This is a genomic window from Vibrio harveyi NBRC 15634 = ATCC 14126 = KCTC 12724 (assembly GCF_001591145.1).
Taxonomy (GTDB): domain Bacteria; phylum Pseudomonadota; class Gammaproteobacteria; order Enterobacterales; family Vibrionaceae; genus Vibrio; species Vibrio harveyi.
Genome location: NZ_BCUF01000038.1, coordinates 1 through 57,671, shown reverse-complemented (window position 1 = coordinate 57,671; position 57,671 = coordinate 1). Strand labels below are relative to the sequence as shown.

General features: G+C 45.9%; 40 protein-coding genes (1 of these 40 running past the window's edge). 25 read left to right on the top strand and 15 right to left on the bottom strand.

The window, feature by feature from the left end:
- Positions 1–11,923 carry part of the coding region annotated (locus tag VHA02S_RS18260; RefSeq protein WP_155725048.1) for a T1SS-143 repeat domain-containing protein on the top strand (this coding region is incomplete at its 5' end). The annotated region extends 894 nt beyond the left edge of the window, so 11,923 of the 12,817 annotated nt are shown.
- Between the two features lie 126 nt (positions 11,924–12,049).
- On the opposite strand, the gene VHA02S_RS18255 is transcribed toward VHA02S_RS18260, so the two are convergent.
- The 3 genes from VHA02S_RS18255 to yccS all read right to left on the bottom strand — a co-directional run bounded on the left by VHA02S_RS18255 (position 12,050) and on the right by yccS (position 14,973).
- Entirely contained in the window at positions 12,050–12,313 is a 264-nt protein-coding gene (locus tag VHA02S_RS18255) for a hypothetical protein (RefSeq protein WP_038898239.1), read from the bottom strand.
- Between the two features lie 114 nt (positions 12,314–12,427).
- Positions 12,428–12,589, bottom strand: a complete 162-nt coding sequence (locus VHA02S_RS18250) for a hypothetical protein (protein WP_009697258.1) — start codon at positions 12,587–12,589, stop codon at positions 12,428–12,430.
- Positions 12,590–12,819: 230 nt separating this feature from the next.
- The gene (gene yccS, locus VHA02S_RS18245; RefSeq protein ID WP_017188884.1) at positions 12,820–14,973 is read right to left on the bottom strand and encodes a YccS family putative transporter; all 2,154 of its coding nucleotides are present in this window, start codon (positions 14,971–14,973) and stop codon (positions 12,820–12,822) included.
- Between the two features lie 292 nt (positions 14,974–15,265).
- Between yccS and helD the strand changes: the two genes are divergently transcribed.
- Complete coding sequence (gene helD / locus VHA02S_RS18240; protein WP_009697256.1) at positions 15,266–17,335, top strand: DNA helicase IV; 2,070 nt, start codon at positions 15,266–15,268, stop codon at positions 17,333–17,335.
- 101 nt (positions 17,336–17,436) lie between these two features.
- On the opposite strand, the gene VHA02S_RS18235 is transcribed toward helD, so the two are convergent.
- The gene (locus tag VHA02S_RS18235; protein WP_005447220.1) at positions 17,437–17,892 is read right to left on the bottom strand and encodes a methylglyoxal synthase; all 456 of its coding nucleotides are present in this window, start codon (positions 17,890–17,892) and stop codon (positions 17,437–17,439) included.
- Positions 17,893–17,956: 64 nt separating this feature from the next.
- On the bottom strand, positions 17,957–19,006 hold the full coding sequence (gene torT, locus VHA02S_RS18230) for a TMAO reductase system periplasmic protein TorT (RefSeq protein WP_080573709.1): 1,050 nt from the start codon (positions 19,004–19,006) through the stop codon (positions 17,957–17,959).
- A 43-nt stretch (positions 19,007–19,049) separates the two neighbouring features.
- On the opposite strand from torT, the gene torS reads away from it, so the two are divergent.
- On the top strand, positions 19,050–22,013 hold the full coding sequence (gene torS / locus VHA02S_RS18225) for a TMAO reductase system sensor histidine kinase/response regulator TorS (protein WP_009697255.1): 2,964 nt from the start codon (positions 19,050–19,052) through the stop codon (positions 22,011–22,013).
- 98 nt (positions 22,014–22,111) lie between these two features.
- Here the strand turns inward: torS and VHA02S_RS18220 are convergent, their stop codons facing one another.
- From VHA02S_RS18220 to VHA02S_RS18195, 6 genes are all read right to left on the bottom strand, one after another.
- The gene (locus VHA02S_RS18220; RefSeq protein WP_005447215.1) at positions 22,112–22,303 is read right to left on the bottom strand and encodes a hypothetical protein; all 192 of its coding nucleotides are present in this window, start codon (positions 22,301–22,303) and stop codon (positions 22,112–22,114) included.
- Between the two features lie 18 nt (positions 22,304–22,321).
- Positions 22,322–24,679, bottom strand: a complete 2,358-nt coding sequence (locus tag VHA02S_RS18215) for a fatty acid cis/trans isomerase (RefSeq protein WP_038898241.1) — start codon at positions 24,677–24,679, stop codon at positions 22,322–22,324.
- Positions 24,680–24,810: 131 nt separating this feature from the next.
- Positions 24,811–26,736: a TonB-dependent receptor domain-containing protein gene (locus tag VHA02S_RS18210; protein ID WP_080640360.1), complete on the bottom strand. Its 1,926-nt coding sequence runs from the start codon at positions 26,734–26,736 to the stop codon at positions 24,811–24,813.
- 108 nt (positions 26,737–26,844) lie between these two features.
- Positions 26,845–28,185, bottom strand: a complete 1,341-nt coding sequence (locus tag VHA02S_RS18205; protein WP_038898244.1) for a sensor histidine kinase — start codon at positions 28,183–28,185, stop codon at positions 26,845–26,847.
- Positions 28,182–28,940, bottom strand: coding sequence for a response regulator transcription factor (locus VHA02S_RS18200; protein ID WP_038898245.1), 759 nt, complete (start codon positions 28,938–28,940; stop codon positions 28,182–28,184). The genes VHA02S_RS18205 and VHA02S_RS18200 overlap by 4 nt, the downstream gene beginning before the upstream one ends.
- Before the next feature lie 266 nt (positions 28,941–29,206).
- Positions 29,207–30,772 (bottom strand): arylsulfatase, encoded by a 1,566-nt coding sequence (locus VHA02S_RS18195; RefSeq protein ID WP_005447193.1) that lies wholly within the window; start codon positions 30,770–30,772, stop codon positions 29,207–29,209.
- Positions 30,773–31,118: 346 nt separating this feature from the next.
- Here VHA02S_RS18195 and VHA02S_RS18190 point away from each other — a divergent pair, with 346 nt between their 5' ends.
- The 20 genes from VHA02S_RS18190 to yegS all read left to right on the top strand — a co-directional run bounded on the left by VHA02S_RS18190 (position 31,119) and on the right by yegS (position 51,891).
- The gene (locus tag VHA02S_RS18190) at positions 31,119–32,666 is read left to right on the top strand and encodes an arylsulfatase (RefSeq protein WP_005447192.1); all 1,548 of its coding nucleotides are present in this window, start codon (positions 31,119–31,121) and stop codon (positions 32,664–32,666) included.
- Positions 32,667–32,814: 148 nt separating this feature from the next.
- A complete protein-coding gene (locus VHA02S_RS18185; protein WP_038898246.1) occupies positions 32,815–35,121 on the top strand; it encodes a multiheme c-type cytochrome in 2,307 nt (768 codons plus the stop codon).
- A 125-nt stretch (positions 35,122–35,246) separates the two neighbouring features.
- A complete protein-coding gene (locus VHA02S_RS18180) occupies positions 35,247–36,230 on the top strand; it encodes an AAA family ATPase (RefSeq protein WP_038886399.1) in 984 nt (327 codons plus the stop codon).
- Between the two features lie 12 nt (positions 36,231–36,242).
- On the top strand, positions 36,243–37,205 hold the full coding sequence (locus tag VHA02S_RS18175; protein WP_038898247.1) for a DUF58 domain-containing protein: 963 nt from the start codon (positions 36,243–36,245) through the stop codon (positions 37,203–37,205).
- A complete protein-coding gene (locus VHA02S_RS18170) occupies positions 37,206–37,757 on the top strand; it encodes a DUF4381 domain-containing protein (RefSeq protein ID WP_038899126.1) in 552 nt (183 codons plus the stop codon).
- The gene (locus VHA02S_RS18165) at positions 37,750–38,841 is read left to right on the top strand and encodes a vWA domain-containing protein (RefSeq protein ID WP_038899127.1); all 1,092 of its coding nucleotides are present in this window, start codon (positions 37,750–37,752) and stop codon (positions 38,839–38,841) included. The genes VHA02S_RS18170 and VHA02S_RS18165 overlap by 8 nt, the downstream gene beginning before the upstream one ends.
- A complete protein-coding gene (locus tag VHA02S_RS18160; protein ID WP_038899128.1) occupies positions 38,834–40,585 on the top strand; it encodes a vWA domain-containing protein in 1,752 nt (583 codons plus the stop codon). Before VHA02S_RS18165 ends, VHA02S_RS18160 begins: the two co-directional genes overlap by 8 nt.
- Positions 40,582–41,889, top strand: a complete 1,308-nt coding sequence (locus VHA02S_RS18155) for a BatD family protein (RefSeq protein WP_038899129.1) — start codon at positions 40,582–40,584, stop codon at positions 41,887–41,889. Before VHA02S_RS18160 ends, VHA02S_RS18155 begins: the two co-directional genes overlap by 4 nt.
- Before the next feature lie 599 nt (positions 41,890–42,488).
- A complete protein-coding gene (locus VHA02S_RS18150) occupies positions 42,489–42,887 on the top strand; it encodes an ATP synthase subunit I (protein ID WP_005447171.1) in 399 nt (132 codons plus the stop codon).
- Complete coding sequence (atpB, locus tag VHA02S_RS18145; protein ID WP_005533315.1) at positions 42,888–43,655, top strand: F0F1 ATP synthase subunit A; 768 nt, start codon at positions 42,888–42,890, stop codon at positions 43,653–43,655.
- A 49-nt stretch (positions 43,656–43,704) separates the two neighbouring features.
- Positions 43,705–43,941, top strand: coding sequence for a F0F1 ATP synthase subunit C (gene atpE / locus VHA02S_RS18140; RefSeq protein ID WP_004727739.1), 237 nt, complete (start codon positions 43,705–43,707; stop codon positions 43,939–43,941).
- Between the two features lie 43 nt (positions 43,942–43,984).
- Positions 43,985–44,455 carry a F0F1 ATP synthase subunit B gene (locus VHA02S_RS18135; protein WP_005431830.1) on the top strand — a complete coding sequence of 157 codons (471 nt, stop codon included), beginning with the start codon at positions 43,985–43,987 and terminating at the stop codon, positions 44,453–44,455.
- Between the two features lie 8 nt (positions 44,456–44,463).
- Positions 44,464–45,006, top strand: coding sequence for a F0F1 ATP synthase subunit delta (locus VHA02S_RS18130; RefSeq protein ID WP_005431763.1), 543 nt, complete (start codon positions 44,464–44,466; stop codon positions 45,004–45,006).
- 12 nt (positions 45,007–45,018) lie between these two features.
- Positions 45,019–46,557 (top strand): F0F1 ATP synthase subunit alpha, encoded by a 1,539-nt coding sequence (gene atpA / locus VHA02S_RS18125; RefSeq protein ID WP_009699258.1) that lies wholly within the window; start codon positions 45,019–45,021, stop codon positions 46,555–46,557.
- 21 nt (positions 46,558–46,578) lie between these two features.
- Entirely contained in the window at positions 46,579–47,439 is an 861-nt protein-coding gene (atpG, locus tag VHA02S_RS18120) for a F0F1 ATP synthase subunit gamma (RefSeq protein ID WP_005431811.1), read from the top strand.
- Positions 47,440–47,462: 23 nt separating this feature from the next.
- The gene (gene atpD, locus VHA02S_RS18115; protein ID WP_017188899.1) at positions 47,463–48,848 is read left to right on the top strand and encodes a F0F1 ATP synthase subunit beta; all 1,386 of its coding nucleotides are present in this window, start codon (positions 47,463–47,465) and stop codon (positions 48,846–48,848) included.
- 15 nt (positions 48,849–48,863) lie between these two features.
- Positions 48,864–49,301: a F0F1 ATP synthase subunit epsilon gene (locus VHA02S_RS18110; protein WP_005431788.1), complete on the top strand. Its 438-nt coding sequence runs from the start codon at positions 48,864–48,866 to the stop codon at positions 49,299–49,301.
- A 207-nt stretch (positions 49,302–49,508) separates the two neighbouring features.
- Entirely contained in the window at positions 49,509–49,934 is a 426-nt protein-coding gene (locus tag VHA02S_RS18105; RefSeq protein ID WP_009697242.1) for a bifunctional diaminohydroxyphosphoribosylaminopyrimidine deaminase/5-amino-6-(5-phosphoribosylamino)uracil reductase RibD, read from the top strand.
- A 139-nt stretch (positions 49,935–50,073) separates the two neighbouring features.
- The gene (locus VHA02S_RS18100) at positions 50,074–50,979 is read left to right on the top strand and encodes a LysR family transcriptional regulator (protein ID WP_038899130.1); all 906 of its coding nucleotides are present in this window, start codon (positions 50,074–50,076) and stop codon (positions 50,977–50,979) included.
- 9 nt (positions 50,980–50,988) lie between these two features.
- Positions 50,989–51,891 carry a lipid kinase YegS gene (gene yegS / locus VHA02S_RS18095; protein ID WP_038899131.1) on the top strand — a complete coding sequence of 301 codons (903 nt, stop codon included), beginning with the start codon at positions 50,989–50,991 and terminating at the stop codon, positions 51,889–51,891.
- Positions 51,892–51,964: 73 nt separating this feature from the next.
- Here the strand turns inward: yegS and VHA02S_RS18090 are convergent, their stop codons facing one another.
- The 4 genes from VHA02S_RS18090 to VHA02S_RS18075 all read right to left on the bottom strand — a co-directional run bounded on the left by VHA02S_RS18090 (position 51,965) and on the right by VHA02S_RS18075 (position 55,040).
- Positions 51,965–52,300 (bottom strand): YgiW/YdeI family stress tolerance OB fold protein, encoded by a 336-nt coding sequence (locus VHA02S_RS18090; RefSeq protein ID WP_005447161.1) that lies wholly within the window; start codon positions 52,298–52,300, stop codon positions 51,965–51,967.
- 17 nt (positions 52,301–52,317) lie between these two features.
- The gene (locus tag VHA02S_RS18085; protein WP_005447160.1) at positions 52,318–52,965 is read right to left on the bottom strand and encodes an AcfA family outer membrane beta-barrel protein; all 648 of its coding nucleotides are present in this window, start codon (positions 52,963–52,965) and stop codon (positions 52,318–52,320) included.
- Between the two features lie 138 nt (positions 52,966–53,103).
- A complete protein-coding gene (locus VHA02S_RS18080) occupies positions 53,104–54,084 on the bottom strand; it encodes an HAD family hydrolase (protein WP_038899132.1) in 981 nt (326 codons plus the stop codon).
- A gap of 167 nt (positions 54,085–54,251) precedes the next feature.
- The gene (locus VHA02S_RS18075) at positions 54,252–55,040 is read right to left on the bottom strand and encodes a formylglycine-generating enzyme family protein (protein ID WP_038899133.1); all 789 of its coding nucleotides are present in this window, start codon (positions 55,038–55,040) and stop codon (positions 54,252–54,254) included.
- A gap of 176 nt (positions 55,041–55,216) precedes the next feature.
- On the opposite strand from VHA02S_RS18075, the gene VHA02S_RS18070 reads away from it, so the two are divergent.
- Entirely contained in the window at positions 55,217–56,539 is a 1,323-nt protein-coding gene (locus tag VHA02S_RS18070; protein WP_038899134.1) for an anaerobic sulfatase maturase, read from the top strand.
- Positions 56,540–56,549: 10 nt separating this feature from the next.
- Entirely contained in the window at positions 56,550–57,623 is a 1,074-nt protein-coding gene (locus tag VHA02S_RS18065) for a tetratricopeptide repeat protein (protein WP_038899135.1), read from the top strand.
- The last annotated feature ends 48 nt before the right edge of the window (positions 57,624–57,671 follow it).

Here is a 57,671-nt window from a genome sequence, read left to right as displayed (position 1 = left end):
TGGTTCAGACCCAATTTCAATTGGTGGCAACTTCACGACGACGCAAGGCTCAGACGGTGTGGTGAGCTATCAGCTTGATGGCTCTGCAACACCAGTTGATGGTTTAAAATCGCAAGGTGTCGACGTGACACTAGCGGAAACTGCAAACCCAGATGGCAGCTTTACCTATGAAGCGACAGCCGGTGCTAACGCGGTATTCACGCTTACCGTTAATACCGACGGCAGCTATAACTTTACGCTGCAAGGTCCAATCGACCATGCACCAAACAGTGATGAGTTGCTCCTCAATTTCCCAATTATTGCGACCGATTTTGATGGTGATACGTCAACGGTAAGTATCCCTGTCACCATCGTCGATGATAAGCCAACCATCACTGACGTAGATGCGATTTCTGTCGATGAAGACGATTTGGCGAGCGTTGGTTCGGATGGTTCAGACCCAATTTCAATCAATGGTAACTTTACGACGACGCAAGGCTCAGATGGTGTGGTGAGCTATCAATTAGATGGTTCTGCAAACCCTGTCGCTGGACTGAAATCGCAAGGTGTCGACGTGACACTAGCGGAAACTGCAAACCCAGATGGTAGCTTTACGTATGAAGCGACAGCAGGCGCTAACGCGGTATTTACGCTTACCGTTAATGCTGACGGCAGCTATAACTTTACTTTGCAGGGACCGATTGACCATGCGCCAAACAGTGATGAGTTGATCCTCAATTTCCCAATCATTGCGACAGATTTTGATGGCGATACTTCGACAGCAACGATCCCTGTTACGATTGTGGATGACAAACCAACCATAACTGACGTAGATGCAATCAGTGTGGACGAAGATGACTTAGCGAGTATCGGTTCAGACCAAAGTAATCCGGTTTCCATTGATGGCAACTTTACGACGATTCAAGGCTCAGATGGTGTGGTGAGCTATCAATTAGATGGTTCTGCAACCCCTGTCGCTGGACTGAAATCGCAAGGTGTTGACGTTACTCTCAATGAAACCGCTAACCCTGATGGCAGCTTCACTTATGTGGCGACAGCTGGGGTGAATGCAGTATTTACGCTAACGGTTAATACTGATGGCAGCTATAACTTCACGTTGCAAGGTCCGATTGACCATGCGCCGAATAGTGATGAATTGATCCTCAATTTCCCAATCGTCGCTACGGATTTCGACGGCGATACTTCAACGGCAACCATTCCTGTTACGATTGTTGACGACAAGCCAACGGTTACTGATGTTGATGCACTCACTGTCGATGAAGATGACATCACAACCATTGGTTCTGACCAAAACGACGACGCCTTTATGTCAGGCATGTTCACGACCACAGAAGGTTCTGACGGCGTAGTGAAGTATCAATTAGATACGACGGCAGATCCGGTTGCAGGGCTGAAATCTCAAGGTAATGACGTAACACTTGCTGAGACCGCTAATCTTGATGGCAGTTATACCTACACAGCCACGGCTAATGGTAGTGCTGTATTTGAATTAGTTGTTAAGCCTGACGGTAGCTATACGTTCACCTTGCAAGGTCCACTTGACCATGCGACCAACAGTGATAGTTTGCAGATTGACTTCCCGATCATTGCGACCGACTTTGATGGTGATACATCATCTGAAACGCTTCCTGTCACGATTGTGGACGATAAACCGACACTTGGCGGTATTATTGATACCAGCACGCAAACAGTGGATGAAGATGACATTCCAACGATAGGATCTGATGGTGCTCAATCGAATAGCATTACGGGTAACTTTATCGCGAATGATGGTTCTGACAGTATCGTTGAGTATGAGGTGTCCGATCTAAATTCTCCAGTTCAAGGTTTGCAGTCTGGAGGGCAAGACCTAGTGATGGTTGAAGTCTCTAATTCAGGCGGTGTTTCTGTTTATGAAGCGCGTATTGATGGGACCACGACACCAATTTTCCGCGTTACGCTTGATGCATCGGATGACAGCTATCAGTTTGATTTGCTTGGTGCGCTAGACCATCCTGATGCGGACGGAGAAAACCAGCTCGTCATCAATTTACCTATCCAAGCGACCGACTTTGATGGTGATGTTTCTAATACGCAATTGCTACCGATTACGGTTGTCGATGATGTTCCAATCATTGATGGCGTAGTGGCTGGCAGCGAGCAGATTGTGGATGAAGATGACTTGCCGGCAGGCACTGACGCGGCAAGTGCCGAAGATACTGTCATCACAGGCACGCTGGATATCAATGAAGGCGCAGATCAAGTTGCCTCTATCCAGCTTAGCGATTTGACCACGCCGGTTGCATCATTAATGTCTGATGGTCAGCCTATCTCTCTTGTGTTGAGTTCAAGTCTCAATGGGGTCAATGTTTACCAAGGCATTGCTGGTAACCCAGCAGAGGTGGTATTTGAGCTGACGTTAGATGCGACAGATAACTCTTATGAGTTTGACCTACAAAAACCACTTGATCATCCAGATGGTAATCAACAAAACACCATTGTTATTGACCTTCCTGTTACAGCGACAGACAACGATGGCGATACGTCACCAGTGTTTACGTTGCCGATTTCGGTAGTGGATGATGTTCCAGTCGTTACGCAAATTGATAGCTTGCAAGTTGACGAAGATGACCTTCCTTTGGGTTCAGATTCGCCGAAAGAGCCTTTGACCGTATCCGGTGAGTTTGAAGTAACCAGTGCCGATGGTATTGATTCGTTTGTTTTGGATCTGAGCACGAATCCAGTTCCAAACCTGAAATCGGGTGGGGAGGATGTCACCATTTCACCGGATGCAAGCGCGTCAACGGCAGATGCACTTGTCTACATTGGTCAAACTGCGAATAGAGCAACGGTCTTTACCTTAACACTCCACCAAGATGGTAAATACGACTTCGAACTGTCTGGTCAACTTGATCATGCGGTTAACTCAGACCAAATACTATTGAATCTTCCTGTTCATATTACAGATGGCGATAACGATACGATTACAGCAACGTTGCCTGTTACCATTGTGGATGATAAGCCAACGATTGATGCCATTCGTCCTGGTAGCATCTTGTCAGTGGATGAAGATGACATCCCAAGTGAAGGTTCAGATACCACGCCTGAATCCAATGTTATTGGCGGTAACTTCGATGTTACTGACGGCGCTGACTCTATCGTGAGTTTCCAATTAGATAGCTTAACATCGCCTGTTTCAGGACTAAAATCAGGAGGTCAATCCCTTGAGTTGGTTGAATTCTCTAATGCTAACGGTGTCGTTGAGTATCGTGCTTACGTCCAAGGGACAACCGACACAGTATTTAAACTGACGCTTAATGGCTCTGCAGACAGTTATGAATTCGAGTTATTGGGGGCTTTGGACCATCCATCAGGCAGCGACCAAAACTCGCTAGTGATTAACTTCCCTGTCAATGCGACCGATTTTGATGGTGATGTCTCAAACAACATTACCTTACCGATCACCGTAGTGGATGATGTCCCGGCGATTATCAAAGTCGCGGACACAAGCGAACAAACAGTGGATGAAGATGACTTGCCAGGAGGCTCGGATAGCACTAGTGGTGATTCTCGCGTACTTAATGGTGGTTTTGACGTTGTCGACGGTGCGGATGAGATTGTTAGTTATCAAATCTCAGATCTAGATGCGGTGGTATCTGGACTAACTTCGAACGGTTTAGATCTTGAGCTGAAGCCATTGCCTTCTGCCGGTGGTGTGACAGGTTATGAAGCCGTCATTGCGGGAACTTCAACGCAAATCTTCACGCTGACACTCGATGCGAATAACGACAGTTATCAATTTGAGTTATTGGGTCCGCTCGATCATGCGGTGGTTCAAGGTGAGAACACGCTAACGATCGATATTCCAATCACGGTCACCGATTATGACGGTGATACGTCTGCTTCACTTGATCTACCGATCACCATAGTGGATGATATTCCAGAAATTAAATCGGCGGATGCGCTTGCCGTGGATGAAGACGACTTAGCCAATGGCTCTCAAGCAACGGGTAAAGATAGCTTAGAAGCAACTGGCAATTTTGATACGGTTGAGGGGGCAGATACGGTTGTTTCTTATCAGCTTGATCTGACTTCGAATCCTATTCCTGGTGTCACTTCGGGTGGGTTAGCGGTGACTCTGGTACAAACTGGGGTAAGCAATAATAACTACACCTATCAAGGACAAACGCCAAATGGCAGCTCCGTGTTCACCTTGGTACTCAATGCAGACGGCTCTTACAAGTTTACGCTTGAAGGTGTCCTTGACCATTCTGTGCAGGGTGAAGACACTTTAATCCTCGACCTGCCTGTCTTTGCTACAGACGTGGATGGAGATACTGCGGGCATTAATTTACCTGTAACCATAACCGATGACGTCCCAACGTTATATGACGCATCGATTTCACGTGTTGAAGGTCAAAGTGGACGCACGGTTCGCTTGTTTAGAGACCCAGTAGAAGGCGACGATGATCTTGGCGCCGATGGTGCGCAAATTACCTCTTTCTCAGCGGACAATTCCGGAATTTACTTCAAGCAGAATGGTGTTGACTCCAGCTCAGTTGACCTCAATGGCAGCAATCAAACCGTCTCAGTCCATAAAGTATTAGATGGTGTCGATGCCGAAATCGGTGTTTTGATTGTTCGCACTAATGGTCGTGTGACATTCCGCCCTAACGACGACTTAGATCATACCGAAACAGATTCTATTGATTTCACTGTCAACGTTGTTGCTACCGATGGTGATGGTGATACAAGTGATGCAGATGTAGATATTTCGGTAAGAGATAGAAATGCTGAAATTAAAACGTCGACAGTAACCGCGTTTGAGGACCAAGGGCGCGGTGGTGTTGTCGCTGGTGTTGATTCAGCGAATACACAAGACAACCTGTCAACGTTAGATATCACTCCTGCAAAAGTGGACCTCGTTATTGATCTGCATGATATCGATCGTAATGAGAGTTTAGGCGATATCATTATTCGTGACGCGAACAGTTACGAAGGTACTTTCTTCTACCTAGATAGTGCTACCGGTAGCTATGTGGCGCTAACGACTAGCGGTAACAATGTTATTTTGGATGGTGCGAATGTCGAGCAGTCGTTCAACGGCGAACTTGTGTCACTCGATAATCTATATTTCGTTCCTGACCGCCATGCTTCAACAGATGCAGCAGGTGTTGACCCTCGTATTCGTATTGAAATCCTCAACAACGGCGTAAGAGATCACTTTGTTGATGGTCGTTTAGATATTGAGGTGGATGCTGTTGCGGATATTGCTACGTGGAAAGGGACCAGTGACTTTGCGTATACGGTTGATGAGGATGCTAACAACGTCTCATTAAACATTGAAGCTGAAACGCAAGATAACAGTAATCCAGAAGCAATAGCCTATGAGCTTGTATTTACCGAAGGTGGTGCGAGCGCAACACTTGTGTACTCAGATGGTTCCGCTATCCCAGAAGTGGGTGGTAAATATCTTGTTGACGCAAACCGAATTGGTGAAGTCCAGGTTGATCCTGCAGATAACTTCTCCGGTCAGATTAAAATCGATGTGACAGCGATTACGACGGAAGGGAATAACCCGCTTGCTGGTAAAGATACCGCTCGCTCTGTGACAGAAGAAATTGTGATTGACGTGAATCCGGTTGCTGATGCCGGTAGTTTTAGTGTTAACCGCATTAATATTTTTGAGGACAATGCGAGAACGCAAGACACCGTAGATCCAGTGACAGATCATGATCCACTTCAACTCAGTGAAGTGATTAAGATGACGCCTTCTGCAGATATAGATGGCTCGGAAGAGCTGTTTGTACGCATCGATAACTTCTCAATTGATGGTGTCACCTTAGTGTGGCTTGATAGCGGTAACCCAAGCCAAATCAACGTTGTTACTGACTCTGGTGGCAATGTTCTGTATTACGAAATTCCAGAATCGAATCTAGCGGATGTTGAGGTGCTTCCTCCAATTCACAGCAATGAAGACTTCACTTTCAATGTCGAAGGTATTGTGAAAGACAACGCATCACTTTCTTCTGGCGCCGCGCAGGATATCCGCTCATTAGGTACCCAGTCAGTGATCGTTTCAGTCAAAGGTGTTGCCGATATCCCGGACATTGAGCTGAACGATAAAACTGGGGTTTGGAGTGTTTTTGATGATGGTAACGTTCGTGGTATCGAAGCTACCATTGACGAAAATGGTCAAGTCGATCTTGCATTTAGCGTGGTTTCCGGAGAACTGAAGGATAACCCTGCAGACAGCTCAGAAACCATTACGGTTCTTCTGTCGAACATTCCTGACGGTGTTGAACTGTTTGATAGTGATGGCTCATCCATCGATTTGACGTTTGTTGGATACGATGGTGCTGGTGAACCGATTTACGAAGCGAACATTACGGACGCAAATGTGAATTCAGGTATTGTGATTCGACCTGAAACCTCATCTACGGAAAATATCACGATCACGGCGACCACTATCGTGACAGAAAACGATGGTCATACTCGCTCTGTGGCGGGTGAGATCCGCGTTAAAGTGGCACCAGTTATTGATGCTCAAGACAACTATGTGGTGAGCTCTGAAGGTAATGAAGATACTCGCATCAATATCGATTGGGAGCCAACTGCAACACAAAGTCCGGATGCGGACGAATTCTTTGCCGAGCTAACCATCAGTGGCTTCCCGAATGGCAGCACCGTATATGTTGGTGGTGTTGCTCAAACGGTAACAGGTGGCAGCATCACGTTGACGCCGGGAACCAATGAGTCAGAGCAAGATTTCTCGGCGCGAATAACCCAAGACGGATACATTCAGGTGCAATTGGAGCAAGACTCTAGTCTAGACTTTGATTTGAGCACGCAAGTGACGGTGAAGGAAATTGATGCTGAATACGTAGATTCGGGTAATCCGGGCGAGGGCATAGCATCAACGGTCATCAATGGTACGGTCAAGGTTCAAGTTAACCCAGTGGTTGAGCCAGAAGATTTAACCGGTCCAGTTTCAGGTCAAACACGTCTTCTTGTTGAAGGTACAGGCGGTGTTACTGACACGGTACAGTCCGATACTCAGGGGCGAATTGATTTCACTATTAATACTGCGGCCGGTGGTTCTGCTGATGCAAACATTATCAAGTATCAGGAGTTCGATAACTCTTCAGATGAAGTGGTCACCCAACTTGTGGTGCAGTTTAGTAATACTTCTCCAGAGATCTTGAATCAATTAGTTATTATTGGTGCTTCTAACGAAGGCGGTGGTCGTTGGACTATTACCGATGAAGAGAACTTCTCAATCATTGCGCCTGCTGGTTTAGATTTGACGCCAAACGACAACACGGATGACGGAGCAAACGGTGGAATCTCTTCGATTGGCCTTACCATCTATGCTCAAGTTAACGATTTAGGTGAGGATGCGTCAGAAGTCGACGCAACCGTCACGCGACAAACCGATATCACACTGGAGTTCCCAACTGATATCACGCCTCAAACTAGTGTAGCGGCTGATATAGAGCTTGATAACACGGTCCAAATTGATGGTAGTGAAGACAATGTCATTGATTTAGGTGTTCAGTTGGCATCGAAAGTCAGCACCCTAAATGGCGACACAGTAGAAGACGTGCTGACGTTAGTGATAGACCCAACATCTCCAAGTGTACCGCCAGGTCTTGTTATTGGTGGTACCGATGTCGACTTTGTTAATGGCAAATATGTGTTCCAAGCGACGGTTGATGCAAGTGGAAATATCACTGGTTTGGACGGTCTCACTCTACGTGTGGCAGAAGACTGGGCGGGAGACTTTACCCTACCAGTACTATTTGTAACGACTGACACGCAGTCCGGTGACGAAAACTCAACGCTTGAGTCACTTCCTGTTCAGATCCTACCCGTTGCAGACGTACCAGGGGCCTCTGTTGATCAACCTCTTGATAGCGACGTCACTCCTGATGTGACGGTCGACATCACTGGCACACTTGGCCTTGATGCTAACAAACAACCGGTTAATGACCTCAATAGCGATGTTCCAACGAACGATGGTGTTGGCTACGAAGATGGCTTGATTCAGTTGAATTTGAACGTTGATTTTGCTGACGACCGTAACAACCTTCAAGCAGGACAAGAAACGCTCACTAACGTGAAGCTTACGGTTGCCGATACAACACTGGGTGAGTTTGTTGATGCAAATGGCAATCCACTTGGTACAAGCATTGAGTTTAATGCTGCTGAGATTGCGGCAGGTGCACTTGATGAGGTGTTGTTTAAACCGAAAGAAAACTACCCTGTCGGTGGTGGTCAAAATACGGTTCAAATCAATATTGAAGGCGAGATCACCGATACTGCAGTTATTGACCAGACTACATTGGCAAACCCGGGTGATGATACGGACGTACGCAACTTCACCGACAGTGTGTCATTTGAAATCACTCCTGTTGTGGATGACATCACTATTAGCGGTGCCGATCCAACTCAGCCTATAGTGGTGACGGGCGATGAAGATACGTTGATTTCCTTAGCGCAATCAGGCTCTGGTGTGTCAGTGAGCCTGAATGACAATGATGGTTCGGAACAGTTTGTATCGCTGAAACTGACAGGTTTACCGACTGACTTTATCGTCACTTCAAATTCTCCTGATTACACCGTGAAGAACAATGGCGGCGGAGAGTGGAGTATTCAGTTGAAAGACTTGACGCAAACGTCAGTTGATCTCAGCGCTATTCAAATTCAACCGCCGAAAAACTTCAGTGGTGAAGCGGAGATCGGAATTACAGTCTTTACGCAGGAAGAATTACTTAAAGTTCCTACTGAACATACTGGTAATTTCAAAGTTGTGATTGACCCAATTGGTGATGATGTCGACGTTAACCCAGATACGCTTGTGTCAGGTAACGAAGGCGAAGACATCGATATCAACATAAATGCTCTAGTGGTCGACAATAAAGAGTCGATTGGTGATGGTGCAACGTATCAAGAAAATGACCCAGAAACACTTCGCGTAGAAATTTCAAACGTGCCAGATGGCGCAACCATTGCACTGGCAGATGGTACTCAGTTTGTGAACCAAGGCAGTGGTGTATTCGTCCTAGAAATCGATGCACAAGATTTGGATAAAGTGGTCTTCAATTCGGGTGATCGCAACGATAACTCTTGGAATAGTACGCTTGAGTTTAAAGTTCAAGCCGTGGATACCGGTCTAGATGGAAGCCAAAGCTTAGGCACTCCACAGCAATTTGATGTGAATGTTGAGGTTGAGGCAATTAACGACCGTCCTGAATTCGTTCATACCGTAGATGTTGAAACGCCGGAAGACACACCATTACTCCTTGATGGCTTTAGTGTTTCGGATGTTGATGCCGTTTTGGATGATCCGAGTGCTGAGTACGTATTGGATGTGACGGTCGACAGCGGTACGTTGGTTGTGGACCCTGCGCTTGTCACTACTTACAACTTAACTGTGCAAGGTGATGGCTCTGATACTCTTGAATTGAAAGGGACAGTGGCTGATCTCAACAATGCTATTGCCAATGGTTTGATAGAGTTCAACCCTGATTTGAACTTCTTTGGTGACGTTACCGTTGGCGTTACTGTCGATGACCAAGGTAACGAAGGTCTAGTGATCAGTGGCGTCGATGACACACTCAATACCAACAGCACTAGCTTTAATATCGAAGTGACTGAGGTCAATGATACACCAGAGACAACACCAGTTACCTTGCCGGATATCGAAGAAGACAGTGGCGTATTCTCTATTTCTGAAGCAGACCTAATTGCGAACGCGACGGATATTGAAAACGACAACCTCACAGTAAGTAATGTGCAGGTGGCGGATCCAAACGCTGGTAGCGTGAATTTTAACAATGTGACGGGAGAGTGGGAGTTCACGCCAGCGTCGGATTATAACGGTCCAGTCGAGCTCACTTACACGATAACAGATGATGGTACGACAGACGGCGCATTGGATCCTAAGTCGGTAAATGGCACCGCTTCATTCAATGTAACGGAAGTGAATGATGTACCAACCACATCACAAGTTGCGCTCTCTGACATAGCTGAAGACAGTGCGGCGGTCGAAATTACCCAAGCCGATCTGCTCGTTAACGCATCTGACATTGAAAACGACACCTTGACTGTAAGTAACGTGCAATTGGTTGATCCAAGTAGTGGCTCACTCACCTTTGATAGCATTGCGGGTACATGGTCTTTTACACCAGCACCAGGTTACAACGGCACAGTAAATCTGACTTACGACATTACCGATGATGGTACAACCAATGGCGCTTCTGACCCACAGACTGCGTCAGGAACAGCAACCTTTGAGGTGACGGAAGTCAATGATGCACCAGTGACTTCTGAAGTGACGCTGAGCAGTGCGGAAGAAGATGGCGGGACAGTGACAATTACGGCGACAGAATTGTTAAGTAATGCCACGGATCCTGAATCGGACAACCTGACCATTAGTAACCTTGCTCTTGCTAATCCTACTGACGGCGTTTTAACTCAAGTGAGCGCAACGGAATGGACGTTTGAACCTGCTTCAAACTTCTTCGGAGATGTGAATTTTACCTACGAAATCACCGACGATGGTACGACCAATGGTTCACTAGACCCAATTACGGTCGCTGGTACAGCAGTGATTAATGTTGAAGCTACCAATGATGCACCACAAATTATGGCAACATCGGTTACGGATACCATTAATGAAGCAGATGGGCAGAAAATCACAGGTATCAGTGTCAGTGATATCGATTTTACAGGTGCGCAAGCGAACGAAATTATGACAGTAACACTCAGCTTGACCGAAGGCGATGTTCGTGTTGAGCCACCTGCGGGCAGTGGTGTCACTGTTGGAAATGGGATGGCGGGTGAAGTTATTCTTATGGGGACGCCTGACAATATTAATGCCGTTCTTGGGGCAACGGATGCTGCTGAAGGTGTATTTGTGGATGCAGGAGACGTTAACGCGGCTTCTATCTCGTTGTCTGTCAAAGTCGAAGATAATGGCGTCTACTTTGAGAATACAGCGGGCACGGCGCTGGAGGCAAACCAGGACTTTGCTATCAATGTGACACCGGTAGCTGACGCTCCGACATTAGGTATTGACCCTCAGTTTAACTACATTCGTCAAATTGCGGCGAGCCAAACGGCGAGTGCTCAAGGTTTAGCCATTGTCGGTATCATGGCGGCACTGACGGATATTGATGAAGTGCTATCTCTTGAATTAACCGGCGTACCCGCGAGTGCGAACGTGACCAGTGGTATTGCACCGTCAAACATTACGTTTGATGGCACAACATGGACGGTTCCAAGTGATGAGATTGATACACTGCAAATTGTCGCAACGGATACAAACAGCGGTATCGATGTGGGTAGTTACGATATCTCCGTAACGGCGGTATCAACCGAATCTAATGGCGATGAAGCGCAATCATCACCCGTTCAAATTAGTTTAGATGTTAGTAGCGATGGAGACGACATTGATCAATCGAGCGCATCGGATGACAGTTACCTCGCTGGTGGCGATACGGGCATTAGCCTAACAGGTGGTGACGGTGACGACCTGATCGCTGGTGGTGATGGTGATGACGTCCTTATCGGCGGTTTGGGTTCCGATATCCTCACTGGTGGTGATGGTAGTGATATCTTTAAATGGACAATCGATTCTGTAGATGAGGGGGCGATTGATACCATTACGGACTTCACCCTTAACGAAGACAGTATCGACCTACGCGAAGTAATTTCTGACCTAAGTAGCCCAATGATCGATATGGATGATTTGTTGAGTCATATCTCTGCAGACTACGATGCGTCAACAGAGGCTGTGTCATTGAACATCACGACCGATGCCAATGTTCATCAAACTATCGTGGTTGAACATCTAGGTGATTCAATTGATTTCAATGGGTTAACCTCTAATGAAATTGTTGAGTCATTGTTGAATAATAACGTTCTTGCCAATGGTTAAACGAGTGTAAAAGCAAAAGCGCGATAGCTCATAGAGTTATCGCGCTTTTTTGTGTTCAGTTTGTTGCTGTTCGACCGCTGACTGCTGGTAGATTACCGTTGCTCGCAGGTATTAATTAGGAGTGGCTTAAACGTGGATATCGAGTAAGCTGCCGATGACTTCGTTGTTTTTATCAACAACGGAAGCACCAATGCGATTGTAGGTTGAGGCTTGGGTGAGACTTACCAAGGGTTCGATTGGGTTAGAAGGCAAATCAGAAGCCTTATTGAACTCAAGTTCGTTGCCTTTTACTAAATCGACTTTATTGAAGGCGAGATCATTTTCTTTTATGAAGTCTTGCTGAATTTCATGCGCAGCACCTTCAGCCATCTTATGCGATAGCTGAATCATATTATATCCGGACTGTATTCCTGATACTGGCATGGTTACTCTCTCACTTTTTATGCTTTTGTTAGCATAGGAAGTGTTGATAATTCGTGCAAGTGCTTTATTTGAACTGTTTGATTACGCAAACAGTTTTGAAAGCATATCACGCTCTTCAGAAGAAAGAAGCGGACTCTCTTTTTTATTAAGGGATAGATTAATTTCACCTTGAAGTGACTTTAACTGAGAAGCCGTCAGTTCATTAATCTTCTTTCTTAATTCATAAAATTCTTGAGTAGTCATCGTGACCTCCCCACATTTCTTGGGTTTCTCCTTCATCAACCCACCTCAGCAACCCTCATGGTCACAATCAAACAGTGTTCTAATATGGTTAGATTAGATTTTGAGTGGTGATTTTTTGTCCGAGAAATGTCAGATGGTGTCAAATGACATGTAAGAATATTCTTATGAATAAGTCTGCTAATCATAAAGGAGTAGAATCATAACCTACTCCTCTGGAACAGTGTTCTTAATCAGTTTACGCGCACGGCAAACTTAGAAGCCAGTGAATGCAACTCGGGTAACATGCGATAGATTAGGTGAAGCTGTTGAAGCACCATTCGTGCAGAATGATCATCTTCATCACGCCACTCATTTAATCGTTGTTCCAAATTCGTGTCATCGATCGAGGACAAATCGCATTCTTCACAATGTTGATGCAGTTGTCGGTGCAGTACGTCTAGGTGCTGGTGAATACAACGGTGTGCATCCAGAACGAGTTGGTGAATCGACTCATCCTCAATCCTTGTCCGGTGTGCGCCCAGTGCTGAAATGTAACTCAACATCGCGTGGTTTAGCGTTAGGAAGCGGAAACTCTCATCCACGGCTGTACGGTACTTACCCGGTTCCGCCAGCATAGTGCTGATGGCTGAAGAGAGGTTGGCATCGGTATTGTGCGCCTGGCGACGAGCAATTCGATAGCTCAAGTTATCTTTCTTACCAATTCGGTACTGACCGATGATCTGTCCAAGATATTGCTTGTTGGCGTCGATTGCATCAGACATGACTTTATGCAGACGTTTTGATTGCCAATCAGGCAGAATCACCATAACAGCACCAACCGCTAACACACAGCCAATCAAGGTATCTGCAAGGCGAGGGAGCACCACAGCGTAGCCTTCGCCCAATTGGTTAAATAGGAACAGCACGAGTAAGGTGATAAAGCCTGTCGCATAACCATAGTTGTTGATGCGAAACGCAAAGAACATCACGCCGGATATCACAATGAAGACCAACTGGCTTTCTTGGGAAGGGAAGAAGGTGAGCAGTGGTACGCCAATCAACAAGCCCGCTAACGTGCCAATCACGCGCGCAGTAAGCTTCTGTCTTGTCGCACTGTAGTTTGGTTGGCAGACAAACAACGTGGTCAGCAATATCCAGTATCCACGATCAATATCGAACGCTTGAATGATCCCATACCCTGCAGTAAGCGCAATCGACATGCGTAAGGCATGACGAAACAACATTGAATCCTTGTTCAAGTTAGCTGAAATGCGTTGCCACATTGCTTTAAGCGTGTGCGGATTGGTGTCATCCAGTACGTCTTCTTCCAATCGTTCAGCATCTGGGTTGTTGATGTTACTCAGCTGCTTTTCCACGGTCGCAAGGTTATTGAACAGGTACGTTAACTGAGCCAATAAGCGCTTCCAGTGACTTTGCTGTTGTTCTTCTAAATAACCCAATGAGTTTTGTAATTCCGCTAATGCCAATATGGATTGATCAGTGTGCGTGTACTCGTTTCCCAACCGAATCGCATGAGCGATATCGCGGCAAGCTTGGGCTTGAGACTCAAGCAAATACTTAAAGCGGAATAAGACGTCAGAGCGTTCGAATTCCGTCGCCAAATCTTGATAGCGATAATGGCTGGAACTCACGCGCTCGTGAATGTCTTGTGCAATAAAGTAGATATTGAGGAAGCGGTCACTCGGACCATCAATATGCCCGCGTTTGGAGCGGCTAAGCAGGGTTGCCTTACAAGCATTCAATGCATTTACGGTGGCTGCGTTTAATCTTGCTGCTTCAATACGCATCGGCTGCGGGGTTAAGTTCGTTACTGGATGAAACAGCTTGGCTTTCGCATCAAGGTAATTGGCGATTTGCAGGAACACAGTTGCCAGACTTTGCTGAACAGGCTGCATTGGCCAAAACATCTGCCAAATCATCGACATAAAGTAATACCACGCAGCGCCCGTTAAAAGCAGCAACGGTTGGAACCAAATATTGGTACTCTCATGTGCCCCAAGCATGGTGTAGATGGCGATCAACAATGAGCCAAATGCAATGCTGGCGTACTTAGGTCCGATTGCTCCTAGCATGATGAAGCCGAACGTCGAGATAAACAGACCGATCGCAAATGCCCATGGCGTATCAAATAAGATCTCTATTGAGAAAGCAGCGACCGCAAAACAGATAAAGGTGAGAAAGAGGGCTTTTATCCTACCTGTAAAGCTGTCATCACTCTCTGCAAGTGCAGCGGCAATGACACCTAGAATCAGGGGCGTGATTAATGTGTTTTGCTGGAAGTACCATGCGGGGATCACGACGCCTAGTAGAGTGATCAGAATAAGAATGCTGTAGTTGAGAGTTTTGTTTGCCCAAAAGAGGCGGAATTTTAAAGCTGCTTGCACGATGCGCCTTTCGTTGCCGGTGGAAAACGAGAGAAGTTTAACAAACTCACTATAGCGCGTTTATGACCTAATTTAATAAAAATCGTCACTTGCTTAGGAAATCAACAGATTTGTCATTGACTTAACGAATCTACACGGATGAAAGAATATACCGTTGTTCACAAATTCAACAGTAATGTGAATTTTAATTAAGAATACAGACAGAAGGCGATTTGTGCTTCATCCATCGCTACAATTTAGCGGTCTAAAATGATATAAAACGGGAACTTCTATATCAAAAGGCGCACCTTTCATGCAGCTTACTGCCTCTAATAAAGCACAGTTTTTTATTCAAAATGAGTATTACCAAGTCGAAATAAAAGAAAACAGTGTTTTATTAAGCTCAGTGGGTAGTGAAGAACACATCCCGTTTACGATTTGGAATGGCAAAGTTAGCGTGAAACGTGGTCTTCTCTGGAGCTCACTTCAGTTTTTTGCTCATGAGCAAGATGGCAAGCAACAAAGCTGGCTTGTGCAAGGTTTACCTTGGCCGCAGTGTCGTAAGTTTGCGGTCGAAGCCGTGCGTCAGTATCAAGATTGGCATAACACCCAATGTCGTAAACTCGCGGAATATCTACCCAAGTGGGAAGATGAGCTGTATCAACTCAAACATCTTCCAGCCTACTTACCTCACTCAAAAGTGCAGTCTTGGGTGACTCAACTGAACGAAGAGCTCATTGAAATCAAAACCAGTTTGGCAGAAGCGAAAATGCGCATGCCTAAACGTATGGCGGAGATTGAACCATGGCTTGCACAAACCTCGCAGACGTTGAGTGAGCGTAACCATGAATGGTTAGAGAACGAACGCCCAAACTGGGAAGTGCTGTTTAGCCGAATTGAATCTTCGCCGCTTAACCTTTCTCAGCAGCATGCGGTGCTCCTTAACGATGACCATAACTTGGTACTAGCCGGAGCTGGTTCAGGTAAAACTAGTGTGCTGACAGCGCGTGTGGCGTACCTTCTACAAAGCCATCAAGCACAGGCAGAAGAGCTGCTGATGCTGGCCTTTGGCCGTGACGCTGCCAAAGAGATGAAAGAGCGATTGGTCGACAAAGTTGGCTTGGCGGCAGAAAGTGTTCGCGTTAATACATTCCATCAACTTGGTTTGCGCATCCTAAATCAAGTTGAGACTCAACCCGTGGAAATCAGCCCATTAGCGCTTGATGATAATCAGCGCTCAGCCTGGTGTATTGATTGGCTTAAGAAACATTGGATGACGCCAACAAACTTTAAGCGTTGGCAAAAGCATCTAGATAAATGGCCGATTGCGTACTTGAAAGGTGACGATGAGCTCGGCAGTCACTCGGAAAATCCTAAACTGATTGCTTGGTTAGATAACCAATTGTCTCAACTTGCATCGGTTGGTTTAACTAAGAAACAAGTACAAGAAAAGCTAGTTAATCACCAAGACTACACTCGTTTAAACAGTGAGTTGGCACTTTGCTGGCCGTGCTTTAGTGCGTGGCAAAAGATGCTCAAAGAAACCAATCAAGTGGACTTCCCAACTATGATCAGTCGTGCGACCGATTACGTTAAGAAAGGGAAATTCAGTTCACCTTGGCGTTTTATTATGGTGGATGAATACCAAGATATTTCTCCTGATCGCTTGGCGTTGATTGAGGCTCTATGTGAATCCACAGAGAAGCAAGCAGGTGCAACCTTATTTGCTGTAGGTGATGACTGGCAAGCGATCTACCAATTTGCGGGCGCAGATGTGGATTTGACGACAGGATTCCAAGATAGATTCATTCATTCGACGGTGCATCACTTGGATACGACCTATCGCTTCAACAATCAAATTGGTGATGTAGCAAATACCTTTGTGCAAGAAAACCCGTCGCAATTACCGAAGACACTAAACAGTCACAAACAACGTAAGCAGAAAAGCGTTCATACAGCACCAAGCAACCAAGTTGAGAAGATTCTTGACCAGCTTAACCAACAGGCGAAGAAAACCAAATCTGTGTTGTTGTTAGGACGTAATCATTACCACAAACCAGACTTATACGATGACTGGTTGAAGCGATTCCCGAACTTGGATATTCGCTTTATGACTTGTCACGCGAGTAAGGGTAGAGAAGCAGACTTTGTAATTATTCTATCTGTGGACGAAGGGCAATTCCCTGCGAAGAAAAAACAAGCTCATATTGATGGTGCGCTATGTGAGTCGAAAGACAAGTATCCATACGCAGAAGAACGTCGTTTATTCTATGTGGCAATTACGCGTGCGAAGGAAAAAGTGTGGATCACGCACACGGGAGCAGGGTCCTCATTTGTTCAAGAGCTGGTAAATGGTGATTATCCCATCGTGACGTCAAGATAAGGTATACCTGTTATCTGATTACAACAAAGGCGATACTCAGTATCGCCTTTGTTTTACTTGTGATGAGTTTTATTTGTGACGAGTCGATCCGCTCAGAGGAATTAAGTGCGCTCTGCTATATATGCGTCGTAGTCTGGCACTTCAATATCAACTTCTTGGTCGATCAGTGGAGAGTTGAATAGGAACTTCGCTGTCGCGCGGTTCGTTGCTACAGGAATGTTCCAAACACTTGCAATACGTAGTAGTGCCTTTACATCTGGGTCATGTGGTACAGCATTTAGCGGATCCCAGAAGAACACAAGAACATCGATATTGCCTTCAGAAATCAGCGCTCCAAGTTGCTGGTCGCCTCCCATTGGACCACTGATCATGCTCTTGATCGCTAAGCCCGTTTCTTTGCTTAGCATGTGACCCGTTGTGCCAGTCGCATACAAGAAATGGCTTTGTAGCTTTTCTTTGTTCTCTTTTACCCAACGAAGCAGTTCAGGTTTGCAATTATCGTGGGCAACCAATGCCACATGTTTGTGCGCAGGCATGGTACGAGTTGTTTTTTGCATCAAGTTATTTCCGTTTTTATGATTTTAAAGTCGTTCCGGTTCAATAAAACACACTTTTTGCCTATCAATCAACAGCCTTAACGCTGAATGTCGGCCTATATTCTGACGGAGATAACGATTCTTCAATTGTATCGTCGTGAAGTGTCTTTGGCGTCAATGGTTTGATCTGTGGAGACGCATGTTTTTCATACGGTTGATGACGCAAATAGTGCGTCGCTTGAAGGACAGACAAACGGCCTTGTTCCACCATCTTATCGGTTGGAGCGAATAACACCTTATGACGCAATAGTCCACGATACACACCATGACTGAGATACACGGAAACCAAACCAATGTCCTTGGTTTTGTTTGCACTGCGTAGTTCACTGATCGCGGCTTCGATCGCAACGGCACTACCGACAATGTAGTCGATATCGCCCATATCAATAACACGCTGAACTAGGTTACGCTGTAACTCTTTGTCATTGTCAGCCCAGTAAGAATCCACGATGTGAATATCGCTGTTCTTTATTGCTTCGTAGAAACCTGTGGTAACCGGTTTGGTACCACCACGCGTTCTTGGACCAAGCAGTAGGGCAATATTGGTTTTACCCGAGCCTTTAGGGTGCTTTTCTGCAAGGTATTTGCCGGCTTCATAGCCCATCCAATACCAGTCCACACCAACTACGCCTTTAAGCAATTTGGTTTGCTCTGCATCAAGGTCGAGTTGATTTACGGTAGCAAATACAGGCGTATTACCAACCCAGTTTCTCAGGTTGTGCTCATAAGCTTGTGGATCAACGGTACCAAGGATAATGGCATCGGCACCCCATTGAGTGCACAAAGCCAATTGTTGCTCTTGGCGCGTTTTATTGGGATAACCGCCTGCCTCAAGTACGCGCAGGTTAACACCCAGTTTTTCCGCTTCGGAAACCATTCCATAGTTTACTGATAGCCAGTATGAATCCTTTAAATGAGGGTAAATGGCACAGATTTTCTCTGCTGCAAAACTCGGCACTGAAGCGAAAAGTGTCATTGCTAGCGCAGATTGTTTGAAAATTGTGCGAAATGAACGCTGATTTATAACCATGAAATGAAGTTCGTTGGCATAGATTAAGTAAACACTGCAAAATATAACGTAATATGTCGCCGAACACGAATATTAAGGTCAGGAAAATATGTTGCTAGCTACCGCAAGCATCGGTCGTAAACTGTTATTGTCCTTCATTGCGATGGCAATGTTGGTGATGTTATCAGCATTAATCGGTGTATCAGGGTTTTCTCTGGTGGCAAAAACGGAAAGGAACGTGGTAGATGCTGCCATACCAGCAATGATTGAAGCTCGACAAGTGTCAGAGCTCAGTACCCGCATCATTTCATCGGTTCAAATGTTGTCCAATGCGCAAAACGAACAGGAGCGTAAAGAGGCGGGGCGCGTCTTATTTGATCAGCTTGAGTCCTTACTTACTCACATCAAAGAGCTGGGTGGAGAGTCTTTTGATTCACAATTGCTAGAGGCATTGGAAAATAACGTCCAGAACGTCATTAACAACCTGGCGGAGTTAGGTGTCACGGTAGAACGCAAGCTTTGGCTAGCGAAAGAGATCGATACGCGTGTAGAAGAAATGCGCTTATTGAGTGAAGAGTTGGAGCAACTTACGCGTACTCAAGTGCAAAACACCAGTACCATTGCCGTTGCGAACGTGACGCATATTTATGATTTGCTTGAATCCAACAAGAAAGATCAAGTGTATCAAGCGCTAGATGCGTTAGTGGAAGTCGACCTAGACCTGACCGAACGACTTCACGAGCTGCATTTACTCGCCTTCAAGATGCTCAACCAAATTGAAGAAGCGCGCACACTGACTAACGTAGACCGCATTCAACAGATCCAAACTGCGTTCGAAGACAACCTAAAAATCATGAAACGCCGAGTGTTAGCGGTAGAAGACCCAACGCGCTCAGAGCAAATGAGCCAACTTCTTACTGAACTGGGTAAACGTCAAGTTGTCTTCACCATTTTGCTTCAACAATATGAGAACAACGAGCAGTCTCAGCAACTAATGCAAAAAACGCTTGAGCTTTTCTCTGAGTTAAACAGCACCGTAAACAAGCTGGTGGATGACTCTAACCAGACTACCCGTATTGCGGTTGAACAACTGACAAGTACTTTGAAATTTGCTCAGTGGTCGCTGACGGTCATTTCGATCATTGGTTTGATCATTGTTGTGCTTATTCTTTGGCGTGTGGTTTACGTGTCGGTCGTGAAGCGCTTGACAGAATACTCTTCGGCGCTGCTTTCTGTTGCGCAGGGCAACCTAGCGGTAGAGCTGGAAGTGAAAGGAAAAGATGAGCTGGCGCATATGGGGCAAGCCATCATTACTGCTCGTAATACGGCGCAAGCCCTCAAGGTGGTTGCTGAGGGCGAAGCGAAAGCCAAGCGTGAATTGGAAGAGCATAAAGAGCACCTCGAAGAGCTGGTTGAGCAACGAACTTCTCAGCTGAAACAAGCAAACCGCCGTTTGAATGAAGAGGTGTTGAACCACGCGAAAGCACGTAAGCAAGCAGAACAAGCCAGCCGAGCGAAGTCTGCCTTCCTTGCTACTATGAGTCATGAGATTCGTACGCCGATGAATGGTGTGCTTGGTACGGCACGTCTGCTGATTGATTCCGGTTTGAACCCAATTCAAAAGCGTTACGCAGAAATCATCAACCGCAGTGGTAAAACGTTGCTGGCGATTTTGAATGACGTTCTGGATTACTCGAAAATCGAAGCCGGACATTTGGAGATCCGCAGTTTAGGTTTCGACTTGCACCAAATGATTGAAGACACATTCCAGTTGATGAACGGCAAAGCGCAAGAGAAAAAACTGCTGTTCTCTTACCATATCGAAAGTGATGTAGGACGTTACTGGAAAGGGGATGTTACGCGCATCAATCAAGTTCTAAATAACTTAGTGGGTAATGCGATTAAGTTCACCGAACAAGGTGAGATTGACATCTATGTCAGCTTGAACCCAGAAGATGAATCGCAAGTTCTGTTCGAAGTCTCGGATACCGGTATTGGCATTGCAAAGAAAGACCAAAAAACCTTATTCGATGCCTTTACACAAGCTGAAGGCGGTTTGAATCAAACTGGTGGTACCGGGTTAGGTCTTGCTATTAGCCGCCGTATTATTCAAGCAATGGGGGGCCGTTTGGATGTGGATTCGGACGAAGGACATGGCAGCCGTTTCTGGTTTTCCATTCCTTTAGAAGAGAGTGAGCCTGTAGAGACGGTTTCCATCGCGAGCGCTCGTTGTAAAGTGAAAGCGAAAGTTCTGCTAGTAGAAGACAATCCTGTAAACCGTGTTGTGGCGGAAGGTTTCTTAGAGAGCATGGGACACCAAGTTATCATGGCAGAAAATGGCTTAGAGGCGGAGCAGATCATTGACAAGCACGATTTCGACATTGCACTGGTCGATATCAACTTGCCAGATTGTAACGGTGCTGATTTAATCCACCGCCTTAAACGCATAGAGCGCAACAAACCAGCGGATAAAGCACTTGCACCTACGCCAATGGTGGCGGTTTCTGCTCATGTATTTGCTGAAGAAGTGGAAAGCTATTTGGCGGCGGGATTTGATGGCTACTTACCAAAACCTATGGAAAAAGAAGCTCTTGCTGCGCTCATCCAAGATATGTTGGATGGCAAACAGCTGCTGCTTCCTCAAAGCGGGGAATGCATCCCACATGATGAAATAACAACAACGACCGACAACAACGAATCGGCGGTCACAACAGACACGATAGCAGAGGAGCCAGCAATGGTTATCATCAACCCTAATGTGATTCAGTCAGACATGAAGATTTTGGGCAGAGAAAAGATGCTGCACATCATTGATTTGTTCAGACAAACCAGCGCTGATGTACTAAGCCAAATGGAAACGTCTTCAGAAAGCGGTGACAGCCGAGGCGTGAAAGATCTTGCCCACAAATTGAAAGGCAGCGCAGGCAGTTTAGGTCTGACGGCATTAATGAATACATGCCAATGTGTTGAAATTGCCGCTGAGCCATTGGAGGCGTACGCTACACACCAAGGTGCACTAAAAGAGCAAGTTGATGAGTCGATTCATGCCCTTGATAACCTGATGGCTGAATAAACGTCTATTTTGCTACCTGCTTGAGCCAGAAGGTAAATTCGAGCAAGTAGATCAATGCCGATAAACAAAAACCTCCGGTTTACGCCGGAGGTTTTTTTCTATTCGGTCAGATCATCTTCCCACTCAAACCGAGTGTCTAATGCATAAGGATCATCTTCGAACGGATGCTCCATTCTGCCACGCAAGTATTCGAGTTGGTGCTCAAGCATGTTGACCGTATCGTAATCCCCCTCTGAGCAAGCAACGTAAATCTGTTGCTCGAGAGCGGCAATGTTGTCTCGGATACTCATGAGAACCCCCTTAAATCATCATCGATTCTCAAAACGATTATAGTCAAGTAAACCAAATTCGATCGGTTGATTTGTACGATACCAATCGTGGATACGATCGCTAAACGGCCAGAACTTTTCTGAGCTTCGGCGAATCGCAAAATTATCCAGTAACTTAACGTAATCTGACTCGGATTTTAGAGCACTAAATTGATCGACAAATTCTTTTACCTGATTTTCGTTAATTGAGAAAAACGCAGCTGGGTAACTGCCAACAACACCTCGAACGATGGTCATATCATCATTTGCGAAGTCACGGTTACTTTCTTCATCAAACAAACTAGAAATATTGATATGCGCGTTATTATGCAGCAGGGTAAACAGCTCATCTTGACCGGAATTACTGCGCACCATCAGCATGGTGATTTGCGGCACAGTTTGGAGTCCCTCTCCACGAACTTGGTTGATGCTTGCCAACTGCTGCTCACTCTCCACCGTTAGTGCGGTATCTACAATGTCATAACGTGGTAACAGGATAGGTGAAACCTGCTTGCGCAAGATGTCGAGCAGTTCGGATTTCGGGTCGTCAGTATGGTACACAACGCTAGTCGGTTGGCTAAATGGTGCGACATTACGCTGCAAAAAGTCGCTTAGCTGACGCGGTTGATCTTGGTACCAACTTGAGTGCTCTTGATGACGCATATCGGCAGGCAATAGGGCAATAAAATTACTCTCCCCTTCAAGACGAAGGAAGTCCATGAACATACGAGTGATCAACTGATGACCAAAGTTGCCGTAAACATCAAACCCAGCAACGAGAAGGTAGTGAATTCGCTCAAGTAGGGCATAGTCCAGCACCCAAGCTGTTTTTGGTTGTTCTCCGACTAAACCCTGCACGACAGATGCACTGTCAAAGTGGCGGAATACCGTTAGCGCTGCATTCGGATTGGTGTCGTTACCATCCCAAATCACATCCGTAGAAAGATGCTCGCCGTTTTTGAACCATTTGTTGATGAAGTCTGATTTAGCCTCTAGGTAACGAGCTTGCTGGCGTGAGTACTTCACCCAGTTTGTTACTGGTACGGTATTGCTTTCTAACTCGCCCGGAAGCTTCAAATTGTCTGCTTGGGAACGATAAAACTCGTTCACCTCGGGAATATCCGCTTTGTCTGGATCGAGGAAGAACACCCAGAAACGGTCGTTAATTACATTCAATGCTAATTGACCGCGACACACTGGACCTTTGATGTAAGCCATAATGGTGTTTTGTGCATTATCCAGCATGAACTTGAAGCGAGATTTCACTGGTAGGTCAATGAATGCAGTCATCGGGTTAGCAGCGACTTCTGGCTCGTAGCTTGGCAGTTGTGCCACTTTGTAATCGGCATCAATGAACCACTTTTCCCAGTTATCAATGCGTTGTTTATTCAAGGCAAACGGCATGTGGGTCTTATCCACGATAGTGCCTTGCTCTGGAATAATACGGTAGTAAACGCGTTCCACTTTGGGGTCATCATATGGACGACGTGTGGTAATGCGTTTTACAGGCTCGCCGGGAGGCGTCGCAGAGCGAACTAATATAAAGAATCGAGGTTGTTCTCCATCTAATTCAGAGAAATATAGGTGAGACAAGAACAGATGTTCGTAAATGTAGCGAGCAGCAAGTTGATTCTTACGAGAGCTCTTGTTGAGTAACGCTTCGTACTTGTCTACTTCTGTTTGTTGTTGCTCGGTTAACGGTACATGTGCGTTCATGATCGCGCCGTTCTTTAACCAAAGCATCAATGTTTGATACTCCGCGGAAGTTAAGTTCGGCATACCAAAAGGCATTCCCCATGTTGGGTTGTCTCGCTCATATTGCGCGTATTCTTCAATGGTTGGACAGGTTTGTTCACGATCGATAGAAAAATCGAAGCCTTCTAGCTGAACTTGGTCGGGAAGAGGGTGACGTTCCTTTTGTTGCAGCATTCGTGCAATTAGACCTGCATCCATGTTAGCCGCCATGCTCTGCTCACGTTCGTTAAGCACAGGATGGAAGCCAGCGTCACGCCACTCCTGAGTGGTTTGTGCATCTTCAAATAGACGAGTTGGGGCAGCGGCAGTGAGGCGAGTGCCTTCATATACTAAAGCTTTGCTTGCTCCGCGGTCTATGCCTTCTACGGAAGAAAGTTTGAGCTGACAAGGGGCATCGTAGCAGGCATGGCAAACCACACAGCGATTATCAACAATAGGTTTGACGTCATGTTGAAAGAAATCCGCTTGTGGCGTATCAATCGTTGCGGTTCGCTCGCGAACTTGCTCAGGGCCAAACAGTTTATCGTAGTTTAGTCCTGCATAGGTCGCACAACCCGCAAATAGAGTGGCAATAGACAGTGTAAAAATTAAACGTAAATTCATTGAGTTATTTTGAGTAAATTGAATTTGCGTTAATTAAAGCAAAATACGCCGCTAAATACCAAAAATCGGAGCAATTCGCCCCGATTTCTGAGTTGTTATCGTTAGCTCAATGGCAATGTACTCACTCGAACCTAGAACGCGTAAGTGACGTTAAATCGGAAGTCTCGACCAGGGCTCGCATACCCTTGTGCTACTGGGCTTCCGATGTATGCCATGTATGAGGCATGGTCGAAGTAGTACTTATCAAAGACGTTCTTCACCGATAGGGTTAAGGAAAGTTCTTCATCAGCTAATGGCATCCAGTATGCGTAAACGTCATGCACACCATAGCCTGGCTTTTCTGGATGGACGGTTGGATCCGCTACATCGGTCAAGCGTTCAACAAATCGAGCATTCCAACCAAACTCAAGGGTTTCCATTGGTTGGTAGATAAGATCAAGTACCCAAGTATCACCAATCGATGTTCCCAATGTGGAATCTTCATCAGAAAGCGGTGTGCCGTTTAGCTCTGGACGGGATTGGTTGTAACTCAATCGAGCTGATACATCAGCAATTGCATAGCCTAAGTAAGCGGTAACACCTTGGTTATCCAAATCGCCCACGTTGGTGTAAACCGCGTCTTGGTTTGTTACCACGTCTTTGATTGTGCTATCGAAGAAGGTGACGCCAGCAAAGAAATCATCGTATTGGTAATTTGCCCCTAGCTCTAAGTTGCGTGCTTCTTCAGGTTTACGATTTGGGTCATTTTCGCGGTAGTCGATAACAAACAGTTCTTTGATTTGTTGACCACGGAACGCTTCCGCATAACTAGCAAATAGGTTCAAGCCTTCCAACGCATTGTAATTAATACCTACGTTAGGGCTAAAACCGTTTGAGTCGAAGTCTTGGTCCTTGTTATCGGTTAACTCGTACCAATCGTAACGAGCACCAGCGGTTAGAATGATGGTTTCTGTTAACATCCAATCATCTTGGACAAACAGACCATAGACTGTGCCTTTTTCTTCATCATCCTTTTTACCATCGTAGTTGGTTTCAAATTCCGATTTGTCTTTCTTGTAATCCAAGCCATAGACCAAAGTGTGGTCAGTCAATTTACTCGTGTTGAATATCTTTATACCAGTAGTCTGGATCGAACCATCACTGGTGCCCCAACGGGGGTGATCTTTATGAGCTAAGCGACTATCGGTGTAGTAGAGCGTGGTGTCTAAATTAAACAATTCGCTTGCTGCGTATTTGTGATTCAGAGTAAAAGTAGAACGATCGGTTTCTTGATCGAGAGGCGCATTTTTAAAGCTTGGCTGGAAGTGAGGGCGATTTAAACGTCGACCATCATCATTGCGGTAATCGTAACTGATAGATAAGTAATGTTCGTCATTCAACTGACCAGAAAGCTTTAGAAGCGCAATTTGTTGCTCTAACGCTGTGTAGGGTTGTTCCTGACCTTTACCGTCTTCGATGTTATCGCCGTCGACGTAACCAAATGAAGCCAGAAGACCAAGCTGATCAGCGACTTCTCCGTATAAACTTGCTGAAACCTTGTAACCCTCATTATTGGTGTAATAACCGCCTTTTAGCATCGCACCATAGGTTTCACCTGCGGCAAGGAGATCGTGTGCATCTTTAGTGGTGAACTTAATCGCGCCACCGAGTGCACCAGGTCCGTCTGTTGCACGACCTGTACCAGCACTCACATCAACTTGCTTGAGAAGTTCAGGTTCAATAGAGAGTCGACCTTGATGGTGGAATAGGTTACCGGATTGCTCCGCACCGTCGATAGATACATTCAACATGGTATCTTCCAGACCACGGACATAGACCTTTTGAGAAACGCCAGAAGATCCACCGACGCTAACTTCTGCATCTTTACGGAAAATGTCGTTCAAGTCTTGCGCTTGGGATTTAGCGAGCTGATCGGAATCGATTGTGATATCGACGCCTTCAGGCGTGTGCCCAGTAACTTCGACAATTTCGATGTCATCCTTGGCGTATGTCGCTTGTGATGCAACCAAAAGCGCGATGGTAAGTGGGCTTAGCTTAAATACGGTTGAAGCAGACACCGTAACCTCCATTGTTAATGAGAATTATTATCGAGTGAGATTTTGGTTATTCTTCCACTCTGAGTAAACGACTTTTACAACTGTTACAATCCTTGCAGTGAGCTGGAGTTAGCGTCGTTTAGGTAATGAAATATCCATCGTCAATCCCTTTGGTTCTGCGTTGTAAGCGGTGATCTTGCCGCCTACTGCTTCGATGTGGCGCTTGGCGAGCGCAAGACCTACACCAAAGCCTTTTCGGGATGTGACTTGGTTATTTGCTTTAAAGAAAGGTTTGAAGATTTGTCGATACAGACTAGGGTCGATACCCGGACCTGAATCAGTAATCAAGATTTGATAATGATTGGATTTGGTGAGAACACGAATGTCTAACGTTTCTTTTGTTTGTGTGTATCGCAGACCGTTACGAATGATGTTCTCCAAAGATTGGCTGAGCGCCATTTGGTTCGAGTCTTGTAGAGGAAGAGAATGATCTTGCAGCAATGAAACCTGTTTATCCGGGTATTCAAAACGCGCATCTTCTACGATGATTTCAATTAGCTCGGCGAGATCAAACGACTCGGTTCTTAAGTTTGGTTGCTCATTTTCAATCCACGCAAGGGTCAGTGTGTCTTCGGCGGTCGCTCGCATTTTTTGAGTATCGCTTTTGATTCGTTCTAGCATTTGCTCGCGTTCGATATTTTTATCTACGCAGTCAATTGCCATCTCAATTCGAGCGAGTGGGGTACGTATCTCATGTGACATGTCCGCAATAAGGTTGCGGTTGTGCTGAATCACATCTGACGTTCGTTCCGCCATTTTGTCGAAAGTACGAGCGACTTGGCTAATCTCGTCGTTGCCTAGTTTCATGGTATGCCCAATACGGGCAGAGTAATCGCCCTGACTGAAAGCTTGACTGGCACGATGAAACTGCTGCAAGGGGCGCATGACATAACGGTACAAATACACAGTCAGTGCTAGTAGAGAAAGAAAGGGAATCACAAAGCGAAACAACCAAAACGCGTGAGACATGTAGGTTCCCGGTCGCATTCGATCTGGTAGCAGAATCAAAAAGTGGTATCCGAATGGAGAGAGTGGGACTTCCATAATTGGGTTGTCTGGGAAATCGAGGTGAATCTTCCACTCTACACTTCGACCAATTCCATAACCTTGCCAAAAACGTTGGTTGAGCGGGTTCCCTCCTTTCACGTCAAGATGGGATTGCAACACGGTTGCCCAAGTTGATTCTTTGATAGCAAGCTCTTCCAGCCAAACATCAAGTCCGTGCCAATCTTGTTGGTCAATGAAGGTTTGTGCGGTATTGCCCCAATCTAAAATTTGTTGACGATGAGACTTCTTTAAATAGCTCATTTTCTCGTTAGAGAGGATGGCAGCACTATGAATCAGAGAGAAAAAGATCACCACTCCAAGGGATAAGACGATAAATAGCCGCCAAAACAGCATTTTTTTCATTTAAAAATGTATCCCTTGCCATGAACGGTTTGGATGCGATCGTTAGACATTCCCTCTGCGATGAGGCGCTTGCGTACTCGGCTTAAGTGCATATCAAGAGCACGGTCGTATTGACTGAACTGACGCTCTAGAACGGTCTGATAGAGAAAGGGTTTACTTAACACTTCACCGCGATGTTCGATTAAAGTCCAAAGTAACTTGAACTGAATCGGTGTGAGTTGAACAGGTTCCATTTCTAGGCGGTGATGAAGCGTAACGGAATGCGTCTGCTTACTGAGAAGAAGCTCTCTATCACTGAGTTTTGTGGCAGAGTTAGGTTGTTGAATCAGTTGGGTTCGGCGCAGTATCGCTTCAACACGTAAGCTAACCTCGGTGAAGTTACAGGGTTTAGTAATGTAATCATCAGCACCACATTTAAGACCTTGAATCCGATATTCTTCCGCACCGTAAGCGGTGAGCATGACAACGGGGGTTTGCGACTGAGATCGAATCACATTGAGCACTTCAAATCCATCAAGGTTAGGTAGGTTCACATCTAAAATCACCAAGTCGAACGTTTGTTGATGAAATGCGCTTACTCCATCGTCACCACTGTACATAGAACTCACGTTGTAACCTTGCTCTTTGAGTAGTTCTGTGAGTTGAAGGTTGAGGTCGGGATCATCTTCAACTAACAAAATAGAAGGAGCAGTTGAGGGAGCACTAGAAGACCAGTTTTGATGAGAAGTGCTAGCGGCTGACGTTGGACTGAACATGTTGATGCATTACTCATTATTTGATAATGCGAACTATTATCAAAAATCAACTGGTGAAAATCAATGTGCTGAATGAGAAAGCTATCAGTTATTAGTAATAGAGCGTCAAAGTGCGACCTAATTAGAAGTTTCGTTATCTGAGAGGGAGGTGATGCGAACGTGTGATATAGGGCGGTCAATTAGTAAAGAACAAGCGACCAACGGATAAAAGTGAAAAAAGAAAACCCACCAAGGCTGGCGGGTTTTTTCGGTAGTAGCAAAAGAAACTATTTCATTTTCTTAACTTCTTGCTGAAGTTGTTCTAGCTGTTTCATTTTCCCTTGTAGACCAAGAGATTGGTAGCTAATTGATGCAGGGTTCATCATTTGACCTTGCTGCATTGGGTAATCCGGTAGTGTCTTGAAGAACTCACCTAGCACGTCTTGGATAGGTACGAACAACCACATGTTGTCAGCCATCCAGCGCAGGTACATACCAGACTCGTGAGGCGCTTTCTCGAATGGGTCAGCACGTAGGTGGATGATCTTCGGCCAGTTTGGTGCGAAGCGTACCGCGTCCGTAATGTTACCTTCTAGTGTTGCGAAATGCAGTTTCCAATCGTTCCAGCGAACTGCGTTTAGCTCACCGTTTGCTGTGAAGTACAGTAGTGATTCACGCGGACCTTTCTCTTCTTTACCTTGGAAGTAAGGCATGAAGTTGTAGCCATCAATATGTACGCGCCAGTCTTTGCCATTTGCTTTGTAGCCTTTAGCCAGTTTCTCTTTCACGTCAGGAACGCCTGCTGCTGCCATCAGTGTTGGTAACCAGTCTTGGTGCGCCATCATTTCGTTGATCTTAGTACCTGGTTCGATTACGCCAGGCCAACGAACGAGCTGAGGAACACGCATACCGCCTTCCCATGTCGTGCCTTTTTCACCGTGGAATGGTGTTGCACCGCCGTCAGGCCACGATACAGTCTCTGCACCGTTATCGGTTGAGTAGATAACGATGGTGTTGTCTGCGACGCCTAGCTCATCCAATTTGTCCAGTAGAATACCCACTTGATCATCATGCTCTAACATGCCGTCGGCGTAGATACTGATGCCAGATTTACCTTGGTATTTCTCTTGAAGGCGAGTCCATACGTGCATGCGTGTTGTGTTATGCCAGATGAAGAAAGGCTTGTCCGCTTTTACGGCTTTTTCCATGAACGCCAATGACGTTTCTAGGAATTCTTCATCGGCATGTTCCATACGCTTACGCGTCATAGGACCTGTGTCTTCGATCTTACCGTCAGCAAATGACTTGATTACACCGCGAGGGCCGTAGTTTTTACGGAATTCAGGGTCTTTCGGGTAATAATATGTTTCTGGCTCTTCTTCAGCGTTTAGGTGGTAAAGGTTACCAAAGAACTCGTCGAAACCATGGTTAGTTGGCAAGTGTTGGTCTTGGTCACCCAAGTGGTTCTTACCGAACTGAGCCGTCATGTAGCCTTGCTCTTTTAGCAAGTCTGCAATGGTCGGTGCCCAATCAGGGATACCGTGAGTTGAGCCTGGCATACCAATTGTAAGCAAGCCTGTACGGAACGGTTCTTGGCCTGTGATGAATGCTGCACGGCCTGCAGTACAAGATTGCTGACCGTAGTGATCAGTAAATAGTGCACCTTCGTTTGCGATACGGTCGATATTCGGGGTTTCGTAACCCATCATACCTTGGTTGTATGCACTGATGTTCCAGTAACCAACATCATCACCAAAAATCGCTAGGATATTCGGTTTGTCTGCCGCCACTGCTGCGCTTGAGGTTGCCAGTACGCCGAGACCGACAGCCAGCTTGCTCATTTGGTTAGCCATAAAAACTCCAAATTGGTTGAAAGTTGGAAGAGAAGCTTAGGGACCGCCTACGCTTCGTTGGCTATTAAGTTAATGATGCAATTGAAGAATGTCGCTTTATAGTGTTTATAACCATAAGTTATGCAGACGCGTAACTCTTTGTTTTCTTGGTTTAATATTCAAACCTTACCTTTTGTATGGAAAACTGAAGCGAGACTTGGGTCACGTTAATTCCCCTTTGGTTTAGAGCTTATAAGACCTTAGTTTTAACTTAATTTTAATTATGCTATTGGATTCGCATTAGTCTGTTTTGTGAGCTATACGTTTGTGTGCAGGATGCACTTTTCTAATACAGACAGAGGTTTATATGACAGCGAATTATGGCGTTAAACGCCGATTAGCGATTCTTGCCGCTGCTTTTATCGGCGCGACAAGTAGCAGTATCGCAGCAGAAAAACCGAACATTCTGGTTATCTGGGGTGATGATATTGGTCAGTCGAATATCAGCGCCTATACGTTCGGCCTCATGGGCTACAAAACCCCAAACATCGATAGAATCGCAAAAGAAGGTATGATGTTCACCGACTACTATGGCGAACAATCATGTACCGCGGGTCGCTCCACCTTTATTACGGGTCAAACAGTGCTGCGAACCGGCTTGAGTAAAGTTGGTCTTCCGGGGGCTGACTTAGGCTTGCAAGCAGAAGATGCAACGATTGCAGAAATGCTTAAACCTTTAGGTTATATGACGGGGCAATTTGGTAAAAACCACTTAGGCGATAAAGACGAACATCTTCCAACCAATCATGGCTTCGACGAATTTTTTGGCAACCTTTATCACTTGAACGCTGAGGAAGAACCGGAAAATGTTGATTACCCGAAAGACCCAGAATTCCGTAAGAAATTTGGTCCTCGTGGTGTCATTAAATCCTTTGCTGATGGCAAAATTGAAGATACGGGACCGCTCACTCGTAAGCGAATGGAAACCGTAGATGAAGAAACGCTAGATGCGGCACTTGATTTTATGGATCGTGCGGTGAAAGCCGACAAACCGTTCTTCGTCTGGTGGAATGCCACACGCATGCATTTCCGTACTCACGTTAAAGAAGACAACTTGGGCAAAACTGGCATCAGTTTTTATGCCGACGGTATGGTTGAGCACGATAACCATGTTGGTCAGCTATTGAAGAAAGTGGATGATCTTGGCATTCAAGATAACACCATCGTATTTTACTCCACTGATAACGGTCCACACATGAACTCCTGGCCAGATGCAGGTACAACGCCATTCCGTGGTGAGAAAAACACTAACTGGGAAGGCGCATTCCGCGTTCCCGCGATGGTTCGTTGGCCGGGTAAAATTGAGCCGGGAAGCGTGTCTAACGAGATCATGCATCATATGGACTGGATGCCAACATTCCTAGCGGCAGCAGGCGATGATCAAATAAAAGAGAAACTCCTAAAAGGCTATAAAGCAGGAGATAAGACGTTCAAAAACCATCTTGATGGTTACAACTTCCTGCCTTACCTAACTGGTAAAGAGGACAAAGGACCACGTGAAGAAATCTTCTACTTTACAGACGATGGTGATTTGAGCTCACTGCGTTTCCGCAACTGGAAGATCGTATTCCTAGAGCAGCGCGCGAAAGGTACGTTGCAAATTTGGGCTGAACCGTTTACACCGTTGCGTGTGCCTAAGATCTTCAATCTACGCATGGACCCATACGAAGTCGCAGATATTACGTCGAACACCTATTACGATTGGTTGATCGACCATGCGTATATGCTTGTTCCTGCACAGGCTTATGTGGGCAAGTTCTTAGAAACATTCCAAGAATTCCCTCCAAGGCAGAAAGCTGCGAGCTTCTCACTTGATCAGGTGATGGAGAAACTGCAAGAAAGTCACAATAAATAGATTGATTGCAACCAAATGTGGGGCTCTTCGGAGCCTCTTTTTTGCGCCTCGTTTGAGTTTTTCTTAAAACCTATGTAATTGCTTGTCTAAAAAGAAAAAACACTTCTATCTTTGATCAGAGAATAAAAAGAATCACACAAGGACAGTTATGACTCAGTGGGCAAGTTGGAAGCAGACCTTAACTGGTCTTGCAGCGCTCGTCAGTTTTTCTCTGTTTGCGCAGGAAACACCGCAATCAACCGAATCATCAACGCTAACTTACGTAGGCAGTGAAGCTTGCGTAGATTGTCACCAAAAAGAAACCAAAGCGTGGCAAGGATCTCATCATGAAATGGCGATGAGGCATGCTGATGCACAGTCCGTATTGGGTGACTTTAACGAGCACACGTTTACATTCGAAGGAAAGCCAAACCGTTTTTATCGAAAAGGGGACGAGTATTGGGTCAATATCCAAGGTCTAGACGGAGAGTGGCACGACTACAAAATTAGCTACACTTTTGCGTGGGAACCGCTTCAACAATACATGGTGGAGTTTGAAGATGGACGAGTTCAGCTCATTCCTTTTGCATGGGATTCGAGAACCAAGCAACAAGGTGGTCAGCGCTGGTTTCACCTATATCCAGATACCACGCCAAAAGATGAATTCTACTGGACGAATACGGGGCAAAATTGGAACTTCATGTGTGCCGATTGCCACTCAACGAATCTAGAAAAGAACTACGACGCCAAAACCAATACGTATTCAACCACGTGGTCTGAGATCAATGTGGGTTGTGAAGCGTGCCATGGTCCTGCCAGCGAACATGTAGAGCTTGCCAAACAAGCGGAAAAATCTGGAAATACCATCGTCTCAGCGAATCACTATGGCTTTGATCGAGATTTAGGTCTGGCTGTAAAAGAATGGGTCTACGAAGAAGGGCACAGTACGCTCCAGCCAAAAGAAATAGCGATGACGCACCAAGTTCAAACGTGCGCGCAGTGCCATAGTCGTCGTACGCAGCTCAACGAAACTGAAGATCACGTAAAAGGTTCGTTCCTAGATAAATATCGTCTTAGCTTAATCACACCAGAGCTCTATTATCACGATGGTCAAATCTATGACGAAGATTACGTCTACGGTTCATTTTTGCAATCTGCCATGGCAGAAAAAGGCGTTACTTGTACTAACTGCCATGATCCGCATACCGCAGAGTTGAAGATCCCAGAAGAAGCGGTTTGTGCTCAGTGCCATATTGCATCTGACTACATGCCGGAAAATCACACTTTCCATGAGGCAAATACTGAGGCATCGCAATGCACAACTTGTCACATGCCAGAAACGACTTACATGCAAGTGGACCCGCGTCGTGATCACAGTTGGCATGTGCCGCGTCCAGATTTGAGTATGCATATTAATACGCCAAACGTCTGTACGTCTTGTCATGAAGACGAAACCAATCAGTGGGCAGATAAGAAAATAGGCGAATGGTTCCCGAATTCAAAATACCGAAATCAACAACACTTCGCGGTCGCATTTTACGCGGATTCTATTGGTCATCGTGGTGCGCCTGATGCATTAGCATATTCGGCTCAAGACGCATCGTTAAGCTATATTATTCGTGCGTCTGCTTTAGAACGTATGGGTGGCAATGCCGGACAGAACACTTTGGTTTCATTAGCGAGGGCAGTAAAACATGAAAGCGATATGATCCGTTTGGGTGCCGTTGCTGGTTCTTCTGGTTATGAATTTAGCGATCGTTGGCAAATTCTCGAACCATTACTAACTGACCCAGTATTGTCCGTTCGCGCTGAAGCCGCGGCTGCTTTGGTTCGTCATTATCCAGAAATGAATCCACTGCAACGCGACAAGATCAGACAACCACTGGAAGACTATATGGAAATCCAGCGTTTCAATGCAGATCGAGGCTTTGGACGAACCAACCTAGCAAATGTCTATCGAGCTCTTGGAGAAACAGGTAAAGCCATTGCGTCTTATCAAAAAGCCATTGAAATAGAGCCTTACTTTGAGAACAGCTACGCTAACTTAGCAGATTTGTACCGTACACAAGGTAACGACAGAAAAGCATTAGAAACCTTGATGGCAGGGATTGAAGCGCAACCTAAATCGAGTGCTTTGCCTTATAGCGCTGGTTTGGCATGGCTTCGTGTTGGAGATGGCGTTAAGGCAAACCAATATTTGAAACAAGCGGCTGAAATGGCAGAACACAACCCGCAATATTGGTATGTGTATGGCTTGGCGTTAGAGAAGAGTGACATACTCGCGGCAAGCAAAGCACTGAGCACAGCCTACCAAGTGGGTGGAAATCCGCAGCATTTGTACGCCGAGTGTGAAGTGTTAGCGCGCAACTATAAACAAGGGACCGTAGCTTTTGCTTTTGAACAATGTGTTAAGCAGCTTGCAGAAGTGGCTCCAGCGGAGGTTGTTCAACAATTACGAGCTACAATTTCAAATTAAAATTGGCGGTAAGTTATTGGCTATAAATGGTTACAAATAAGTTGGGTATTAAGTTTATAACCAATAGTTATAGGGCTTGTGAGTAGGATGTACACAGCAAAAATTATGCATTTTGAGGGCACATTATGAACCACGCACAACAAGCCATTAATGAATTAATCGAACAAACTGAAAAAAGTGTCATTGGACAAAGCCATGTGGTTCAGGCTTTGGTGATAGGGTTACTGACCAATGGTCACGTACTTTTGGAGGGTTTACCGGGGACGGCAAAAACGCGCTCGGTGAAATCGCTTGCCAATCTACTTAATACCAGCTTTGGTCGTATTCAGTTTACCCCCGACTTGTTACCTTCAGACGTTACAGGTACCGAAGTGTACCAAGAACTAGATGGCAAGCCTCAACTCCACTTCCAACCAGGTCCAATCTTTAACAGCATCGTATTGGCGGACGAGGTAAACCGTGCGCCAGCAAAAGTACAAGCTGCACTGCTAGAAGCGATGGCAGAAGGTACGATTACAGTGGGTGATAAGACGCACGTCTTGCCAGAGTTGTTCATGGTGCTTGCGACGCAAAACCCAGTTGAACAAGAGGGCACTTACCCATTGCCAGAAGCGCAGATGGATCGCTTTATCATGAAAGTGACCGTCGACTATCCAGAAGATGAAGCTGAGCGTGACATTATTCGTTTAGTGCGCAGTGAAGAGCTGGGTTCAGAAACCAGTAGTGAATTAGTGACGCCAAAACACATTGAGCCAGAGCTTGTGATTGAAGCGCGATGTCAACTGCCAAATATTACTGTTTCCGATTTGGTCGAGAACTACATCGTTGCGCTTGTGATGGCGACGCGTAAACCAGAGCGCTACGCGGATTCCCAGCTACAAAAATGGATCGAAATCGGCTCAAGCCCTCGCGCATCAATTTCGTTGGACAAATGTGCTCGTGCTTACGCGTGGCTACAAGGGCGTGACTATGTAACGCCTGATGACGTACGTGCGATGGTGCCATCGGTACTTGGACACCGATTCTCACTTTCTTACGATGCACTTGCCGATGGTGTTGATCACCAGCGAGTGGTGCAAGAGCTGCTTGATTGTGTAGAAATCGGATAAGCAGGAGGGACTATGGCAAAGCCAACGCTTGCTCCTCAATCCCAAGGGCTCGATCCTCGCTTGTATTGTGATTACGCTCGCTTAGTGCGTTTACAAGCACAAGCCGAATCCTTCAGCCTGCTGCCTCACTTAAAAGCGGGCAGTGTGCTTTCTGGGCGGCACAACTCATTATTCCGTGGGCGTGGTTTGAACTTCGAAGAGCTGCGTCATTACCAGCTAGGGGACGACATCCGAAACCTAGATTGGAAAGTCACCATGCGCACAGGCAAGCCCCATGTGCGCAGTTACACCGAAGAAAAAGACCGCAATGTGATTGTTTGCGTTGATCAGCGCAGTGCGATGTTTTTCGCCTCTACCGAGGTCATGAAATCCGTAGTCGCTGCTGAAGTCGCGGCTATGTGTGGTTGGCGAGTATTGAAAGACGGTGATCGAGTGGGATTTGTTATCGCTTCTGACTCCGCTCTATATCACAGCAAAGCCCAGCGTTCACAAAACGATCTGCTTGCACAACTGAAACGACTCTCTCAAGTTAACCAGCGCTTAAATGTGGACTCGATTGATGCAGATAACGTGACGTTCAGTAAATGGATAGAACTCATCAAACGCATGAAACTAAAACAATCCACATTGATTTTTATTAGTGATTGGCGTGATTGCGAAGAGCACCACCTAGATCACCTTAAGCAGCTTCAACAGCACAACGATGTTCTCGCGGTAATGGTGAGCGACCCTTTAGAGCAGTCGCTTCCTCAAGATTTGGCAAAAGTGAAATGGGTGATTGGTGACGGTCGTTACCAGATCAACTTAGACAGCAAAGCCAAAGTCGACGCCGCCAGTGCCAGTTTGGTTGAGAAAGCGCAGTTAAAACGTCAATCACTGGCGCAACTAATGGCGATGAAAAAGCTGCCTCATATCGAAATCGATACATCAGGTGACCACATTACTCAATTCCAAAAACTCGTTGGAGGTCGATAAATGACAGACTTACACACGCCTCCAAGCACGTATATTCTGCGTGAGCTGCATGACGTTGCGGTGCCAGAAAGCGTAAGCTGGGTACCACAAACCATTGGTTGGAAGATCCTTGCCGTCATTGGTGCGATTGTATTTATGTATCTGGGTTACCGATTGCTGCACCATTGGTGGGATAACCGCTACCGTAAAGAAGCTATTGAAGCCATTTCTCGTTTGAATCCAGATGACGCGAGTATGCCCAAAGCCCTGTTCTCGATTTTGAAAATTGTATTGATTCATCTTGATAGCTCTCATGCTCGCTTGTTTGATACGGCGTTCCTGCGCAAGTTAGATGAGCTTAACCCTAAGCATAAAATGTTTGATGACGAAGTCTCGAAGCGATGGCTGCAAAGTATCGTTGACCCAAGTGTTGAACTGGAAAAAACAGAGTGTTTACAACTTCTTGAACGCGCCACTAAGTGGGTGAAAGAGCATGATGAGAACGCTCAAAATATTGAAAAGCGCACGCTTGCCTACAAAGCGCGTGTATTAAAAGGAGGTCGCCATGGGTGATCTTCTGGCTTCATGGCTGGGCATGAGCAGTTTTGAGTTTGAGCATCCGCTTTGGTTCATCATCTTGCCACTGCCTTTGGTAGTGTATTTCCTCGTTCCAGCTTACCGCACCAAACAAATGGCCATCAAAGTGCCGTTTTTTAGTCAGCTTGTGGATGCCATAGGTGAAACGCCATCAGAAGGTGCAAGTCAACTGACTCCGAGCTGGTGGCAGCGTGCAACGCTCATCATTTCTTGGCTTTTGGTCGTGACCGCAATGGCAAAACCGACAGTACTTGGCGAGCCACAGGTGCGTGAAAGCTTAGGGCGTGATGTCATGGTCGTTGTCGATTTGTCTGGCTCAATGGCAGAGCAAGACTTTACATCCCAAACCGGAGAAAAGATCACTCGCCTTGACGCCGCTAAAGAAGTGTTGAGTGACTTTGCCAAAACGCGCAAAGGCGACCGTTTAGGTCTGATTTTGTTTGGCGACGCAGCATTTGTCCAAACTCCATTCACCCCCGATCAAAAAGTGTGGTTAGAGCTGCTTAACCAAACGGATGTAGCGATGGCAGGGCAAAGCACTCATTTAGGTGATGCAATTGGTTTAGCGATTAAGGTGTTTGAGCAAAGCGAAAAGTCGCGTACCGACGTAGAAGAGAACAAAGAGAAAGTCGCCATTGTTCTAACGGACGGTAATGACACTGGAAGCTTCGTTGAGCCTATTGATGCGGCGAAAGTCGCGAAAGCGAAAGATGTACGTATCCACGTGATTGCCATGGGTGATCCACAAACCGTGGGTGAAACTGCGCTAGATATGAATACGATCAAACGTATTGCGAAGGAGTCCGGCGGTGAGGCGTTTGAAGCGCTCAACCGTGACGAACTTGCTAAAGCCTATGATGAGATTGGTAAGTTAGAGCCCCAGCTTTATGAAAGTACCACGTATCGCCCCAAGCAAAGCTTGCATCACTATTTAATGGCTTTAGTCGTTGTGATGTACTTGACCGCGTTCACGTTAGCGACATTTAAGCGTCGTCGACTATCAGTGACTAGTGGAGCTTCCACGCAAGCAGAAAACGGAAAAGGAGAGCGCCATGTTTGATTCTCCTTTCTCTAGCATGGGACTAGAACAGTTCTTCACACAGTTCCATTTCATTCGTCCAATGTGGCTATTGGCGTTCATCCCAATGTTTCTTTTGCTTTGGTTAAGGTGGCGAGAAGAAGCCAAACCTAGCTGGAAAGACATTCTTCCAGAGCACTTACGTAAAGCCTTAACGATTGGTGATTATGGTTGGCGAAAGCAACTGCCGCTCAAGCTACTTATGGTGATAGTGGCGATTGCTATCATCATCTGTGCTGGACCTTCGTGGGAGCGCCAAGCTTCTCCATTTGGCGAGGATAAAGCCTCCATGCTGGTGGTGTTGGATAACAACGATTCGATGTTGCAAAAAGACCTTCCGCCAAGCCGTTTGGAGCGCTCTAAGCAAAAGATCCGAGACCTCTTGGCAGCAAGAAAAGGAGGCAGTACTGGGCTAGTTGTGTATGCGGGGTCTGCTCATGTTGCGATGCCTGTGACGCAGGACAGTAAAGTATTCGAACCGTTTCTTGCTGCGATAACACCAGAAATCATGCCGGTTGAAGGTAAACTTGCTGAAACGGCGCTGCCTTTGATTGACCGACAATTACAAGACCAACCGGGTTCGACGGTTCTGTTGGTCACGGATGGGGTTAATCCTGCAACTATTACCGCTTACAAAAACTACTTCGCTGACAAGCCTTATCAATTGCTTATCTTGGCTGCGGGTAACTCAGACATTGTTTCTAACAACCCGGTCGATTTGGACTCGTTAAATAATCTTGCCAGCGCGACTGGTGGACGCCTTGTGGAAGTGACGGTAGACAATAGTGACATAGAGAAGCTGAATCGTTTTGTTGAGCGAAACATGCAACTCAATGGTGAATCCTCAATGCCTTGGAAAGACATGGGTTATCAACTGTTGTTCCCAATTGCGCTCATCATGATGCTTTGGTTCCGCAAAGGGTGGTTAGTGCAATGGTGTGTTGTCGCGATGGTGTCAACGTCTTTGTTTATGACGCCAAAAGTCATGGCGGAAACCGTCTCGCTCAAAGCGGATAAGCTTGAAGTGGTGCAAGAGGTTACGGTCTGGGATAAAGCGTCTCAATGGTGGTGGGATTTATGGCTCACGCCAAACCAACAAGGGCAGCGCCTGTTCAACAAAAACGAATACCTTGAGGCAGCAAAGCACTTTACGGATCCGTTGCGAAAAGGGACGGCTTATTACTACGCAGGCGAATACAAACTGGCTCATACGGCTTTCTTGGAGATGCAAAACGATCCATCAGATGCGGTAAAAGACTATGGCTTGTACAACGCTGCGAGTGCGTTGGCGCGTCAACGTGAGTACTTGGCCGCGCGTAATTTGTTGCAAACACTGGCAGACAAAGACACCTTGAGCGATCAATTGCGACCAGACGTCGAGCACAACCTAAAAGTCATTGGTGGCATTGTCGAAGAGATAAACCGCACCAGTGAAAGCCAAGCGGGGACAACAGACGGACCCGAAGAGTCGTTTGAACTGGGTGACAACCCGCAAACGGCAGATGGGGCAGACGAAAAAACCGCTGCTGAGTTAATGCTGAAAGAGAAACTCAATGCGAACGAAATTCTTGGCAGCCAAGAACTGGCGGATAAGTGGTTAAAACGCGTAGAGGCTGATCCCAAGTACTTCTTGCGTGCTAAGTTCCAAATTCAACTGCGTGAGCCCGTGAAAACGGAGCCGAAGCCACGACCGCAACGACAACAAGAAGAGGAGCAAGCACAATGATGAATGTATTCAAGCTTGGCGCTGACTCTATTGTTGGGCGTCTAAGCACTATCTTGATGGTGTTTACTTTGTTTTTTACTGGTTTGGCGAACGCACAAGACATTCAAGACTTGCAGCGCAGCGATAATGTTGAATTGTTAGCATGGGTTGGTAAGCAGGGAGCAGGGACCGATAGGAAGGAAGCACCTAAGTTCAGTGTGAATGAGCAGGTGATTTTGTACATCGAAGTCGCAACGCCTCGTTGGTTCACAGGTGGTACACGCATTGGCATCGTAGAAATCCCTAACGTGATTGCAAAGCAGCGTAACCAATTAGCAACCAACTATACCGAGCGTAAAGGGGGGCAAACGTGGTCTCGTCAGCGTTGGGAAATAACCCTGTATCCGCAAGTCTCGGGACAATTTGTAATTCCACCGGTCGCCGTTGGTGTGCAAGTCTCTGCGCCTGATGGTTCGAAGGTCGCTGGCACGCTTTATACGCAGCCAATTAAGTTTGAAGCGTCTATGCCTTCTGGATTGCTCAGTGATGAGTCTGAATGGTTTACTGCGACTAAGGTGAGTGTGGATCAGAAATGGACAACGTCTAACGATGAGCTGAAAGTCGGTGATGCAATCACTCGCACCATAACGATCAATGCACAAGACAGTTTGTCAGTGTTGCTTCCAGACTTGTTATCCAATGATTCTACTGCCGGTTATCAAGCCTACCCTCAACCAAACCGCTTAGATGATAAGCAAACGCGTGGCGATTACCAATCGAGTCGCATCGAAGAAAGTGTGTATGTGATCCAACAGGGTGGTGAGTTCACCTTACCTGAGCACACTTTCCAATGGTGGAATAGCCAGAGTAAACAGCTGGAAACGGTGGTTATTGAGGGTAAGACCTTCAAAGCCAAGCATACATTCAAATCCTTTGTTCGAGCTTATTCTGGCTGGTTGATTGGCTGCGCAGTGACGCTATTTGTTCTCGTTATCGCCGTCTTGAGCATTCACCGTTATTATCGTTCTCGTCCTACGCCTCCTTGGTTAGTGTTCAGACGAATGGTGAAAGCAAACCGATGGGGTGATGTTCGAGCAAGCTTGTATAAGCAGTTGAGAAGCAACACAGGTGGTCTTGAAATGAGTAAAGCCAGTGACTCTGACGTTTGGCAGAAGCGTTCACAGCGCCTACAAGAGGGGCAGGAGGACGCAAGCTTGATGAATGCTCTTTGGAAAGGGATACAAGCGTTGAAGCCAAAACGCTTCAAGTGGGTGATACCTAAAGCCTTGCCACAACTCGATAAGCAGGCAAGCAATAAGAAATAAAAACGAAAAGGACGCTAGTAAAGCGTCCTTTTTTATATCCTTTAATAAACGTCATGTTGTTATTTTTGCGTGCTACAATGAGCGTGATCAAATAATATATTCTACATATATTTAATTCTTGTCACTTCGACGTTCTGCTTTTGATCTATTTTATATTTATATTAAACAGGTTTATTAATCGGCTATATATTAAAAATAGTATTTTTAAGATTATATAACCAATAAATCACTTTAATTCCTTTCGTGATGGAGTGTCACTTCCATGTGACAAGCTTTTCGTCTTAACCCTGATAAAGACGGCTTATTCAATGTATATTTCATTTTTGATTTGTTCAAATAAAATAACACTTCAAAAATGGAATGATAATTTGCAAGTTTTTCGATTTAGATTATTAAAATTATCGGTGTATATTTCTGGGGAAACGGAAATACGGAGTGATTCCGTTTTGATTTTTAAATATGTGAATAATAATTATCAGATTAAATTTAATTCTGTGTATTAAATTTATCTTAATATAATTCGTCGTCACTAGGCAGCTTTATTTTGTGAAGTTTAATTATCAGAAGTTTTAATTCGATATTATTTTAAAGGGTGATTTATGGAAGCTAATATTCACGACGACCCAATATTGGTGGCAGGCAAGAGGATTCTGATTGCTCAAGCAGCTTTGGGTCTGGTATTCATTGCGTATGAGTACATGCGAAGCGGGACTCTAAGCGCTGAATCAGCAATCACTGGGGTACTGATTGCGATTCTTCCATCTCTGTTTGGCATGGTATTCGCGTCCATTAAATCTAGGGTGAAACCAGAAGAGAGTTTGCGTGACCTCATGCATCTGAGTCGAAATATCAAAGTCATTTACACCATAGTGATGTTTGTTTTGACGTTTCGATTTATGGCTCTTCGCAACATCGTGGTCCTGATAGGCTTTTGTGTGACGATGTTTGGTCACTTCTTAACGCCGCTGTTCAGAGACCGCTTCGAAAGGAAGGCATAAATGGAGACTGTCCAGTCCGCTCATGAATATATTGAGCACCACTTGACCTTTCTCACCGCCGGCGACGGTTGGTTTGGAATTAACCTTGATTCCATGATCATGGTCTGGTTGACGGGGCTCGTTTTCATCCTTTCATTCCGTTATGCGGTGACGAAAGGAACGAAAGGAGTACCAGGACGATTCCAGTGTTTGATCGAGATAATATTTGAGTTCGTCGATGACATTGTAAAAGAAATATTTCAAGCGAAGGACAAGTTAATTGGTCCTTTGGCACTGACAATATTTGTTTGGGTGTTATTAATGAATGCCGTGGATTTGTTACCGATTGATTTAATTCCTGCACTTACTCGTGCTGTAGGGGTTGAACACTTCCGTGACTTACCATCCGCTGACGTCAATATTACGATGTCGATGGCATTAGGCGTATTTATTTTGGTGTTAGGTTATACGTTTAAAAACAAAGGCGTGAAAGGTTTTATTAAAGAGTTAACTACTCAACCATTTTCACATCCGTTGTTATATCCAGTGAACTTAGTTCTTGAATTGGTGACGTTAATTTCTAAACCAATATCTTTAGGTCTTCGATTATTTGGCAATATGTATGCAGGTGAAATGATCTTCATTCTAATTGCATTAATGCCGTGGTGGATGCAATGGGCACTAAGTGTTCCTTGGGCACTGTTCCACATTCTTATTGTTGTTCTTCAAGCATTTATTTTTATGGTACTGACCGTGGTTTATCTCGGCATGGCTGTTGAAGAGCATTAATTTCAAAAATCTTGTTTATTAATTAAAAAATTCAATTCTAGGAGTTGTTATGGATATCGTTAGCGCAGTTCTTTACGTGGCGGGTGCACTACTGATCGGTCTTGGTGCAGCGGGTGCCGCAGCAGGTATCGGTAACCTTGCAGGTAAATACCTTGAAGGTGTGGCTCGTCAACCTGATTTGACCCCAATGCTTCGTACTCAATTCTTCATCATGATGGGTCTTGTGGACGCGGTGCCAATGATCGGTGTTGGTATCGGCTTGTACATCATCTTCGCTGTAGCGTAATTCGAATTAATAATTTTCATAACGTTATAGAAGAGAGGGTGCTATGAACTTAAATGCCTCAATGTTTGGTCAGGCGATCTCCTTCGTGATTTTCGTTTGGCTGTGCATGAAATATGTCTGGCCACCACTTGTAAAACTGCTTGATGAGCGTCGTGCTGAAATTGCCCAAGGTCTTGAGCAAACAGAAAAAGCAGCACAAGAGTTAGAACTGGCAAAAGCGAACGGTGAAGCGCTGCTGACAGAAGCTCGCTCAAAAGCTCAAGCTATCATCAACCAAGGTAAGCAACGTCAAGAACAGATGGTTGCGGAAGCGGTTGATCTGGCAAATCAAGAGAAAGCGCGCATTGTCGCAGAAGGCAAAGCAGAAGTGGAAAGCGAACGCAGCAAAGTTCGCCAAGAGCTGAAAGATGAAATGGCGGATCTGGTGATTGAAAGTGCCAGCAAGCTGATTAATCGCAATCTGGATAGCTCGGCTAACCGCGACTTGGTGAACCGCTTCATCAACGAAATGTAGGAGGGCACATGTCCGAATTGACAGTGGTAGCTCAACCCTACGCAAAAGCGGCGTTTGATTACGCACGCGATGCAGAATGCTTGGACGATTGGCAACAAATGTTTGCGATTACCCAAGTGGTCTTGGAACAACCTAACACGCTTCTGGTCTTGAATGACCTTGATGAAGACGGTTCTGAACAACCATTGTTGGATCTGATTCTTCATGCTGGTGGTGAATGGTTGAATCAAAACTTCGAGAATTTTCTTCGCATTATGGAAGAGAACAAGCGTCTAAAAGCGCTCAGTGAAGTAAACGTTCAGTTCCAAGAGATGAAAGCGGATTACGAACGAACCATGACAGTAACAGTGCGTGTTTCAGAACCTCTGGATGAGGAACAGATGGCAAGGCTTAAACAAGCGTTAACCGAAAAATACGGTAAAGCCATCACACTAGAAACACAACTGGATCCATCCCTTGTAGGTGGTGTGGTGATCACAGCAGGGCAGACCGTGTATGACGGCAGTGTCCTCACCAACCTAAGCCGATTGGCGACCAACCTACATGTGTAACGGGGTATAGAAATGCAATTAAATTCAAATGAAATCAGTGAATTAATCAGAGAGCGAATTGTTAACTTCAACCTCGAAAGTGAAGCGAGAAATGAAGGTACTATCGTCTCCGTTAGTGACGGCATCATCACAATTCACGGTCTTGCAGACGTTATGCAAGGCGAGATGCTAGAACTGCCAGATAACCGCTTTGCGTTGGCTCTGAACTTAGAGCGTCATTCAGTTGGTGCTGTTGTGATGGGCCCATATGCGGACTTGTCAGAAGGGATGAAAGTAAAAGGTACCGGTCGTATTCTCGAAGTGCCAGTTGGTAACGGTCTGCTAGGTCGTGTCGTGAACACGCTAGGTCAACCAATCGATGGTAAAGGCGCAGTGTCATTCGATCGTATGGACCCTGTAGAGGTCATTGCCCCTGGTGTTATCGACCGTAAATCTGTCGACCAACCAATCCAAACCGGTTACAAAGCGGTAGATTCCATGGTGCCAATTGGTCGTGGTCAACGTGAGTTGATCATCGGTGACCGTCAGACTGGTAAAACCGCGATGGCGATTGATGCCATCATCAACCAAAAAGAACTGGGCGTTAAATGTATTTACGTCGCAATTGGTCAAAAAGCATCGACGATTGCCAACGTGGTTCGCAAGCTAGAAGAACACGGCGCACTAGAAAACACCATTGTGGTGGTTGCGTCAGCATCAGAAGCGGCAGCACTGCAATACCTAGCGCCATACGCAGGTTGTACCATGGGCGAATACTTCCGTGACCGTGGTGAAGATGCGTTGATCGTATACGATGATCTATCAAAACAAGCGGTGGCTTACCGTCAAATCTCACTACTTCTAAAACGCCCACCAGGTCGTGAAGCCTTCCCAGGTGATGTTTTCTACCTCCACTCACGCCTACTAGAACGTGCAGCACGTGTTAACGAAGAATACGTAGAGCGATTCACTAACGGTGAAGTGAAAGGCAAAACCGGTTCTCTAACCGCACTGCCAATCATCGAAACCCAAGCGGGTGACGTATCGGCGTTCGTACCAACCAACGTTATCTCGATTACCGATGGTCAAATCTTCCTACAGACTCAGCTATTCAACTCAGGCTTACGTCCAGCGGTTGACCCAGGTATTTCGGTATCTCGTGTAGGTGGTGCAGCGCAAACCAAAGTGATCAAGAAGCTGTCGGGGGGTATTCGTACCGCGTTGGCGCAATACCGTGAATTGGCAGCATTTGCTCAGTTCTCTTCTGACCTAGATGAAGCGACACGTCGTCAGCTTGACCACGGTGAGAAAGTAACGGAACTCATGAAGCAAAAGCAGTACGCACCAATGACCGTTGCTGAGCAAGCACTGGCGATCTTTGCAGCAGAGAAGGGTTACCTCACTGATGTGGCGTTAAACCAAATATCTCGCTTTGAAGATGAGTTGATGGCATTTGGTCGTACAAACGCGCAGCCGCTATTGGACAAGATCAACCAATCCGGTGATTACAACGACGAGATCGAGAGTGAGCTACACAGCTTGCTGAAAGAGTTCACTGCGCTGCAATCGTAGGACCACTAACAGGAGTCCGTTATGGCAAATACCAAAGAGATTCGCACCAAAATTGCTAGCGTGAGTAGCACGCAAAAGATTACGAGTGCGATGCAAATGGTCGCCGCCAGCAAGATGCGCAAAGTGCAGGAGAACATGCAGGCGTCCCGTCCTTACGCGGAGAACATGCGTAAGGTTATCGGTCACGTCTCGTCCGGTACGCTGGAGTACAGCCATCCTTTCCTTCAAGAACGCGAAGTGAAGCGAGTGGCTTACATCATCATCTCATCCGATCGAGGTTTGTGTGGTGGCCTGAACAGTAATTTGTTCAAAAAAGTATTGGCAGAAATGCAGGACTGGCAAGAGAAGGGCGTTGAAGTAGATACGACGCTCATTGGTTCGAAAGCAATCAGCTTTTTCCAGTCCCTCGGGAAAGTAATGGCACAGACTTCTGGGCTTGGTGATGCACCAAAACTGGAAGATATGTTGGGTGCGGTTAACGCCATGATGGAGCACTACTCCGAAGGCAAAATCGACCGCTTGTTCCTCGTTTACAACCAGTTTGTAAACACCATGGTGCAAAAACCAACGGTATTGCAGATGTTGCCGTTCCCTAAAGAAGACATTTCACGTGATAAAGAGGCTCGTTGGGATTACCTCTACGAGCAGTCTCCTCAAGACATTCTCAACCACCTGATTCAACGCTATGTGGAATCGCTGGTTTATCAGGGGGTGGTTGAGAGTATCGCTTGTGAACAAGCCGCGCGGATGATGGCAATGTCTGCCGCGACGGATAACGCAGCGCAACTGATTGAAGACCTGCAACTGGTTTACAACAAAGCGCGTCAAGCGGCGATTACTCAAGAGTTGAGTGAAATTGTATCCGGCGCACAAGCGGTTTAGAGAGAGAATTTGAGGTTTAAATTATGAGTATTGGCAAAATCGTCAAAGTCATCGGTGCGGTGGTCGACGTCGAGTTCGAACAAGGCAAAGGTCCGAAAGTTTACGACGCACTGAAAATCAACGATGGAAGCAACGGCTCACTGATGCTGGAAGTTCAGCAACAGTTGGGTGGCGGTGTGGTTCGCTGTATCGCAATGGGTTCTTCGGATGGTCTGAAACGTGGCCTAGAAGTGGAATCTACGGGCAACCCAATCACGGTACCAGTGGGAGAAGAAACCCTAGGTCGTATCATGAACGTGTTGGGTCATCCAATCGATGAATGTGGTCCAATCGGTGAGCAAGTCTCTTACGAGATCCACCGTGATGCACCAAGCTACGAAGAGCAATCTAACAGCACTGCGCTACTGGAAACGGGCGTTAAAGTTATCGACTTGATTTGTCCGTTCGCGAAGGGCGGTAAGATCGGCCTGTTCGGTGGTGCGGGTGTAGGTAAGACGGTAAACATGATGGAGCTTATCAATAACATTGCTAAAGCTCACTCAGGTTTGTCGGTATTTACCGGTGTAGGTGAACGTACTCGTGAGGGTAACGATTTCTACTACGAAATGAAGGAAGCGGGCGTTCTCGACAAAGTAGCCATGGTTTACGGTCAGATGAACGAGCCACCGGGTAACCGTCTACGTGTTGCGCTAACAGGCTTGACCATCGCAGAGCGTTTCCGTGATGAAGGTCGTGACGTATTGTTATTCGTGGATAACATTTACCGTTACACATTGGCAGGTACTGAGGTATCGGCGCTGCTTGGTCGTATGCCATCTGCAGTAGGTTACCAACCTACGCTGGCAGAAGAGATGGGTGTGCTGCAAGAGCGTATCACGTCGACTAAAAATGGTTCTATCACGTCTATCCAAGCGGTTTACGTACCAGCGGATGACTTGACTGACCCATCGCCAGCAACCACGTTTGCACACTTGGATGCGACGGTCGTTCTGTCTCGTAACATCGCTGCTTTGGGTCTGTACCCAGCGATTGACCCATTGGATTCGACATCACGTCAGCTTGACCCTCAAGTGGTTGGTCAAGAGCACTACGATGTGGCGCGTAAAGTTCAGCAAACGCTGCAACGTTACAAAGAGCTAAAAGACATCATTGCCATCCTAGGTATGGATGAACTGTCTGAAGAAGATAAGCGCTTGGTATCTCGTGCTCGTAAAGTCGAACGTTTCCTAACTCAGCCTTACCACGTAGCTGAAGTGTTTACGGGCCAACCGGGTGTATTTGTTCCACTAAAAGACACCATTGCAGGCTTTAAAGCGCTGCTTGATGGTCAGTACGATGACATCCCAGAGCAGGCATTTATGTACTGCGGCAACATCGACGAAGTGCTTGAAAAAGCGAAAAAACTGTAAAGCGCGGGAGGCAATATGGCCATAGCGGTTTCACAAAATACGTTTCAACTGAATGTGGTAAGTGCGGAGGGCACTCTTTACTCAGGTCCGGCGCATGCTATCGCGGTAGCGGGTGCGGATGGTGAGTTAGGTATTCGTCCGGGTCACTCACCGCTTATCAGTAAAATAAAGCCGGGCGTTGCTCGTATTACTGGTGACTTGTCCAAGCCTGAAGAGATCCTGTATGTCTCTGGTGGTTTGGTCGAAGTCCAACCTGATGTGGTTACTGTATTAGCGGATACTGCGCTTCACGGTAAAGACATCGACAAAGCAAGGGCTGAAGAAGCTCGTAGAGCAGCGGAAGAAAACATTCGTGCTCATGTAGACGATATCAGCTTTGCACAGGCACACATGGAGTTGAACAAAGCATTGGCTCAGCTTCGTGCAGTTGAACTAACGATGAGAATTCGTTAGTCAACACTTCGGAATGCGGTCTGAAGGGTAACCAAACGGGGCAACTACGGTTTGCCCCGTTTTTATTTTTTAGGGGGATTAGGTTTAGCAATGAATCGTTTGTTGAGATAAGACGTATCAGTATTGCAAACACTTTTATATAGCGAGGAAAGCATGCTGGCGTTAGAATCCATCACCCAAATTCTGAATAACGAGTATCAAATTCAAATGAACCAACAATTTATGCTTCGTGCGTTGGAAGTATCACGCAACGCGCTGCCTGCCTGTCAGCCAAACCCGCCTGTCGGATGTGTGCTGGTCAAAAACGGTGAAATCGTATCAGAAGGGCACACACAAGCGATTGGTGGTAATCATGCAGAAGTGGAAGCCCTAAACGCATACAACGGAGACCTAAGTGACGTCACCGCGTACGTAACACTAGAGCCATGTTCATTTGTGGGTCGCACGCCAGCTTGCGCTAAAACCTTAGTGACTTGTGGTATCAGAAAAGTAGTGGTTGCTATGCTTGATCCTGATCCCCGTAATGCTGGTCGCGGTATCGAAATCCTAAAAGAAGGTGGCGTTGAAGTAGAAGTTGGCTTATGCGGTGAAGAGGCGAGTGCATTCTTGACCCCTTACCTAGGAAAATCTTGAGTGATTTTCAGAATATTCTTCGTCAATGCGAGGTTAAAACTCGCGAAAACATGCATAGACGCTCAAATCTAGAGTTCTGAGTCGTTAACTATCATACTGTTAGCTAAAATAAGGTCATGTCCTGTTTTATGTTTGCAAAATGAAGAGCACCGACTTAAACCTTATCCCCATTTTTGTGGCGATTTATGAAGAGCAGAACCTGTCTAAGGCTGCTGCTCGTCTTGATATCAGCCAACCTGCGGTGAGCAAAGCACTCGCTCGTTTGCGTGACATTTATGATGAGCCACTGTTCCACCGCAGCACATCGGGTGTCGAGCCGACCAGTTTTGCTATGGATATTTATCCTGCGATGGTCGCTGCGCTCAAAAACTTTACTTCTACCTTATCCGCCTCGAGCAGTTTTGATCCTAAAGTATCCAATCGTATTTTTTCCATCGCCTGCGTCTCAGTTGCCAGTTATGAGTTAATGCCGCAGCTCCTGCGCCAAATCCGTAAAAACGCACCGAATGTCGGTTTGGAAGTGCATCCTTTGTTTACGGAAGATTACGAAAGCGATCTGCGTTTACAACGATATGATTTGATTATCGATATGCCACCGCGTGGTCGTACTGTCCTCAAAGTAGAGCCAGTGTTTTCCGAGCGTTTGATGGTCGTGTGCAGTGCCGAGCATCCACGAATTCATGATGCTTGTTCTGTAGAACAATTTTTGGCGGAAGAACACGTCGTGGTTTCGCGTTGGCATGCGCGTAAAAGTTTGATGAATGAGGAAGATATTGCAGACCTAGCGCAAAGGAATATCGTGTATCGCGCATCTGGTGCAATGGAAATGCTGCCAGTCATTAATGGTAGTGAATACATCGGTATGCTGCCGTTGTCGACCATTCAACACTTTTCAAAAACGTATAATATTAAAGCCGTCCCGCTTCCTTTTAGTGACAAAATTCATGACCTTTGTGCAATCTGGCATTCTAGTCGTCACAATGAAAGTGCGCATCAATGGTTGAGAGCTCAACTCAAGCAAGCAGGGAAAGCAATCGAAGAGTAAAGGACCAGTATGAAGACAATACGAGCCATTCTAAACGGTAAGAAAGCCGGAACGCCTGAGCTTCGCAGTGAGATCATGCGAATGCGAGAACAAGGTGTGGATCTGCAAGTTCGGGTCACTTGGGAATCACAAGACATGACTCGTTTAGTGAGTGAAGCGGTCAATCAAGGAATGAAACGTATTGTTGTTGCTGGTGGCGATGGCACCGTTAACGAAGCGGTAACGGCTTTGAATGAGATTGAGGCGAACGTTCGTCCAGAATTGGCCATTATCCCAATGGGTACGGCGAATGACTTCGCGACTGCTACGAAAATCCCAATCATGATTCGAGAAGCCATCGAACTTGCCGTAAATGGTGACGCTGTTGCGGTAGACTGCGTTCAAGCTAATGATCGCTATTTTATGAACATTGCTGCAGCTGGCTTTGGAGCAGAAATTACCGCTGAAACACCAGTTGAACTGAAAAACTTTTTGGGTGGTGGTGCCTACACATTAACCGGTCTAGTGAAGGCGCTTGGCTTTAAACCTTATGATGGCTCCCTCACAATTGAGCAGGGCAGTTATCAAGGGGAGATCTTGGTTGGGGCGTTTTGTAATAGTCGCCTTGCGGGAGGAGGTCAAGAGCTTGCGCCAAATGCATTGATAGATGATGGCTTAATGGACATTACTTTGGTGCATCCATTCTTGCCCCATGAGCTACCTCAGGTCATTGATGAAATTCAAAATCCAACTGAGACTGGGCAGTTTGTTAAGCATACTCAGGCGAGTTGGTTGGAGATCGATTTCCCTAAAGCACTGCCTTTAAATCTTGATGGTGAGCCTTATCGTTCCCGTAAAATTCGATTTGATGTTAGATCTAAAAGTATTCGCTTGGTCCTTCCGCCCAATTGCCCATGCTTGAGCGTTTGTTAAGAGACGCACAAAAGCCACCCAATGCGGTGGCTTTGTACTTAACAAGAGTAAGGATCTCGTTTGAACGTGTGGCTTATAGCTTTTGAATCGTATCGACGTCGATTTGAGTCTTTGTCCATTCAGAGTCTACTTCACCACGAATGGCAACGCGATCTTGCGGTGATACGTCTTGACCCATCCAGTCTTCGTTATCGATCTCGACTTGAATCTCACCTGTGTTGTCTTTGAATAGGTAAGTCTCATTACCAAGTGCTTGAACGATGTTACCTGTCAACAGTACATAGCTATCATCAGATGCATTTTGCGCCGCTTTTACAGTGCTGATTGCTGCGGTTTCAGGACCGTTGAAGGCAGCCAATGCAGAGCCAGAAATTAGGGCTAATGTTGTCGTAATAATCAGTTTTTTCATGCTAATGGCTTCCTAAGTTAGAAGTAGTAAGTAGAGCCTACGTTGATTGATGCTGTGTTTGCGTAGCTATCAAGCTGGTATTTTGCGTTCGCGCCGATGGTCAATTGAGGGAAGATTTTGTATTCCGCACCGATAGATAGCATTGCACCGAGCTCATTATTTTTTTCAGAACGGTGGAACAAGGTGTTGTTCATTTCGACGTCGTCATTCATAACAAGCTCATGTTCTTCTGATTGGCTTGCTTTGGATTCGTACTGAGTGTAAGTCAAACCTGCTTTAACTTTTGTTGTCCACTTTTCGTTTAATGCATAGCTAAACACAGGCGCTAACGTAATTTGTTTGGCTTTGATTGAAGCGTCCCAATCCATTTCATGATGGTATTTTTGACCCTTGATATCGACAATTCCAAGATTTTTGGAACGACCATCATCAAGATCAAATTGGTTATAACCCAGTTCTACAGCCCAAGAATCATTGATAGAGTAGCCAATGAAGCCACCAAAAATACCGTCTTCCAATTCAGGATTCAGATTCACACCGTCAGCTTGAAAAGATGGTTCAAAATCGTGATCTGTGGTGCCGAATCCGTATTCCAAACCCACGTAAGGTGCTGCTGCAACCGAAAATGAGCTTGCTGCGAGAATCGTCAAGACTGTTTTTTTCATTATATATTTACCTCTTCGTTTCGATGGGAGGCATTTTGTGTGAAGAGTCGTGAAGTGTTCGTGAAGAAAAGACTAACGTTTGAAAATTAATAAAAAAACTCCTCACTAAGGAGGAGTTTGTCAGTTGCAAAGGTATGGTTAATACACCGTGCACCACTCATTTTTCATGTCAATGAGGTGCCAGTTATCACGCTGATTGGCTTCATCCATTGCTTTATCTAAATGACCCACACTGGACTTGCGGTCGTATTTCCACTCACGCTCTTCGTCGGTGTGGTGAACGATCATCGCCATAGAGTTTGGTTGACTGGTTGCCCATTGCATCATCGCGTGGTCACCGTCTGAGTTACCAATCGCGAGAACGGGTTTCTTACCGATGATGTGCTGAATGTTCTCAACTTTACCGGCTTTGTCATCAATCGTGAGGATTTCACCTAACTTGGTCACGGTTGGCTTACCGTCGTTGTAGTCGTACTTATATTTTAGCGCGCTGCCAATGATTTGCTCTTCGGGAATACCGTACACCTCTGGCGCCCAAACGCGCATAAAGTCCACACCGCCACCTGATACGATGTAAGTCTTAAAACCATGCTCTTGCAGGTAGGTGACCATTTCGCGCATTGGTTTGTATGTAAGTTCGGTATAAGCTTGGCCAAAGCGTGGATCTTTCGCGACTTTCAGCCAATCGGCGACTTTTTGCTGATATTCCTCTACCGTCATACCACTATGAGTGACCTTGACGATCTCAAGTAGCGCTTTTTCACCGCCTTTGAAGACGCCTTCAATATCGTCATTCAGTACAGATTTAAACGGTTCTTGTGTCTTCCATTCTGGATGGTCTTTTGCCATCAGTTTCACTTCGTCTAGCGCATACGCCAGTTGGAAGTAAAACGGTTTTTCTGACCATAACGTACCGTCATTGTCGAACACCGCGATGCGGTCTTGTTCCGCAATGAAGGTTTTTTTCGAAGCATCAGTAGATTGATCAACATAGTTAACAATTGCAGATTTACTCGCGCCATCTTTCCAAGAAGGTAGTAAGTTTGGATCGCAATCTAAAGCCATCGCTGAGAATGATAAACCAGATAAGACTGCAAGGGCACAGATGTGTTTCTTCATATTATTATTTACCTAAGTTTGAATGTATTGTTTGTATACATTGAGGTTAAATGAGAGCAACGTAGATTTAGCCTCTTTCCCCTAACCATTTCCCTAACCAAGAGACGTCTTAATTGGTAAGAATGCGGCAAAGGGGCAGTCACGTCGTTTCTCATGCGTAGTCGTGCTTAATCAGCATCTTTCGCAAGGCGAAGTCCCATGTCCGACATAATTATAGACTGGCTGGCGAAGTCTCGACGGAAATTCTCTGATTCATCAGAATCATAGGCAAAACTACCGCCTCGTACGGATTTGTGTGCTAAGCCTGCTTTTTCGTCTTTAGCGTTGTTTGGATTTTCGGTTGGACCAAAGCGGTAGAAGGTGTCGTCATAAGCATCAATAACAAATTCACCAACGTTGCCTGTCATGTCATAAAGACCGAGTTCATTGGGTTGCTTCTGACCAACGGGGTGAGCTTGGTTTTTAGAGTTGTCGGCATACCACGCCACATCAGCAATGTTGTTTGAGCCTGCGTAAGTGAAACCTTGGCTCTTCTTACCGCCTTTCGCGGCAAACTCCCATTCCGCTTCTGTCGGCAAGCGGTAGTTTTCACCTGTGAGTTCGTTCAACTTCTCGATGAAGTAATTCGCCTGCTGCCAACTCAAGTTATTAACCGGAATGTTTGCACCTTGGAAGTAACTCATTGAAGAACCCATGACAGATTCAAACAATTCTTGAGTGACCTCGAATTTGGAAATGTAGAAGCCGTCTACCTTTACTTCGCGTGCTGGGGTTTCTGCCTTCTTGGCGGAGTCGCTGTCCGATCCCATGACAAATGAACCGCCTTCAACCAACACCATGTCTTGATCAATGTTAAGCGCGATAGGATGCGATGATTGAGTTGCACAACCACTCATTAATACGCTGAATGATAGAATAGAAAGAGCGGTTAACGATTTGCTTTTAAATGATTTCATCAATAGTTTCTCGCCAAAAAAGTCACGATAAATATTAGCAATAAACGCTATGAAAAAAGGTTATAAACGGTATAACAAGCCTCTTGTATTAATGGGATTTATGATTAGGTCATCAAGGTGAGAATGGCACGCTTATGAGCGTTCTCAGCTGCATTTCATAACGAAAAAGGTGACGTATGCACATTACTCAAGGTCCTCAGTTCAACGGTAAAGCCTCTAAGCGTTTACATGTCATGGCAAAACCTATTGGGGCGGCTTGTAACATTGATTGCACTTACTGCTATTACCTCAGCAAACAGGACTTACTTGAGTACAAAAAAGGCTGCACGCCTGTGATGGATGAAGAGACGTTAGAAACCTACATTCGTCAGTACATTGAAGGGCAGAACACGCCGGAAATCATCTTCTCTTGGCAGGGTGGTGAACCAACAATGTTGGGCTTGGATTACTTTAAAAAGATTGTTGAGTTTCAATCTAAGTACAAGCCTGAAGGCGTGGTCATTTCTAACGATTTACAAACCAATGGCACATTGCTCAACGACGATTGGTGTGCATTTCTGAAAGCAAATAACTTCTTGGTCGGTTTGAGTATCGACGGCCCAGAAATGATGCACAACGCTTACCGAACCAACCGCGCAGGTCGTGGTACCTTTAACCAAGTGATGAAGGCTGTTGAACTGCTGCACAAACACGAAGTGAAGTTCGCAACGCTGACTTGTGTAAACAATCTAACCAGCCGCAATCCTCTTGAGGTATACCGATTCCTGCGTGATGAAGTACGCTCACCGCAAATGCAGTTCATTCCCATCGTGGAACAAAAAACGTTCCGTACTACCGCACCTCAAACATGGCAGCCGCAAGAGCAACTGAAACAAGGCGACAAGCGTCTTATTCCTGGTCACAAAGACTCTGTAGTAGAGCCTTGGTGTGTGGCAGACGAGGCGTGGGGTAACTTCCTTATCGCGATTTTTGATGAGTGGATTCAACACGACATTGGCAAAGTGTTTGTGCAGTACTTTGAAGCGAGTGTCGAGACTTGGATGGGGCGCAAAAACCCACTTTGTACACTGGGCGAGATTTGTGGCAAAGGCTTGGCAATGGAACCAAACGGTGATGTTTTTGCTTGTGACCACTACGTTTATCCAGAGTACAAGATTGGCAACATCCACCACGAAAAATTAGACAAGTTGGCCTATGGTCCTGATCAGCAAAAGTTTGGCTTTGCCAAGACTCGCTCGTTAACCAAGCAGTGCCAACAGTGTGATTACCAATTTGCTTGCTACGGTGAGTGTCCGAAAAACCGTTTCATCCGCACCAAAGACGGTGAACCCGGGTTGAACTACCTGTGTGCAGGTTGGAAAAAGTTCTTCTCTCATGCTGATAAGGCAATGGCATACATTCTTCGTGCAACGGGTAACCCTGTGGCACATGGCAAATACAGTGATGCAGTGTTACGCCAACAAGCGGTGAAGCGTCCTGTATTCGAAACCAAATTTTAAGGGGATTGATATGACATTCTCAAAAACACTGTTAGTTGTCGCTTTAGGTATCACCGCAAGCCAATCTGTCATTGCACAAGATGAAACCTTGCTCGCACCAGACCAAGTCTCATCAGCGAGCGTGACAAGCGCTCAAAAAGCAAACTCAGCGCAGATGTCGCCACAGCAAATGGTTGCGAAGCTGTCTTACCAAGCGCAGGACATCAAACAACCCGTTGAAAAGCGTATTGAAGCACTGCACGAGTTGGCGAACTACCCAAGTCAAAACGCGCTGGTAGCGGTTGCACGCAGCCTTCAAGACCAAGATCCTGCGGTTCGTGAAGCCGCGATTGTTGGAGCAGAGCCATATACGATTGAACATCGTTGGCGCATGATTGAGCCATTATTGAGTGACCAAGAAACCATGGTTCGCATTACTGCGGCGACCAACTTAGTGCGTGACTTTTCTAACGTGAGCAGCGAGCAGAAGCAAACGCTTGAAGCCCCGGTTGCTGAACTGATCAGCTATTTAGAGAACAAGCAAGATAACGGTTCCAAACTGTTATTGGCGGATGTCTATCGTTGGCATCATGAATGGGATAAAGCGGATAAAATCTATCAAGCTTTGGTGATCAATCAGCCGGAGAATCCACAAATCTGGTTAAGCTTGGCGGACAACTACCGAGCGCAGCAACGCGATGCCGATGCAGTAAAGACGCTGGATTCTGCAATTAAGCTTCATCCTGACAACGCATCTTTGCATTACTCAAAAGCGTTAACGCTTGTGCGTCTTGATGACAAGAAGAGCGCAGCTTTAGAGATTGAGAAAGCAGCCAACATGGCGAAAGATAACAGTTACTTCTGGTACCTCAATGGTGTATTGCAAGAAGAGTACAACCTAGACAAATCGGTGAAGTCTTTTGAGCAAGCGTATTTGATTTCTGGCGCGCCGGAGCAGCTTTATGCGGTTTGTGACATTTATGTTCGCTACGACAACCCGAAAACAGACGAGTGCTTGGGCGAACTAGAGAAAGTCGCACCAAGCTACGTGATTGATCAATTGAAAGAGAAGAAAGGGCAGAAGAACGCCAAAGTAAGTAACTAAGACCATTCTGGCTCTTTTCTAAGCTTGTGCTGTTATACCCAAGTAACC

Bases quoted from the DNA above. Each gene is read 5' to 3' on its own strand.
- atpA (WP_009699258.1), top strand. From the start codon at position 45,019: ATGCAATTAAATTCAAATGAAATCAGTGAATTAATCAGAGAGCGAATT.
- helD (WP_009697256.1), top strand. From the start codon at position 15,266: ATGCAGCTTACTGCCTCTAATAAAGCACAGTTTTTTATTCAAAATGAG.
- VHA02S_RS18075 (WP_038899133.1), bottom strand. From the start codon at position 55,040: ATGAAATCATTTAAAAGCAAATCGTTAACCGCTCTTTCTATTCTATCA.
- VHA02S_RS18160 (WP_038899128.1), top strand. From the start codon at position 38,834: ATGTTTGATTCTCCTTTCTCTAGCATGGGACTAGAACAGTTCTTCACA.
- VHA02S_RS18205 (WP_038898244.1), bottom strand. From the start codon at position 28,185: ATGAAAAAAATGCTGTTTTGGCGGCTATTTATCGTCTTATCCCTTGGA.
- VHA02S_RS18185 (WP_038898246.1), top strand. From the start codon at position 32,815: ATGACTCAGTGGGCAAGTTGGAAGCAGACCTTAACTGGTCTTGCAGCG.
- VHA02S_RS18175 (WP_038898247.1), top strand. From the start codon at position 36,243: ATGGCAAAGCCAACGCTTGCTCCTCAATCCCAAGGGCTCGATCCTCGC.
- VHA02S_RS18085 (WP_005447160.1), bottom strand. From the start codon at position 52,965: ATGAAAAAAACAGTCTTGACGATTCTCGCAGCAAGCTCATTTTCGGTT.
- yegS (WP_038899131.1), top strand. From the start codon at position 50,989: ATGAAGACAATACGAGCCATTCTAAACGGTAAGAAAGCCGGAACGCCT.
- VHA02S_RS18180 (WP_038886399.1), top strand. From the start codon at position 35,247: ATGAACCACGCACAACAAGCCATTAATGAATTAATCGAACAAACTGAA.
- VHA02S_RS18250 (WP_009697258.1), bottom strand. From the start codon at position 12,589: ATGACTACTCAAGAATTTTATGAATTAAGAAAGAAGATTAATGAACTG.
- atpD (WP_017188899.1), top strand. From the start codon at position 47,463: ATGAGTATTGGCAAAATCGTCAAAGTCATCGGTGCGGTGGTCGACGTC.
- VHA02S_RS18090 (WP_005447161.1), bottom strand. From the start codon at position 52,300: ATGAAAAAACTGATTATTACGACAACATTAGCCCTAATTTCTGGCTCT.
- VHA02S_RS18065 (WP_038899135.1), top strand. From the start codon at position 56,550: ATGACATTCTCAAAAACACTGTTAGTTGTCGCTTTAGGTATCACCGCA.
- VHA02S_RS18200 (WP_038898245.1), bottom strand. From the start codon at position 28,940: ATGTTCAGTCCAACGTCAGCCGCTAGCACTTCTCATCAAAACTGGTCT.
- VHA02S_RS18130 (WP_005431763.1), top strand. From the start codon at position 44,464: ATGTCCGAATTGACAGTGGTAGCTCAACCCTACGCAAAAGCGGCGTTT.
- VHA02S_RS18190 (WP_005447192.1), top strand. From the start codon at position 31,119: ATGACAGCGAATTATGGCGTTAAACGCCGATTAGCGATTCTTGCCGCT.
- VHA02S_RS18135 (WP_005431830.1), top strand. From the start codon at position 43,985: ATGAACTTAAATGCCTCAATGTTTGGTCAGGCGATCTCCTTCGTGATT.
- VHA02S_RS18215 (WP_038898241.1), bottom strand. From the start codon at position 24,679: ATGAATTTACGTTTAATTTTTACACTGTCTATTGCCACTCTATTTGCG.
- VHA02S_RS18110 (WP_005431788.1), top strand. From the start codon at position 48,864: ATGGCCATAGCGGTTTCACAAAATACGTTTCAACTGAATGTGGTAAGT.
- VHA02S_RS18170 (WP_038899126.1), top strand. From the start codon at position 37,206: ATGACAGACTTACACACGCCTCCAAGCACGTATATTCTGCGTGAGCTG.
- VHA02S_RS18150 (WP_005447171.1), top strand. From the start codon at position 42,489: ATGGAAGCTAATATTCACGACGACCCAATATTGGTGGCAGGCAAGAGG.
- VHA02S_RS18220 (WP_005447215.1), bottom strand. From the start codon at position 22,303: ATGAGTATCCGAGACAACATTGCCGCTCTCGAGCAACAGATTTACGTT.
- VHA02S_RS18165 (WP_038899127.1), top strand. From the start codon at position 37,750: ATGGGTGATCTTCTGGCTTCATGGCTGGGCATGAGCAGTTTTGAGTTT.
- VHA02S_RS18105 (WP_009697242.1), top strand. From the start codon at position 49,509: ATGAACCAACAATTTATGCTTCGTGCGTTGGAAGTATCACGCAACGCG.
- VHA02S_RS18070 (WP_038899134.1), top strand. From the start codon at position 55,217: ATGCACATTACTCAAGGTCCTCAGTTCAACGGTAAAGCCTCTAAGCGT.
- atpE (WP_004727739.1), top strand. From the start codon at position 43,705: ATGGATATCGTTAGCGCAGTTCTTTACGTGGCGGGTGCACTACTGATC.
- VHA02S_RS18195 (WP_005447193.1), bottom strand. From the start codon at position 30,772: ATGGCTAACCAAATGAGCAAGCTGGCTGTCGGTCTCGGCGTACTGGCA.
- VHA02S_RS18080 (WP_038899132.1), bottom strand. From the start codon at position 54,084: ATGAAGAAACACATCTGTGCCCTTGCAGTCTTATCTGGTTTATCATTC.
- VHA02S_RS18235 (WP_005447220.1), bottom strand. From the start codon at position 17,892: ATGCAAAAAACAACTCGTACCATGCCTGCGCACAAACATGTGGCATTG.
- atpG (WP_005431811.1), top strand. From the start codon at position 46,579: ATGGCAAATACCAAAGAGATTCGCACCAAAATTGCTAGCGTGAGTAGC.
- atpB (WP_005533315.1), top strand. From the start codon at position 42,888: ATGGAGACTGTCCAGTCCGCTCATGAATATATTGAGCACCACTTGACC.
- VHA02S_RS18155 (WP_038899129.1), top strand. From the start codon at position 40,582: ATGATGAATGTATTCAAGCTTGGCGCTGACTCTATTGTTGGGCGTCTA.
- VHA02S_RS18100 (WP_038899130.1), top strand. From the start codon at position 50,074: ATGAAGAGCACCGACTTAAACCTTATCCCCATTTTTGTGGCGATTTAT.
- torS (WP_009697255.1), top strand. From the start codon at position 19,050: ATGTTGCTAGCTACCGCAAGCATCGGTCGTAAACTGTTATTGTCCTTC.
- VHA02S_RS18255 (WP_038898239.1), bottom strand. From the start codon at position 12,313: ATGATTCAGCTATCGCATAAGATGGCTGAAGGTGCTGCGCATGAAATT.